At 56.3% G+C, this 57,671-nt stretch carries 47 protein-coding genes (1 of these 47 running past the window's edge); 32 read left to right on the forward strand and 15 right to left on the reverse strand.

Annotated features, from left to right (window positions below; all coding sequences use genetic code 11):
* The first annotated feature begins 488 nt into the window (after positions 1-488).
* The 4 genes from KJ970_12070 (at position 489) to KJ970_12085 (ending at position 4,166) form a co-directional block, all read left to right on the forward strand.
* A complete protein-coding gene (locus KJ970_12070; protein MBU2691653.1) occupies positions 489-1,325 on the forward strand; it encodes an SAM-dependent chlorinase/fluorinase in 837 nt (278 codons plus the stop codon).
* Positions 1,326-1,507: 182 nt separating this feature from the next.
* Complete coding sequence (locus tag KJ970_12075; GenBank protein MBU2691654.1) at positions 1,508-2,872, forward strand: hypothetical protein; 1,365 nt, start codon at positions 1,508-1,510, stop codon at positions 2,870-2,872.
* A 49-nt stretch (positions 2,873-2,921) separates the two neighbouring features.
* Positions 2,922-3,479: a CvpA family protein gene (locus tag KJ970_12080; protein ID MBU2691655.1), complete on the forward strand. Its 558-nt coding sequence runs from the start codon at positions 2,922-2,924 to the stop codon at positions 3,477-3,479.
* Between the two features lie 159 nt (positions 3,480-3,638).
* Complete coding sequence (locus tag KJ970_12085) at positions 3,639-4,166, forward strand: macro domain-containing protein (protein MBU2691656.1); 528 nt, start codon at positions 3,639-3,641, stop codon at positions 4,164-4,166.
* Positions 4,167-4,175: 9 nt separating this feature from the next.
* On the opposite strand, the gene KJ970_12090 is transcribed toward KJ970_12085, so the two are convergent.
* Positions 4,176-4,952, reverse strand: coding sequence for a hypothetical protein (locus KJ970_12090; GenBank protein MBU2691657.1), 777 nt, complete (start codon positions 4,950-4,952; stop codon positions 4,176-4,178).
* A 370-nt stretch (positions 4,953-5,322) separates the two neighbouring features.
* Between KJ970_12090 and KJ970_12095 the strand changes: the two genes are divergently transcribed.
* The 14 genes from KJ970_12095 to KJ970_12160 are packed head-to-tail and all read left to right on the forward strand — an operon-like array spanning position 5,323 to position 23,424.
* Entirely contained in the window at positions 5,323-7,761 is a 2,439-nt protein-coding gene (locus tag KJ970_12095) for a polysaccharide biosynthesis protein (GenBank protein MBU2691658.1), read from the forward strand.
* Positions 7,758-8,732: a polysaccharide export protein gene (locus tag KJ970_12100; protein MBU2691659.1), complete on the forward strand. Its 975-nt coding sequence runs from the start codon at positions 7,758-7,760 to the stop codon at positions 8,730-8,732. The genes KJ970_12095 and KJ970_12100 overlap by 4 nt, the downstream gene beginning before the upstream one ends.
* Before the next feature lie 13 nt (positions 8,733-8,745).
* On the forward strand, positions 8,746-10,992 hold the full coding sequence (locus KJ970_12105) for an AAA family ATPase (protein MBU2691660.1): 2,247 nt from the start codon (positions 8,746-8,748) through the stop codon (positions 10,990-10,992).
* Positions 10,989-11,852, forward strand: coding sequence for an exosortase/archaeosortase family protein (locus tag KJ970_12110; protein ID MBU2691661.1), 864 nt, complete (start codon positions 10,989-10,991; stop codon positions 11,850-11,852). The genes KJ970_12105 and KJ970_12110 overlap by 4 nt, the downstream gene beginning before the upstream one ends.
* Complete coding sequence (locus KJ970_12115; protein MBU2691662.1) at positions 11,846-12,502, forward strand: EpsI family protein; 657 nt, start codon at positions 11,846-11,848, stop codon at positions 12,500-12,502. Before KJ970_12110 ends, KJ970_12115 begins: the two co-directional genes overlap by 7 nt.
* A 7-nt stretch (positions 12,503-12,509) precedes the next feature.
* Positions 12,510-13,340 (forward strand): hypothetical protein, encoded by an 831-nt coding sequence (locus tag KJ970_12120; GenBank protein ID MBU2691663.1) that lies wholly within the window; start codon positions 12,510-12,512, stop codon positions 13,338-13,340.
* Positions 13,337-14,884, forward strand: a complete 1,548-nt coding sequence (locus KJ970_12125; protein MBU2691664.1) for a tetratricopeptide repeat protein — start codon at positions 13,337-13,339, stop codon at positions 14,882-14,884. Before KJ970_12120 ends, KJ970_12125 begins: the two co-directional genes overlap by 4 nt.
* Positions 14,881-16,449 carry an O-antigen ligase family protein gene (locus KJ970_12130; GenBank protein MBU2691665.1) on the forward strand — a complete coding sequence of 523 codons (1,569 nt, stop codon included), beginning with the start codon at positions 14,881-14,883 and terminating at the stop codon, positions 16,447-16,449. The genes KJ970_12125 and KJ970_12130 overlap by 4 nt, the downstream gene beginning before the upstream one ends.
* Complete coding sequence (locus KJ970_12135; GenBank protein MBU2691666.1) at positions 16,412-17,551, forward strand: DegT/DnrJ/EryC1/StrS family aminotransferase; 1,140 nt, start codon at positions 16,412-16,414, stop codon at positions 17,549-17,551. The genes KJ970_12130 and KJ970_12135 overlap by 38 nt, the downstream gene beginning before the upstream one ends.
* Positions 17,552-17,576: 25 nt before the next feature.
* Complete coding sequence (locus tag KJ970_12140; GenBank protein MBU2691667.1) at positions 17,577-17,840, forward strand: acyl carrier protein; 264 nt, start codon at positions 17,577-17,579, stop codon at positions 17,838-17,840.
* Positions 17,837-19,360 (forward strand): acyl--CoA ligase, encoded by a 1,524-nt coding sequence (locus KJ970_12145; protein ID MBU2691668.1) that lies wholly within the window; start codon positions 17,837-17,839, stop codon positions 19,358-19,360. Before KJ970_12140 ends, KJ970_12145 begins: the two co-directional genes overlap by 4 nt.
* A gap of 43 nt (positions 19,361-19,403) precedes the next feature.
* The gene (locus KJ970_12150; GenBank protein ID MBU2691669.1) at positions 19,404-20,099 is read left to right on the forward strand and encodes an acetyltransferase; all 696 of its coding nucleotides are present in this window, start codon (positions 19,404-19,406) and stop codon (positions 20,097-20,099) included.
* Between the two features lie 48 nt (positions 20,100-20,147).
* A complete protein-coding gene (locus tag KJ970_12155; protein ID MBU2691670.1) occupies positions 20,148-20,927 on the forward strand; it encodes a PEGA domain-containing protein in 780 nt (259 codons plus the stop codon).
* A gap of 13 nt (positions 20,928-20,940) precedes the next feature.
* Entirely contained in the window at positions 20,941-23,424 is a 2,484-nt protein-coding gene (locus KJ970_12160; GenBank protein MBU2691671.1) for a hypothetical protein, read from the forward strand.
* A gap of 153 nt (positions 23,425-23,577) precedes the next feature.
* On the opposite strand, the gene KJ970_12165 is transcribed toward KJ970_12160, so the two are convergent.
* The 3 genes from KJ970_12165 to KJ970_12175 all read right to left on the reverse strand — a co-directional run bounded on the left by KJ970_12165 (position 23,578) and on the right by KJ970_12175 (position 27,399).
* Positions 23,578-24,270 carry a sugar transferase gene (locus KJ970_12165; GenBank protein ID MBU2691672.1) on the reverse strand — a complete coding sequence of 231 codons (693 nt, stop codon included), beginning with the start codon at positions 24,268-24,270 and terminating at the stop codon, positions 23,578-23,580.
* A gap of 36 nt (positions 24,271-24,306) precedes the next feature.
* Entirely contained in the window at positions 24,307-25,533 is a 1,227-nt protein-coding gene (locus tag KJ970_12170; protein ID MBU2691673.1) for a DUF2088 domain-containing protein, read from the reverse strand.
* Positions 25,534-25,716: 183 nt separating this feature from the next.
* Entirely contained in the window at positions 25,717-27,399 is a 1,683-nt protein-coding gene (locus KJ970_12175; GenBank protein MBU2691674.1) for a S41 family peptidase, read from the reverse strand.
* A 168-nt stretch (positions 27,400-27,567) separates the two neighbouring features.
* Between KJ970_12175 and KJ970_12180 the strand changes: the two genes are divergently transcribed.
* From KJ970_12180 to KJ970_12245, 14 genes are all read left to right on the forward strand, one after another.
* Positions 27,568-28,569, forward strand: a complete 1,002-nt coding sequence (locus KJ970_12180) for an NAD-dependent epimerase/dehydratase family protein (protein ID MBU2691675.1) — start codon at positions 27,568-27,570, stop codon at positions 28,567-28,569.
* 53 nt (positions 28,570-28,622) lie between these two features.
* Positions 28,623-29,366: a DUF92 domain-containing protein gene (locus KJ970_12185; GenBank protein ID MBU2691676.1), complete on the forward strand. Its 744-nt coding sequence runs from the start codon at positions 28,623-28,625 to the stop codon at positions 29,364-29,366.
* A 56-nt stretch (positions 29,367-29,422) separates the two neighbouring features.
* Positions 29,423-30,757: a nucleotide sugar dehydrogenase gene (locus KJ970_12190; protein ID MBU2691677.1), complete on the forward strand. Its 1,335-nt coding sequence runs from the start codon at positions 29,423-29,425 to the stop codon at positions 30,755-30,757.
* Between the two features lie 98 nt (positions 30,758-30,855).
* The gene (locus KJ970_12195) at positions 30,856-31,797 is read left to right on the forward strand and encodes an SDR family oxidoreductase (GenBank protein ID MBU2691678.1); all 942 of its coding nucleotides are present in this window, start codon (positions 30,856-30,858) and stop codon (positions 31,795-31,797) included.
* Between the two features lie 83 nt (positions 31,798-31,880).
* Complete coding sequence (locus tag KJ970_12200) at positions 31,881-32,918, forward strand: Gfo/Idh/MocA family oxidoreductase (protein ID MBU2691679.1); 1,038 nt, start codon at positions 31,881-31,883, stop codon at positions 32,916-32,918.
* On the forward strand, positions 32,915-33,700 hold the full coding sequence (locus tag KJ970_12205) for an N-acetyltransferase (GenBank protein MBU2691680.1): 786 nt from the start codon (positions 32,915-32,917) through the stop codon (positions 33,698-33,700). The genes KJ970_12200 and KJ970_12205 overlap by 4 nt, the downstream gene beginning before the upstream one ends.
* 19 nt (positions 33,701-33,719) lie before the next feature.
* Entirely contained in the window at positions 33,720-34,835 is a 1,116-nt protein-coding gene (locus KJ970_12210) for a DegT/DnrJ/EryC1/StrS family aminotransferase (GenBank protein MBU2691681.1), read from the forward strand.
* A gap of 93 nt (positions 34,836-34,928) precedes the next feature.
* On the forward strand, positions 34,929-35,978 hold the full coding sequence (locus tag KJ970_12215; protein ID MBU2691682.1) for a GDP-mannose 4,6-dehydratase: 1,050 nt from the start codon (positions 34,929-34,931) through the stop codon (positions 35,976-35,978).
* A gap of 190 nt (positions 35,979-36,168) precedes the next feature.
* The gene (locus KJ970_12220) at positions 36,169-37,938 is read left to right on the forward strand and encodes a PAS domain-containing protein (protein ID MBU2691683.1); all 1,770 of its coding nucleotides are present in this window, start codon (positions 36,169-36,171) and stop codon (positions 37,936-37,938) included.
* A 20-nt stretch (positions 37,939-37,958) separates the two neighbouring features.
* Entirely contained in the window at positions 37,959-39,434 is a 1,476-nt protein-coding gene (locus tag KJ970_12225) for a sigma-54 dependent transcriptional regulator (GenBank protein ID MBU2691684.1), read from the forward strand.
* A gap of 31 nt (positions 39,435-39,465) precedes the next feature.
* Positions 39,466-39,990, forward strand: a complete 525-nt coding sequence (locus KJ970_12230; GenBank protein ID MBU2691685.1) for a hypothetical protein — start codon at positions 39,466-39,468, stop codon at positions 39,988-39,990.
* A gap of 41 nt (positions 39,991-40,031) precedes the next feature.
* Entirely contained in the window at positions 40,032-41,000 is a 969-nt protein-coding gene (gene holA, locus KJ970_12235) for a DNA polymerase III subunit delta (GenBank protein MBU2691686.1), read from the forward strand.
* 28 nt (positions 41,001-41,028) lie between these two features.
* Entirely contained in the window at positions 41,029-41,364 is a 336-nt protein-coding gene (trxA, locus tag KJ970_12240; GenBank protein ID MBU2691687.1) for a thioredoxin, read from the forward strand.
* A 790-nt stretch (positions 41,365-42,154) separates the two neighbouring features.
* On the forward strand, positions 42,155-44,908 hold the full coding sequence (locus KJ970_12245) for an insulinase family protein (GenBank protein MBU2691688.1): 2,754 nt from the start codon (positions 42,155-42,157) through the stop codon (positions 44,906-44,908).
* Positions 44,909-44,916: 8 nt separating this feature from the next.
* Here the strand turns inward: KJ970_12245 and uvsE are convergent, their stop codons facing one another.
* From uvsE to KJ970_12300, 11 genes are all read right to left on the reverse strand, one after another.
* Positions 44,917-45,855, reverse strand: coding sequence for a UV DNA damage repair endonuclease UvsE (uvsE, locus tag KJ970_12250; protein ID MBU2691689.1), 939 nt, complete (start codon positions 45,853-45,855; stop codon positions 44,917-44,919).
* 127 nt (positions 45,856-45,982) lie between these two features.
* On the reverse strand, positions 45,983-46,657 hold the full coding sequence (locus KJ970_12255; GenBank protein ID MBU2691690.1) for a tetratricopeptide repeat protein: 675 nt from the start codon (positions 46,655-46,657) through the stop codon (positions 45,983-45,985).
* Between the two features lie 13 nt (positions 46,658-46,670).
* Entirely contained in the window at positions 46,671-48,242 is a 1,572-nt protein-coding gene (locus KJ970_12260) for a hypothetical protein (protein MBU2691691.1), read from the reverse strand.
* Between the two features lie 19 nt (positions 48,243-48,261).
* Positions 48,262-49,362, reverse strand: coding sequence for a hypothetical protein (locus tag KJ970_12265; protein ID MBU2691692.1), 1,101 nt, complete (start codon positions 49,360-49,362; stop codon positions 48,262-48,264).
* Complete coding sequence (locus KJ970_12270) at positions 49,359-51,413, reverse strand: DEAD/DEAH box helicase (protein ID MBU2691693.1); 2,055 nt, start codon at positions 51,411-51,413, stop codon at positions 49,359-49,361. Before KJ970_12270 ends, KJ970_12265 begins: the two co-directional genes overlap by 4 nt.
* Before the next feature lie 63 nt (positions 51,414-51,476).
* Positions 51,477-52,139 carry a hypothetical protein gene (locus tag KJ970_12275; GenBank protein ID MBU2691694.1) on the reverse strand — a complete coding sequence of 221 codons (663 nt, stop codon included), beginning with the start codon at positions 52,137-52,139 and terminating at the stop codon, positions 51,477-51,479.
* Positions 52,140-52,174: 35 nt separating this feature from the next.
* Positions 52,175-53,137 carry a tyrosine recombinase gene (locus KJ970_12280; protein ID MBU2691695.1) on the reverse strand — a complete coding sequence of 321 codons (963 nt, stop codon included), beginning with the start codon at positions 53,135-53,137 and terminating at the stop codon, positions 52,175-52,177.
* An 80-nt stretch (positions 53,138-53,217) separates the two neighbouring features.
* Positions 53,218-55,059, reverse strand: coding sequence for an excinuclease ABC subunit UvrC (gene uvrC / locus KJ970_12285; protein ID MBU2691696.1), 1,842 nt, complete (start codon positions 55,057-55,059; stop codon positions 53,218-53,220).
* 134 nt (positions 55,060-55,193) lie between these two features.
* A complete protein-coding gene (locus KJ970_12290; GenBank protein MBU2691697.1) occupies positions 55,194-55,889 on the reverse strand; it encodes a hypothetical protein in 696 nt (231 codons plus the stop codon).
* 7 nt (positions 55,890-55,896) lie between these two features.
* Positions 55,897-56,634 carry a L,D-transpeptidase gene (locus tag KJ970_12295; protein ID MBU2691698.1) on the reverse strand — a complete coding sequence of 246 codons (738 nt, stop codon included), beginning with the start codon at positions 56,632-56,634 and terminating at the stop codon, positions 55,897-55,899.
* Positions 56,621-57,671, reverse strand: partial view of a L,D-transpeptidase gene (locus KJ970_12300; GenBank protein MBU2691699.1) — the 3' portion only. The gene runs 56 nt beyond the window's last position; the window shows 1,051 of its 1,107 coding nt (coding positions 57-1,107); its start codon lies beyond the right edge, outside the window; its stop codon occupies positions 56,621-56,623. Before KJ970_12300 ends, KJ970_12295 begins: the two co-directional genes overlap by 14 nt.

Genomic DNA, 57,671 nt, shown 5'->3' on the forward strand with positions numbered 1-57,671 from the left:
TATGGATGCTTTCACAGCCGCACGGATCGACAGCCTGATAAGAGAGGTCTTTACCGGTTCGGAGAAGCAGAATTCAGTAGCCTAGGTGCAGAAGCGAGGAGCCATACTCAGAGATTTGACAGGAAACTTGGGACTTGACCGTACAAGAAGACCCAGTACAAGAAGGTTCAGGCTCGCACGAGGACGACGCGTCCCCGCGCAACGGCCAAGACGCGGACGTACAAGCGTCAGACGGTTCGGAAAGCAGCCTAGAACACACCTATTTTGTTCTGGACTCGGGCTTTTTTGGGGCGCTCTCCCGTAGAGCGCCCCGGGTCTTTTTGGGCCTCTTTTGGGGCTCCTTCATGAAATCATTTCGAATCATCAACGACTTGACCTCACCCTCGACTTGACCTTAACCGCAACCCTTCCTAGCATGAGGCTAGATCGGGCTTGGGTGAGAGTGTCGGCCGGCGCATAAGAAAAAGAGTCGCATGGGGGGAATGTCCGTGAGTTTCAAATCCTGTGGTGTTGTGACCCTTCTGACAGATTTTGGAACACGCGATGAGTATGTGGGATCGATGAAAGGGGTCATTCTGTCCATCTCATCCGAAACAAGGATCATCGATATTACGCATGAGGTGCCGCCGCAGGATATTATGAGCGCCGCCTTCATTTTAGGAAATTGCTATCATCATTTTCCGCCGGGCACCGTCCACTGTGTCGTAGCCGACCCCGGTGTCGGTTCAGAGCGTAAACCCCTATTGGTCGTCACCGAGAAATACGCCTTTGTCGGCCCCGATAACGGTGTCTTTTCCCGGATCTATTCCCTGGAAGAAAAGGTCGAGGTTCGTGAGATCACGAATCAGCAATTTCAGCGGGATGAGATCAGCGATACGTTTCATGGGCGGGATATATTCTCACCGGCGGCCGCCCATCTTTCCCGGGGCGCCGCGGTGGTCGATGTTGGTCCTGTGATCGATTGTTATGTCGAGGTGCGACCGGCGCAACCGGAGACCTGGCACAACATGATCAAGGGTGAAGCGATCCATATTGATAGCTACGGGAATATCATCACTAATATCAGTCAGAAACTTTTCAAGAGCGTCATCGCGGGAAGATCCTTTCTCATTGAAATCAACGGCCGCAAGATCAATCGTCTCACACGAACCTATCAGGATGGGGAAATGGGGAAGTTCCTCGCCCTCTTTGGATCCACGGGGATGTTGGAAATCTCGGTTCGGGGAGGATCCGCTCAGCGGCGGATTGGAGCCGGGAAAGGGGACTTTGTCCTCGTCAACATCGTTGGTGAGGGGATTTCAACCGCTCAGGAACCGATGTTTTAGACTTCTGTAAGCAGTTGTTGGATAAGGGATTCTGGGAAGAAAAAAGGAGCAGGCCCGTGCCATGGGAATGCCCTTTGGCCGATTGAACCGAAACATGTTATTCTTAAAACAGAACGTCATCGGATAGTACCCTGTAAACAAAACACCTTGTGCCTGACCGGCCGCACTGGAGGTATCACCGCATGACCCGGATCCTCATCATATGTCTCGGCCTCGCGTTTATGTCGTCATCGGTGGGGGCCTACGATGTCTATTATGGCAGTTTTCATTCCCATACGGCCTATTCCGACGGTATCGGGACTGTCGCACAGGCCTATACCTGTGCGAGGGACACGGCCCATATTGATGTCCTAGCCATCACCGACCATACCCATATGCTCACCGCGACAGAGTGGAATAACACGATGGCGGCGGCGGAAGCCTTCACGGAGGACGGCGTCTTTGTCGCCTTGTGCGCTCAGGAGTTTGGAAACCTGAACGATTTCGGGCATATCGGGATCCTCTTTACACCGGTCCGCAATCCTAATTCGACGTCCAACCTGCCGGCAACGTATAATTTTATCCAATCCTATAACGGCGTCGGAAATTTTTGTCATCCCAGTTCCAGTTATGGTTCCTGGTTTGACAATTTCTACTATTACTCATCTTACGGCGACGCCATGCACAGCCTCGAAATCCGCAACGGCCTCCGGGTCGACGATTATGAGCCGGAATTCATTTATGCTCTGAACAAGGGCTGGAAACTCGGACCGTTTGCGAATCAGGATAATCATGAGGGCGAATGGGGGATGCAGCAAAATCCTAATGACGGCGGCGCCATCTATCTTACAGGGACCTTGTTGGACAACCTGACTTACGATGATGTTTATAACGCCCTGCGAAACCGGCACTTTTTCGCGATGGAAGAGGATCCTCCCGGCGACCGGATCAAAATGTGGTATTGGGTCAACGATTCGATCATGGGATCGGTCATTGAAAGTGAAGGTCCCGTCGATTTTACGGCCCATGTCGAAGCAGCGAATGGAACGAGTCTCTTCAACCGGATTGACCTCTTCGAAGATGGTGTCATCATCAATTCACAAGTGCTTATCGGAACAACGATCGACTACGCACACTCGGTAACGATCGCGAATGAGGAAAGCCATTATTATTTCATCCGCGCCCGGCAGGTTGATGGCGACTATGCCTGGAGCAGCCCGGTTTGGGTTCAGCATACGCCCTCATCCGGCCTTGCGGATCCCCTTGAGGGGGTGAACGCGCATGGCGTCGAACTTCTGCCGAACACGCCGAATCCCTTTTCCCCGCGGACTCAGATCCGCTATGAAAGTGACGGAGTCATGGCGGGCCCGATCGGCATGACCATCCATGATGTAACGGGTCGGCGGGTCCGTGATTTGGGGCTTGTAGCCGCCACAACAGGGGTTCATCGTGTGAATTGGGATGGACGTGATGACGGTGGCAGGGATCTGCCGTCGGGAATCTATCTGGTGCGTCTCGAAACGGCCCATCATCTTGTCCGCAGCCAGAGGATCCTGCTGACACGGTGATCGATGAGGCTGAAGCCCCCACAGGGAAGAGGGATAAGGGCTCGGAATCATGAATTGGCTTGATGTCGTTCTATCCATCATTTTCATACTCTCCATCATTGTGAGTGTTCGGCAGGGATTGATCAAAGAGGCGACAAGTCTGATCGGTCTGGTCCTCGCTCTCCTCATCGCTTCAAAGCTCTTCCAGTCGGTCGCGGAGTCTCTTGCCGATAAAATTGGGAGCGGACCGCTCCTCGCCATGGCCGCCTTTATCCTCGTCTTCCTCATTGTCTATCTGGGAGTCCTGCTTCTGGGCCATGTGCTCTCCAAGTCGCTGAAGATACTAAAAATGCAATGGCTGGACCGGCTTCTGGGCTCCGTTTTTGGCGCGGCCCGCGGCATCCTTCTCCTCGTCTTCATTTTGATTACCCTTCTTCTCATTCTGCCTTCATCCCATCCCAGCCCGATTCTTCAATCCTCTTTCGCGTACAGTTACGCGGAGCCTGTTATCCGGCTGGTGGGACATCTCCTGCCCTCATCGGTTGGAGATGAGATTGAAGACCGGGATACTTTTCATCGCAGTGGGATGAAGCCCCTACAAAACCCAATCCGGACAATCTCGATCTAGTCCCGCGCCCGGCGACAAAACAAAACTTCAGAGGGCAACAACAACTTGGGGATCGAGAAAAACAACGAGAGGATTTCATCGAACGCTCTTTCATGATTTAATAAGAATTCCACGAAGTTATCCTGGTGCAACAGAGGAGACAGGGGAGGAGATCGAGCATTGGCGTTCCAACTCTTCAAGACTCAGATCGAGTTTATACATGGCGCCTATACCGAGCCACCGGCCGACGGATTGATCATTCCGGCCAATGATCACCTTTGGATGGGGACCGGACCGGCCCGCCTGATTAAAGAGGCCGGGGGGGAGGAGATCGAGAGGGAGGCGGTCAAAGAAGGTCCGGTGGGAATGGGAGATGTGGTGGTGACGGCGGCGGGGAAACTGCCCTTTAAGCATATTTTGCACGCCGCTCTCATGAGTCAGGATCTTCATATCAGCGCCGAGACATTAGGTCTCGCTCTACAAAACGCCATCCAACGGGCGGCGAAACTGAAGCTGAAGCATATCAATTTCGCCGTTCCCCTCGAGACCGGCGATCGCCCTTTGCGGCCGGATATCCTCGCGGAAATGATCCGCGTTCTTTTCCGCGTGCTCGAGGAGATCGAAGGGATCAAGACCCTGCGTCTTGTGGTGGCCAATGAGAGCAGCAAAAAGATTATGCACGATGCTTTCTTGCATGCGCTCTATTAGAGAAATTTGTTAAAGTCCTATAAAGGCGCCCCACTGGGTTCCTGTGACCAGGAATGCAACAGCGATCCGGATGAGAGCCCAGATAGCCCAAATGGTAACGGCGATACCCAAACCCTGGCCGGGCCGGATTTTCGCAACCAAGGCCAGGCCGATCCCCACGACAATCACATACCAGACGTCAAAAATGTCAAAGACATTGAGCGCATTACGCAGCTTTGATCCGATTTCCCCAACGGGGAGCAAGGCCAAACTCGTGTAAACATCGAGTGACTGCTGATGCAATTTCATCGGCAGGGTCAGGATAGACTTCGGGACATAAACAAGACTCGCCAGACCGACGGTGGATACGATTCCCCAAAAACGGGCCGATCCGCCGCAAACGAAATTCGTTCCCAGCCAGTAGAGCAAGGCCGGCAAGGCGAGGCCGAGGCAGAAGAAACCCACGAGGCCGCCCACAAAACCCAATATCTCGGAGACCACACCGCCATCAGACTGTCCCTCGATCCCCTCCAAGGCCTTTTCCCGCATTTCTTGAGACATGTCAGTTTGGCTGATCCGTTCTCTCATCCGCTCGACCGTCAGGGGGCGGAGCATATGCCCCTCAAACGTCTGAAGGGCCGCCAGAAGGATCAGAGGGAGAATCCAGGCGGTGGCTGGGAGACGCCCCGCAAAGGCGGCGCTTGGTGAAACGAAAACATTGATGATTCGCTGGAAAAAACCGGGGGTCTCCCCGGAAGATTCCATTCTTGCTGGCGTTGGGGGCGGGTTCAGTGTGTTATCTTCCATAGTGACTCCTCGTGGAGAAGTTGCCTTGAGCTTCAATAGGACCTGGCCTGCATGCTGAAGGCCATTTGTGACTCTGTCAAGAACGTGCGGAGGGGCAAGATTTGGTTTAGATGTACCTGGTTTTGAGCTTGTAATAGACTGACTGGTAGACAGATATCACAATTCGACCGGTGAATTTCATTCGGGAACAGGCGACAGAAGTGATGATTTCGGTTTTCCAAGCCCCTTGAGACCCCCACGGATATCCGAAATCTTTCGAACTCACTTCATTTTAAGCCGCTTAACTCCTGAAGATGGCTCTTCCAATGGGCCGATACTATATGTAACGTCCCTCACCGGTCTCTGTAGGGACATCGGAGGTTCAGGCATCTTGAATATGAAACGGGTCTTGCTTACCGCCATTGATGCGGCACTGATAAATTTGGCTGTTTTGTGCGCTCTTTGGCTGCGCTTTGACGGCCGGGTTCCGCCGAACTATCTCCATACTTTCCTCATTGTGACCCCGTTTCATACCACCCTCGTTCTCTTGATCCTGCACATCTGGAAAGTGAATCGATCTTTATGGCGCTATGCTGGAATCCCTACGGCGATTTCCCTTCTACAAGCGCTGACCCTGGAACACTTCGTCGCTTTCATCGCCAACGGCGTTTTGACCCCGCATCCCTTTCCCCGGTCGGTCATCATCCTCTCCTGGATCCTCTCCGTCGGGCTTTTCGCGGGCAGCCGCTTTTTTTGGAAGCTCTACCGTGGCGGGATTCTCATTCCTGCGCGCCGGAAGGGACGTAGGATCCTGATTGCCGGGGCGGGGGATATCGGCGCCGTCGTCGCCCGCGAGCTGCAGCGGGTTGAGATGGGCAACGGTTACCCGGTGGGTTTCGCCGATGATGATCCTCATAAAAAGGGCCGGATGATCGAGAATCTTGAAGTGCTGGGGACAACTTTTGACATACCCCGGCTCATCCGCGAAAAGCAGATCGATGAAGTCATTGTTGCGGCTCCCTCGGCGCCGAGCCGCTTGATGCGCCAGATCTTTGAATATGGGTTGAAAGCCGGTATCTGGGTTCGAACCGTTCCCTCCCTTGCTAATTTCATCGAGGGCAAAGGGGCTCTGCGCCAGGTCCGGGAGGTCTCCATTGAAGACCTTTTAGGGCGGGATCCCGTCCAGATTGATCAAGAGGGGATCGAGTCGTTTCTCTCGAATAAGAGAATTCTCGTCACCGGCGCCGGCGGCTCAATCGGATCGGAGTTGTGCCGGCAAATCTTCAGATTCCGGCCCTCGCGCCTCATCGCGCTGGATCATGATGAAAACAGGCTGACCTATCTTGGGATTGAGCTGACCGCGCAGGATCCGACACTGGATCTTCTTCTAGTCGTCGGCGATATCCGCGATGAGAAGGGAATGGATGCCCTCACCGAGCAGCATCGCCCGCACGTTATCTTTCATGCCGCGGCTCACAAACATGTCCCGCTCCTCGAAGACAGGCCTCGCGAAGCGATCCGCAATAACATTCAAGGGACGCTCAATGTCGCCCGGGCGGCTCAAAAATATGAAGCCGAGGCGATGGTCCTCATATCCACCGACAAGGCGGTCGACCCGACCAATGTCATGGGCGCCTCCAAACGCGGGTGTGAGTTGATTATTCAGGCGCTCGGGCAAAACAGTAAAACCGTTCTCACCGCTGTCCGATTCGGAAATGTAATGGGCAGCCAGGGAAGCGTCATTCCGATTTTCAGGCGTCAATTAGCCAAGGGGGGGCCGCTCACCGTCACGCATCCCCTGGCGCGGCGATACTTTATGACGGTTCCCGAAGCGGCGCAACTTGTTCTCCAAGCCGCCTCCTTTGGCCGGTCTGGAGATATCTTCATCCTGGATATGGGCGAGCAGGTTCGCATCCTCGATGTGGCCCGGCAGCTTATTCAATTGTCAGGTCTGGAGCCGGATGTCGATATCCCGATCGTCTTCACCGGGCTGAGACCGGGCGAGAAACTGGAAGAGGAACTCCTCACCGACGGTGAGCGGGTTCGCACGACCCGCCACGCAAAAGTCTTCCGCTGCAACTTGGAATCGACCGACCCGCAGAAGACGCTCGCAAGGGTTCAGGATCTTATCGCCAAAGCTGAAAAGATGTCGACCGTCGAGTTGAAGGGGCTGTTGAATCAGCTGGTGCCGGAGTATCAACCAAACGCTGTGCTGGCTCCCTTGCCGGACAAAGAGCCCGAGAAAAGGGGAGAAAGCGAACCGGGTGCGTCCCCGCAGGATTCCGATCTCAAACCGTCGCTGAGTGGGATCCGAAACGACCAGGCGCCACCATGGAGCGACCGGATTCTCGCGGGATTGGGATTGATGACACTCGGACCTCCATTGATCATCATGTTGAGTATGCGCAGGCTGTTGGGTCCCGAGGATGTTCTCCTGATCCGTGAAGTCAGGGTGGGAGCGGACCGCAGGGGCGAAGAGCGCCGGCGTCCAACGGGGTGGGCTCCTATCGATCGACGCTACCAGGATCGGCGCCATCGGAATCTGGGTGGGCGCCCCTATTCCGCTTTTCGCATCCGTTTCAGGCCGGGGCATGGACCACGATGGATAAGACCCTTGGACCGGTGGATGAGATCGGTGAAGGCCGGTGCGTTGCCCGGCTTGTTAAATGTTCTTCGGGGGCATGCGACTCTGGCGGATTTGTATCCCGGTCGGCCGATGCCTCATGATATTGAAATTCATGATTATAAAGGGAACGGTGATGGTGACCCTGCGGAGCATTCCTCTCATGGGCCGGCAATCCCCGAATCCCAGCGGAGAAGGCTGACATGAGGAAAAGCTATCTGATCCGACTTGGAGTGGGTCTTGCGGCCGTGCTGTTCATTCTCTCAATAGGAGCGGGGAGCGCCGCTGCCGCGGATCCGTATATTATCGGGCCCGAAGATGTCCTGGCCATTTCCGTCTGGGAGCACCCGGAACTCTCTCTCGCGGTAACGGTGAACCAGAGCGGTGAGTTTACTTTTCCGCCGATCGGCGAGGTCACGGCTGTCGGACGCAGTCCGCGGGCGTTGGCCCGGCATCTTGAAGAAATTCTGGAGACATTCCTCCGGCAAAGAGTCCAGGTGACAGTGACGGTTTCCGAATATAACAGCCGGCGTGTCCATGTGACCGGCGCCGTCAACACACCCGGCCGTTATAGCTTTTCAGAGATCCCGCACCTCCTCGAGATCCTCGGTCTGGCCGGTGGGCCTTCACCCATGGCCGACCTCACCCGCGTCCGGATTCTTAGGACGGCGGTGGCCGAGACGACCTCGATCGTCGTGAATATGGATCAAGTCCTTCACTCCGGTAATCTCGGCATTGTTCCCAAACTGATCGCCGGTGATGTTATCTACGTGCCTTCCCGTGTCGATGAGGGGCAGGTTGTCGTCCCTGGAGAAGCGGGCGTCGCCTACGTCCTTGGCGCCGTCGCCCGGCCGGGCCCTGTCCGGGTCGGTGGCGGGCTGGCCCTGACACGGCTGCTCTCCGTTGTTGGTGGGATTCTGCCGGGTGGCGAGGCGGAAAAAGTCCGTGTTTTGACTCTGGGGAATGGGGAAGTCTCACCCTGGGTCATGGAATCCAATGTAAAGGAGATGCTGGAAACAGGCGAAATCGGGCCCTCTGTGCTTCCCGGAGAGTTGGTCTATGTTCCTCCTTATGAACCGGGTGTTCTCCAATCAGCGCGGAATGCCATTGTCGAATTCGGAGGTCTCTCAAGAGATATTGTGAATATCCTCCTCATAATCGATTACCTAAACAACTAAAAGGCAGGATGGCATGAATCGTCCAGCTCGCTTACCCCTTCCACCCGGCGCCGACCGTCTTGATCTTCGGTCCATTGCGAATCTGCTCTGGCGGCGGAAATGGATTCTCATGTTGCCGATCGTCGTCTGCGCCGCCATCGGCTATTTCCTGGGACGACCGGAAATCATTAAACCCATTTACCGGTGCAGCAGTACCTTGATGCTCGAGTATCCGCAGTCGCTGTCGGGAGATCTTGCACACATCGTTCCCACGACATCAATGGGGGAGCAACTGGCCCGTTTGCAGAACCAGATTCAGAGCGAATCCTTTCTCGAGAAGGTGATCATCACCACGGGGATGGATAAGGACCCGTCGGTGAGGGATTGGGCGAATCGAAACCGGAATCGGTACCCCGATCTCACCGAGGATGAACTCGCCGATCTGCGGCTGATGAAACTCCTGCGGGAAATGATCCGGATGACATCGCCGCGGGCGAATGTTTTTCAGATCAGCGTACAGGACCATATTCCTGAAAGGGCGAGGCTTATCGCCACGACCCTGACGCGCGCCGTCATCGAGGCGAAGGAAAGCTCGCGGATGGATCTTCTCCGGGCGACGCATGAATTCAGTCTTGAGCAATTGGCTCTCTATAAGCAAAAACTCTCCGAATCGGAACATCGCCTTGAAAACGCCCATCAAAGTGAGGGCGGCCGGAGTGACAGGGCGAATCTGGTCGACGCTTCAAATCGGGATGTGGCTTGGTCCTTGCGTGAAAATGCGATAACACAGCGCGATAAGGCGGTATCGTTATTCGACGCCAGCTCAGACTCATTGGCGGCGACCGATCCGCGGCTGAAAGCGATCCTCCTCGGCCTTCAGAACGCGACATGGATGAACGAGGCTGTGGCGGAACTCGTGGCGCTTGAGAAGAAATATATAGAGCAGACCTTGCGCCCAACGCTCGACGGCGAAGATCCTCAATCGGTTGCCATCCGGCAAGCGCGAAAATTCGAATCTCTCCGTGACGACGCGGGCAGGATGCTGGCGCAGGTTTATCCGGAACTCGAAAACGGCCACCGCCAGGTGCTGGCGGCCGTACTGCTCCAGGATGTAAAGCAGCGTCTCGCCCGCTTCCGCGTCGAACATCTCGATGCGCTGATCGACGCGCATCAGGGGCGGGTGAGGAGGCAACCGGAGGTAGCCCTCGAAATCCGCCGTTTGGAGGAAGAGGTCGAGACGAATCGGACTCTCTATAATGCCTTTGTGCAACAAATCGCCTCGGCGGAGATCTCGGAAGCCTTTGAGTCGACAAAAGTGGGAGGGAAAATCACGATTCTGGAGCCGCCGCAGAGACCCTTGAAGCCGGTCCGCCCGAACCGCATGGCATTGTTCCTCCTGGCCCTTCTTGTGGGCGCCGGCGCCGGACTCGGTGGGATCTTCCTACTCGAACAACATGATCCCAGCTTGAGGGATATACGGCAGGTCGAGGATGCCACAGGATTGAAGGTTTTGGGAACGATTCCCGCGATGAAGGAATTGCACCGCTTGCTCCGCCATCGGGAGAACGGCGCCTTGTCCGAAACGGCAAGGCAGCAGCTTTCTGAAATATTTCTCAGTGACAATCAGACGTATCATGAATGCCGCAAGGTCTTTCTTGATATATCCCGTGAGCGGGGTGAAAAGACGTGCACGATCCTGGTCACCTCCGCGCGCGCCGGGGAGGGCAAGACAACCGCATCCTCGTTCCTCGCCATCACGATGGCGCGGGAGGCGCCCCATGCAAAGATTGTCCTCGTCGATTTGGATGCCCGGCGGCCGGCCCTTCATCGTTACTTCGGTTACGATCCGGAAGCGAACGGTGTCCGTCAGATTCTGCGGGAGGATATGGATCCCGAATCGGTTCTGCTGCCGACCTGGCTGCCCAACATAAGAGTGCTGCCGATCGGTAAGGAGAAGGATGAGAAACATTCCAGCCTCGCGGCGGAGGATATCCGGTCGCTTCTGAACCGTCTTCGCCCAATGGCTGATTATATCGTTCTGGATACTCCTCCCAATCTCCCCATCCCCGACGCCCTGGTCGCAGGGCAGGAAGTCGACGCCGTGCTGGTCGTGGTAAAAGCAGGGGATACTCCCCGCCGTGTCGTCCAAAGAGGTGTGGAAATCCAACTTCAATTTTCCGATAATGTGCGGGGTATACTTCTCAACAACGCCTCGGATACATTGCCGTTTTATGATGACTACCGTTATTACGGTTACGGTTATGAGAAGAAGAAGTCATGAAGTCGGATGGCGCCGTTTCAACGTCTGACAAATCTCCGGCGGTCTTTACATCCGCCGCAAGAGTATTCAAGGCGCTTTTTGTCATGGCTTCCGTGGCGATTCTCTTCTCAGGGTTGTATAAGACACTTTGGGTCATCTGGCGAAACAATCCGAATTATTCGCATGGTATTCTCATCCCGGTTATCAGCCTGATCCTCGTTTTAGGACGAAGAAAAAGTCTCCTAACCCTTCCCGTAACCCCGTCCGCCTGGGGTTTGCCCATCATCGCCGGCGGCGTCCTTATGCACCTCATGGGTATTCGCGGCGAGATCACACTGATTCAAGGGTATGCTTTTCTCGCCGTCTTGGTGGGTCTGGTGCTCCATTTCGCCGGATGGCGCTGGCTGCGGCGCTTGGCTTTCCCGATGGCTTTCCTCATCTTCATGCTGCCCGGTCCGCCTTTTCTCATGAACCAGATTAGTTTTGAATTGAAATCATTCGCTTCAAAAGTCAGCGGAGGTGTTCTAGGACATTTGGGAATCCCCGTGTGGCGGCAGGGGGCGATCCTCTATCTGCCGGCGGGTCCGCTGGCCATTGAAAATCCCTGCAGCGGCCTGCGATCGCTTTTGGCGCTGCTGGCCCTGGGCGCTCTCATGGCGCGGGCCGGCTCCGTTCCTCCTTGGAAGCGGATGCTTCTGCTTCTGGCGGCCTGGCCTGTCGCCATATTGGCCAACATCATTCGTGTTGTTTCGTTGGGACTCGTCGCTACCTTCCATTCCCTGGAATTTGCGGTGGGAACGGCCCATGATATTTCAGGGTACCTGCTGTTCGCCCTGGCGCTTGGAATCCTGGAAGGGTTGAGGAGGATTCTGCGATGGTGAATCATCCCAGAATGAATCCGGCAAAAGCCGCCCGCGGACTCTGGTGGACGCCGCTCATCTTCTTGATTCCAGGATGTTTGTACATTCTTATGCTGCCGCCGCAGGCGGCGGCCATAAGCAGTCTCTCTGGTTTCCCGGCAACCTTCCTTTCGATGCCGTCGGTCGAGGTGCCGGCCACACAGATGGTCCTCGATGATCTCAGACCCAGCGATATCCTGCTGCGGCGTTATACGCGTCCGGACGGCGAGCCCCTTTGGCTGGTCATTATTTTTTTCCAGAATGCCCGATGGGGGGCTCACGATCCCCGGCTTTGTTACATTTCACAGGGGTACAATCTTACAAATGAGAAGATTGAAGAGATCCCTTTAGCCGCGAATGAAAACCTCAAGGTTAATCTCTTTCAGGCCAGCCGCGGTGATAACCAGCGATCTGTTCTTTCATGGTGGTATATACCCGGGGCGGGAACGACGACCGATCAAAATACTTTTCGAAAACTTCTTATGATCGAGGGAATGCGTCATAACAGCACCTATGGCGCATTCGTCAGGATTTCCACAACCACGGCCATGGATGGAAGTGAAATGGAACTCCTTAGAGCCTTTTCAGCCGGAGTGGCGGCTCAATTGCCGTTACTGATCCAGAAGGGGTGAGTGACTCATGTGGGCTCAAATTTCCTGGAGCTTTTGGGGACTTTGGCAGGCCATCCGTTCCCTGGGACGGAAGCGCTTATGGATCCCCTATGCGCTCCTTTTCGTTGTACAATTCTTCTTTCTGCTGGCACTGACGAATTTTTACCGCTGGCCGTTCTCGTCGGTGCTGTCACCCCTCCTGCGATCAGAACTGGGGGAGGGCGCGATGCATTATCCTTACAATTTTCTGGCCTTGCCTTTTGAGTGGAGCCGGCTGGCCGTTGTCACTGATCTTCTCTTCGCGGGACTTGTGATGGGATGGACCTACCATCTCGTTATTCGATCAGAGGGGATAACGCGCACCCTTACCCGCTCGGTTTTCAAATCCTGGTGGGCTTTTATCCTCACCCGTCTGCCTATTCAACTGGGGCTAGTTTTCGTGCTGATCCTGCTGCCGCAGATGGTGATGGGGGACGGGGGATTGGGTGGAAACAGACTGCGCCTCTTCCGATTAGGACTCCTCTTTGTCTCGATCACACTGGAGGCGATCTATCTTTTTATCCCCCTAATTCTATTGAGAGAAGGCGCTGTACGGGCTTTCCGTGAGGGCATCTCGTTCTCAGTCCGTCATCCGATCATCTCTTTTCTTCTCGTCGCAATACCGGCGATGCTGCATCTTCCCCTCCTATGGATTCTCGGCAGAAGCCAGTTGCTGATTGACCGGATGGCTCCGGAAGCCGTCGGGTGGGTTGTGGCCTTGAATATTTTGCTGGCCTCTTTTACCGGCTATCTGGTTGTCGTGGCCGCCGGGAAGATACACACGGCGATTCAAGGATCTGCGCGGGGGGTGCGAGAATGAATAGATTGCCAAGATTAAACCCCTCTCTTTACAGAGGTGCTGTCGGGGTGCTCCTGGCGCTGTTTCTTTGCACACTGTGCGCCATTGGCACCGGTTGTGAGTCGGGGAATCAATCCAAGCTGTACAAGGCTGAACGCAAGCTTTGGAAGATTGCGAAACAGCAGGCCTCGCTGGCTTCATTGCCTCCCGATGTGCAGGCGTCGATCCAAAACCATCTGATTATTGAGTATCAGGAGCTGATTGAGTCCCTCACACCGGCCGACAGCGCCACGATCCCGCCGCCCGATGATCTTGTTCAATATCGCCTCTACCGGATCCGTGCCACGGCGCAGCTGGAATGCGCCCGCTGGCATGTCATGGCCGGGGAAAATCAGAAGGCCCTGGCGATCATCGAGAATGCCTGCCGCTCATATACATGGAATCCCGGTGTTACTGCCGAAGCCTTTAGAAACCGCATCCTTCTCTTAGAAAGAATGGGGGATCCTGATCTCTACGCTGACGCGGTGGAAGAGATGAGCCGTGTCTTGGATCTCACACGTCTCGGCGAAAATATCCCCCTGCCACTTATACAATGCCAGCGGCGAAGCGCGCGCTTCTTCTATGCGCACGGGGATGTCGACCGGGCCGGAATCCAACGCCAGGGGGCGAAGGATGAGTTAGACCGCCTGCTCAAAGCCGGCATTGCCGGATCCCCGCGGGTCCTGATCCTTTCAGAGCTGGCCCTGATTGCGCTGGATACAAATGATGCGGAATCAGCCCGGCAGCGCTATCAGGAGGCGCTCGAGGTCAGCCGCGGAACGCCGTGGGAACCCTCCCTCGAGTTTGCGCTGGCCAATCTGAACCTCGGATTCCCTGATCGTCTCGAGATGGCTGTCACCGGTTTTGAGCGGCTGGCGCTGCGCCATCCCGATTCGCCCCTTGCCGCGCGGGGACTCCTCATGGCCGGCGCGACCCTCCGGACCCAAAAGGAGTATGACCGGGCCGATCTCCTTCTGGATCGGTCTGATTCTCTCGCCGCCCGGGATCCTGAACTGCATGCCTCCATCATTTTTGAACGGGCTGTTCTTGCCGAGGCGCGTGGGGATTGGGACCGCGCGTTAACGTTTTACCGCCAAGTCACCGCCGATGCGCCGCGTTCGCGCTCAGCCCTCAATGTCCCGCTGCAAATCGCCTCTCGCTATCTCTCCTTACACGACCGGGAGGCCGCCGAAAGCGTCTTGCAGAGAGCGATTCGCAACTATGAAGAGATGATGGAAGGAGACAATCCGCAGCTGGCCTTAATGGCGATGGAGATGCGCTCCAAGGCCTGGATCATGCTGGAGGAATGGGGAGCGGCGGTCGAAGCCTTGCAGGATTTGGCGAAACGAGCTCCCGAATCGGATTTTGCGCCCTTGGCTTTGGCTGAAGCCGCCCGCCTCACGAAGGAAAAGCTGGGTCAACTTGAAAAGTCCCACGAAATTTGGCAGAAGCTTATTGATCTTTATCCGGGAACGCCCCTGGCCGCTCTGGCCGCCAGGGAACTGGAAATAAAGCAAGAGCCATGAGGGGGGAGGACGTCAGGCCGGAACCCACGCGCCCCCACGCACCGGCCCGGGATCCCAGATCCCCACTGCCGGTGGAGAGTGGATTTGATCTGCTCAAATCTCCGATTGTGGTTGCGATACTGGTAACCATTGCCGCCGCCGGCCTCTTCGGCATCTTCTTCCTGCTCTATCAGTGGTATGGGCAAGCTCCACACCGGCTTTTTAAAATCTTCTTCGGGATGATCCTTCTCACCGTCCTCATGACGCGGCCCCGTTGGGCGCTGGTAATGGTAGTCTTCTCGATGCCCTTTGTGGAGTGGCTGCCAAAATCGGGCGCGCCGATGCTGAACAGCCTGAATCTCATCATGATAGCGCTGCTTCTGGCCGCCCTCTTCTCAGCGATCTCGACGCGAACCTCCGTGCTCCTCCCCAGCGCGCTTAAAAAACCCATTTTATTCTTTCTCGCCTGGGCCTTCCTCGCCTGGTTTCATGCCCTTATTGTTCCCTTTTCGGAGTCCATCACACCCCTCATCCGTCTCCGGCTTCTTCATAATGGCCTCTTCGGCGTCTATCTTTTCTTTCTTGTCCATCGCCTCCTGGCCGCCATGCCGGCTGAAGATGCGCAACGTTGGATCAAGAACCTGGCGATCCTCATGGCCGTCTCCGCCGCGCTGGGAACTCTCGGACTTCTCTGGCAATCCTCCGGCCTGCGGCAAGGTGTCCGTGTCGCTGGCGGTTTGGGGGATATCAACAAGGCGGCGACCTACTATGCGATGGCCTTGATCTGGACCTTTTCGATGAGAAGGGTCATGGGACGCGCGCTTTGGTCCCGCCTCGCCTATGTCGGCCTTATCTTCTTCAATACACTGGGGCTGGTTCTGCCCAATTCCCGCGGCGGATTCGTCGCCTTCCTCGTCGCTGGTGTCGGATTTTCCCTCTCCCGCGGAGCCAAGGGATTGGCCGTGGGGCTCGTCCTTCTCGCCACCGTGCCCTTTTGGGTCCCCGATTATGTCCAAGAGCGTTTTCAGGAGACGATCGGCGTCTTTGATGCAGAATCCGATCGCTTTGGCGCCATCAATGAATCGGCGGGGGGACGGCTCGAATTCTGGGAGGCCGCTATCGATGTCATTATCCATCATCCGATTCTCGGCGTCGGCTACGGCGCCATGCCGGAAGCGACCGCGGCCGCCGTGGGGCGTTACAGAAATACCCATAATTTCTATCTGGAACTGACCGGGGAGATGGGGATTCCGGCCCTTTTAATCCTCATGCTGATCTTTTACCGGGTGATCCGGAAGGCGCGGCGCCTCTCGAGAAGCCGTGAGGTCCCCGATTGGGTCCAAGCGGTGGGAGAGGGGACGGTTTGGCTCAGCGTCGCCCTCCTCGTGGCGAATATCTTCGGGACCCGCTTTCTCAGCTATGCCCTGGCCGGATACTTCTTCCTCGCCGCCGCCCTGCTGGAACGGGCGACCCAGGAAGATCTCTGGCCCTTGAGAAGCCGGTCCGATTGTTCGATGACAGAAGAGGGGGATATCCCTCAAAACCCGAATGAAACAGAAAGGCGTCCCGATGGACATTCCGATTAACCGGCCGCATCTCCCACCCTACGAGGAGTATATCGTCGATCTGCGCGAGCTCTTCAAAACAGGGCAGGTGACGAATGGTCCCTATGTCCGAGAATTGGAGACCGCTCTGGCGCACCGCCTCGGCGTGCGGGAGGTCGTTGCTGTTACGTCAGCCACGGCAGGGCTCATGCTTTGTTTAAGGGCGCTGGCTCCCCGGGATTCCGAGGTGCTGCTGCCCTCTTTCACATTCGCTGCGACGCTTCAAGCGGTTCTTTGGGCCGGGCTCAAACCCCGTCTGGTCGATTGTGAGCCGGACACCTTCACCATTTCGGCGCGGACGGTTGAGCGGGCTTTGACACCGGGGTCCAAAGTCCTCATTCCGGTCTACGTCTTCGGCGCTCCGCTCGCGCGTCAAGAACTGGATCCGCTTATACAAAAGGCGGGGCTGATCGTCATTTCTGATGCGGCGCATGCCTTGGGATCGATGTGGGGCGATGAAGCGGTCGGGGGATGGGGAGCGGCCGAAATATTCAGCTTGGCCCCGACAAAACTGCTCGTTGCGGCCGAGGGGGGAGTGGTCGCGACCAACGATTCCGGCCTCGCCAGAAAGCTCCGCGCGGCGCGCAATCACGGCCATGAAGGCGACTACCAATGCAATGGCGACAGCCTCAATGGGCGCATGAGTGAGTTCCATGCCTTGCTCGCCCTAAAGGGATTGCCTTACCTCGATGATCAGATTAAACAGCGAAAGATCTTGCGGAATCACTATGCGAAAGGCCTGGAGGGATATCCGGGACTCACACTCCAAATATTACCGCCAAAGACATCCTCGACCTGGAATTATATCGGTGTCCGGTTTGATAAGGATCGCTTTGGCGCGGGATCGGAGGAGGCGAAGTCCTGGCTGGCGGATCAGGGCATTGAAAGCCGCCGCTATTTCCATCCGCCCCTGCATCGCCAAACGGCGTTCCAATACTTGTGGCAAGAGAATCCGCCGGATCTGCCGGGGACCGATCGACTCGTTTCTGAGATCCTGTGCCTGCCCCTCTTTTCGGAAATGAAAATCTCCGAGGTGGATCGTGTGGTGCAGGCCCTCGACGATTTGCACAAAAAGGTCCGTTAAGATCACGCGCTGGAGGATCAATGTTATGACGAATGAACAGGTTCAGAAGGTTGAAGATATCGTTAAGCAAATTCTCAACCGAGAGGTGCTTCTCGATAAAACAGCGTCACTTAAAGATCAGGGAATGGATTCTCTCGCCCTCTTTTCGCTCATCGGATCTCTGGAGGAGTCGTTCAGTATTTTCATTCAGGAGGATGAAATCCTACCGGAGCATTTTGATTCGATGAGGGGACTCACTCAATTCATCGAAATGAAAATGAGCGCCGGCCTGCAGGAGAATTCCAAATGAAAGAAATCCAAGACACAATCACCCGCGTTCTAGATGACGGTATGCGACGGACCGAGACCGGTGTCGCCTTTCGGATGAAAGACAAGGTGTTTCGATTCGATGAACTGGAAGCGGCCTCGAGGAGACTGGCGGAGAACCTCCTGCGTCGGGGCTTGAGAAAGGGCGAGAAGGTTGCACTGGCCTTCAATAATTGTTTTCTCTATCCCATCGCCTTTATTGGTATCCAACGGGCCGGCGGTGTGGCCGTGCCGATCAATCCGACCCTGACCGGCCGTGAAATTCATTACATTTTGGATCATGCCGATGTCCGTTGGTTCCTGCTGGCGCCCGAGGCCGAGGTTCCGGAGGGGGCTGAATCGGTCCCGAAGATGGAGGGCATTCTGCGCCTCTTTTATTCCGGCGCGGTGGAGGACCGGGAGGTGGCGCTGTTTCCCGGCGGCGCGGCGGGGGACGAGGCTGTGGCGCTCCCTCCAGAGGACCAAGATCAGGACGGGATCCTTATTTATACCAGCGGAACGACGGGGGTGCCCAAGGCCGTTCTACTGTCACAAAGGAATATCATCGCCAATGCCCGGTTTGTCGTCGACTATCTCGAGTTGCGTCCATCCGACCGGCATGCTGTTTTTCTGCCGCTCTTCTATTCCTATGCGATGAGCCAGATGCTTTCGACCCTCATGGCGGGTGGCGAGGTGATACTCCTCGACGGACTCATCTTTCCAGCGGTAGCGCTGAAGGAGATGGCGCATCACGGCAGCACCATCTTGGCCGGTGTGCCGACGACCTACAATCTCCTCGTCCGTCTGAATTCCTTTAACAATAATGAATTGCCAAACCTCCGTCTCTTCCTCAATGCCGGCGGACCGGTCCATCCCGATCGATTGGATGAACTCTGCCGGCGATTCCCCAACGCCCTGATCATCAACAATTACGGCTGCACCGAAGCCGGGCCGCGTGTAACCTATCTGCCGCATGAAGAACTTCATACGCGGCGGGGAAGTATGGGAATCGCCATTCCCGGTATGAAGGTGACACTGCGGGACGATCAGGGTCGAGAGGTGGGTGTGGGGGAGATGGGCGAAGTCACCATTTCGGGCCCCTGTGTCATGAAGTGCTATTATAAAAACGAGATCCAAACACGCCGTGTCATGACCCCCTATGGTCTGCGCAGCGGTGATTGGGCCACCAAAGACAAGGACGGCTTCTTATACTTTAAGGGCCGCAAATTGGATATCATCAACACCGGCGGCGAGAAGGTCAGCGCCCGCGAAGTGGAAGATATCCTCATGCAACATCCCATGGTCAAAGAGGTCGCCGTCGTTGGAACACCGGACCCGATCCTGGGCGAGGTGGTGAAGGCCTTTATCGTTCCAGAGACGGAAAATGCCGTCACCGCTGAGGAGTTGCGGCATCTGGCCTTCCAGTCGTTGGCCCGTCACAAGGTCCCGCGAATATTCCAATTCTGCAAACAGTTGTCACGGACATCGAGCGGGAAGATTCGCAAAGTCGATCTTATCGGTTAGCTTGGGACAGGAGAATCGAGGCAGGTGGATTATGGATAGCCATGTGACATCTCATCAGGACCAGGAAACGGGCGCCGTTATCATCGGATCCGGCGATCACGGCCGGGGTCTGCTGGAAACGCTGATCCGGGCCCATCCCGAGCGCCCGATCCTCGGTTTTATTGATGACAATCCGAAGATGCATGGCCGCATGATAGGAGGGTATCCTGTCTTGGGGTCCATCGACTGGCTTCGAATCCATCCAGAGAAGGTCCGCTGGCTCTACCTGGGGCTGGGCCATCCGAGGGACCGCCGGGAGACAGCGCGGAAACTTGCCGACCTGCGCTTCGCCTATCCGCCGCTTGTGCATCCATCGGTAGTGCTTCATGGAGATGTTCAACTTGGGGATGGGGCCTATATCGGGGCCGGTGTCGTGATCGCGCACGCGGCGACGATCGGCGCCCGCGCTCTGGTGAATCTGAATGCAACGATTGGGCATGACGTCATCTTAGGAGATGATGTCTCTGTGGGGCCCGGCGCGAATCTGGCCGGCTGGGTCCATGTCGAAGAGGGGTCCTTTATCGGAATGAACGCCACTCTTCCTCCCAGAACGAAGGTCGGCGCCTGGAGTGAGGTCGCCGCGGCCAGCCTTGTTCTTCGTCCCGTTCGTTCAGGATACCGGGTGCTGGGCAACCCGGCGCGTGAGTTGGGGCCGGTGGATTTTGGACGTGAGAGCCCGGATCAAAGGAAAACCGGGTAGGTCGAGCTTTTTTATATAGGGAAAGATCTCATAGGGAAGGATTTAACAATGAGAAGGCTTCTCATATGCTGTCTCATCCTGGGATCGGCCTTGATATGGGCCATCCGGGCGGAGGCTCAAAGTGACGGGTCAAGCGCCGATCCCCCGGTCACCATCGATACTTCCGGTGGGACATGGATTCTGTCCGAACCCATGGGGGCCCTGGTGACATTGGGGGGAACCACTCGCGTCAGCGGCCGGACACCGCTTCGGCTGGACGAGCGGATCCGAGGCATTTATACCCTCCGGGCCCATCTCCCGGGATATGAAACCTGGAGCGGAGATCTTCTCCTCGACAGCGCCCGCGGGGATCGATACACCCTGGAGCTGAGCCCCAAGAAACGGAGAAAAGCGATCCTGCGGTCTCTCCTGATTCCGGGGTGGGGGCAAGCCTACGCCGGAAAGAAGGGCAAGGCCACAACCTTCTTCCTTTCGGAAACCGCCGCCCTCATCGGGCTTTGGATCGTTCATGAGGAGTATAGAAATCGGGTTGATGATTGGGAGATTGCAAAAGAAGCCTATCTGAATGAGACATATGAAGAAAATATTCCAGCCCGCCGGCATGAATTGGATCGACGGTTGAATGATGTTGACGACATTTACAATTGGCAGCAGGGCTTCAATTTTGCGGCTATGGGAATCGCCGCGCTGAATCTTTTTGATATGATGTTTATAACACCGGTAGGTCCGATATCCGGCAAACTTAGTATGAGTCCAATGCAGGGTTCCGCACTTCCGGGGGATAAGGCATCTCCCCGGATGACGGCGACGCTGACCCGCGGATTTTAGGGAGGGTTAAGGCATGTTGAATCGGATTCATTTGAGCTTGATCCTGATTCTGTTCGTTCCGGCCCTTATCCTCCTTTCTTTTGGTTGGATGGGCTGTTCCAAGGATCATGATGACTCCATCACAAACCCAAGGGACCCCGAGCAGAGCGGTGAAACTCCCATTTTGATGGGGTTTGAGACGATTGTCGGCAATAGGTCGGTCACGCTTGATTGGCAATTGGCCGATTCCACAAAGATAGGCTTGATAAGAGCCTATACTGTTTGGTTCCGATACTATGACAATCCGACCTTTCATCAGGTCGATTCGGTCGCCGCGCCCCCCACGGAGATCTCAGGGTTTACCAATGGGGAACCGATCCGGCTCGCCGTTCGAGTGGTCCTCAAATCGGGTCTTCAGGGTGAACTCTCCCGCGAGATCACCGTCACACCGGGCCTCTTTTCCATCCTCATCGAGAATGGGAGGGAGAGCGCATCGAGCGCGCGGGTGAGGCTGGATTTGCAGGCCCCGGCCGGCACGCAGGGTGTCTATCTTGGGAACGACGCCGATCTATCGGCTGCGGCCTTATCGCCCTTCAATGAAACCACCTTTTGGGACCTTGAACCGAATGAGGGGTCACACACGGTCTATGCTCAATTCGTCAATGCTGAGGGCAGCCGTTCGAGCATAGTCCACGATGACATTATTCTCGACACCCAGGCGTCGATCCGGACTCTCGTGATTTCACCCGACACCTCCATTTTCCATCCGGGGGAGACGGTGACTTTTACAATGGATGCGGGGGAATCCGGGGGCGAGGCATCAATTGTCATCGGGCAAGACGGGCGGCGTAAAACGCTCCATGATGCCGCCGACGGCATCTATTCCCTGGATTATCTCATCGAAGAGGATCTGCGGGTCGTCGACGCCACATTGACCGGTTATTTCGCTGATGCGGCGGGAAACAATGCCGATCCGCTGGTGATCTCACGCCGGATGACGGTGGATCCAGGTCCGACCGCGGTGACCCTCTCGGTCCCGACAAGCCCATCGCCGACGAGTATACATTTGTCCTGGACGCAGGCCCTCGACGGTGAGGCCTTCTTTGAATACCGTGTCATCCGCGCTGAGGCGGCCGATGTGCCGAATCAGGAAGGCCGGGAGGTCCGAACGGCGATCAGCCAGCGTTCACAGACCGAGTTTGTCGACACCAGTGTCGAGCCCGGTAAAGAGTACTACTATATTGTTCAGGTTGTCGATTCCTACGGCATGAAAGCCAACTCGAATGAAGTTATGGGACGATCGGCGACGAATGCACCGCCATCACCGGTAACCCTCAATCATCCTACCAATATCTCGGAAGATGGCGTCGGATTGAGCTGGAGCCGCTCTCTGGCTCCCGATTTCTCTTTCTACCGCATTGTGCGCGGACAGACCGACGACCCCATGACTGATCCCGAGCGCATTGTTCTCAATGAGATCCACGACGCCTCATCGACAATTTATGAAGATACCCGCGAATTGAAGCAGGGAACGACCTTCTGGTATGTGGTCGTGGTCGTTGATGACCTTGGAACCGCGGCGGCCAGCAATATCGTTTCCGCCGACATCCCGAATCTGGCGCCGCAGCCGGTTAGTTTGAACGGCCCCTCCGTCGCCGGAGAGACGTCTCTTGCTTTAAACTGGTCACGCTCAAACGACCTCGATTTCGCCGCCTATCATCTTCATCGCGCCCTCTCCTCTGGTGTTGGGGAAGCCGACCTGGAAGTCGGAGAGATTACGCGCTTGGAAGTGACCCAGCTTCTCGATACGGGTTTGACGGAGAACACCGAATATTACTACCGCCTCTTCGTTGAGGATGAAAGCGGCTTATCAACCGGAAGCAATGAGATCGCCGCGCGCACGGCTAATGCCGATCCGCCGGCCGTGACCCTGCAGTCGGTTGTGCAAGACGACGATGCTTTTACTCCGACGCTTGTATTGAATTGGAGTCAATCAGCAGCGCATGATTTCGAGAGCTATCGGATTTACCGCGATACATCACCGGGCGTTACCCCGGCCAGCAACCTGGTGCGCCAACTGATTGAATCCTCCGTTACGAGAATTGAGGATAGCGGATTGAATGATAACACGCGTTATGTCTATCGCGTTTATGTCTATGATGACCAGGATGCCCATGCCGGCAGCAATGAGATTAGCGTCACAACCGATAACGAGGCGCCGGATCCCGTGATGCTCACAGTGACGGCTTCAGGTTTTGGTTCGATTTCACTCAGCTGGACTCAGAGCGACGCCCATGACTTCCAGTCCTACCGCCTCTACCGCTCCCTCAACTCCGATAACTTCACGGCGCTGGTCGGCACTTGGCCGAATCGGAATCAGACAGGTCACTCGATCGCGATAACCGAATCGGATACGAGCACCTACTTCTTCCGTCTCACGGTCAGCGATCAGGGAATCAATGGAAACCCCGATCACTCAGCCGTGAGCAATGTCGTCAGTGCCAGAGGATGGGAGTAAGTAGGGGAAAGTATAGAAGCCGGTTCACAATTTCTGGGTACGGAAGCCGCCGCATGTGACAATGATGCGGCGGCTTCCTATTTTTAATTGGACAGAACCTCGAACCAGCAGACGGGCCGCCTGGCAAAGCCGCGGCCGCGCAGCAGCTTTATTTCACCATTCCAAGGTCGATCGCCGATCGCCGCCTTCGCCATCATCATTCTCGGCGGTGTCTTCTGCTTTAGATTCCGTTCCACTTCTCTCTTTCCAAAAATCGGCCTTCGCGATCTGCCCCTCGCCACCGAGAACGACAAAAGGGGTGCGGCATAAGATCTTAAAATCCAGGCCGAGCGAAATCCGATCGACATACTCAATATCAAGCTCAATTCTTCGATCCCAAGGGATCGAGTTGCGGCCGTTCACTTGCGCCCAACCTGTGATCCCAGGTTTCACGAAAAGACGGCGGCTTTGCAACTCATTATATTTGTCGGTCTGATACTTAAGTCCCGGGCGGGGGCCGATGATCGACATGCCGCCCCCCAGAACATTTATAATTTGAGGTAGTTCATCAAGGCTGAATTTGCGGAGGATCCGTCCCACTCTCGTGATCCGATCATCACCGGCCAAAACCAAGATGCCGGCGCCCTGATGTTCCGCATCGACAATCATCGAGCGGAATTTTAAGAGGGAAAAGGGCCGGCCCTTTTGCCCGATTCTCTCCTGCCGGTAAAAGACGGGGCCCCTGGAATCGAGCTTTATCGCGAGGGCGATAATCAGAAAGAGGGGTCCAGCCGCCAGCAGCAGGGATAGGGATATAAATGTATCGAGAATCCTTTTACCGGCACGGGCATAGAAAGAATTGGGCACTCGCAAATCCTCCCATCGTCCATACTTTCCGAAAACCTAGTCCTCCAGCAACTGAAGCGGCGCGCAGGGGAACACTTCTATCTGCGCCTTGTGTCCGAGCCGCTTCTGCAATCGCTTTACGACATGGTTCCACTTGGACTCAAAAGTGTAACCATCCCAGAACGAGACGGCGACATCACATTTATTGAGATTCTGGGTGAAGAATATCACCGGACGCCCTGCGAGATACGCCTTCTCGACCGGCTTCCTGTAGAGCCGCATCCCTGGACCGTGAAGGGAATGATAGCCGCGACCCATTGAGCAGGCGGCTGTGACAACGACAATCCCTTCCGGCTTCAAGGGCAGGGGCGGTGAGAAGCGGAGGGCATTGAAGGCATTCCCCACCTGCAGCAGTTCTGTGTCCTTTGGATAGGCATTCAAAACGGCGACATCAGCCGGCCGATTCGGCCGTGGCGTCGCGTAGACACGGCGGGCGCACTCCACGGCCGCCCTATGAGCGGCGACAGGATGCCCGGCGAAGAGACCGACGGGGCGCCGGCGGTCATCCGTTACAACATTAACAATAAATTCGAGTCCAACCCGCAAGGCGATCTCTTCCATCTCCTGACGCGCTGTATTCGTTTCAATATTATTGTACCCTCCCTGCAGGCCTGTAACGGCGGGGCGGTGATTCGCCTCTAATGTGTCAATCGATGAAACGCCCGGGAGCACGATTTTCGCGCCGCCCCCGAAGGCCGCGTAGGGATGCGGGACCACCGAACCCACCGCGACCCTGAGATCGGCCTCCGCGAACTTTCTATTAATCCGGATGGGGATGCCGCTGGCGGAAACACCCAGATCAACCAAGTCCTCATAGGGATGATGGTTCGAAACATCGTAATGATCACAGACCCATCGACCGCATTTCTTGATCATGGCGAAACGGTCGAGGGGCGCATGGCCACCCAGGGCGAAGATGATTCGGGTGCGTTCGGGCGGGATCCCACCTGCATGAATCCGCCTTAAAACGGAGGGGAGGATCTCCGCCAGGCGCGCCGGCCGGCTGAAATCCTCGACGGCGACCGCCGCCCATCGGCGGCTGCACGCCAGCTGTTCCAGTGTCGGTGATTCCATCACGGCATCAAGGGCGGCGTCGATACGCTTCGGACTCAGGACCCGCCCCCCGCGTATCCTTCGGACAACGGCGCGGTACCCCGCGGGAAGAGGAAATCGCTTCATTCTGTCGCCGTACCAGGCGCCCCAGGGAAGTTCAAATCCGTTCATTTTTAAAAGCCTCATACACTATTTAAAAGAATCTTCGTTATAAAATATCGGCCGGTGACCGGCGCTTGCTGAGGGATGACGAAGGCGCGGCGGCGCGCGATGTGCCTGCCCATGCAATAGAAACAGGGGTGGGGGATTATCAATCCACCCACCCCTGGAGGTTCGAATGAGAATGAATTCAGATTATTGAGGAGCGCCGGGTTCCAGCACCTCCTCGGCCTTTGTTTCCTTTTCCGGTCCCATGGAAACGGTGATCTCCACCAAACCGGGTTCTTGGGCGGGGATATTCCCCTCCGCCATCATTTTCGCTTGCGGCAGGAGGCCGAGGGCTTGTGGAAGCACGGGATCGGCCTCCATCAGGATGTGGGCCCTTTCATTCTTTCCCCAGAGATTACGAGCCATTTCACGCCGTATCCCGCGCGCTACATCGTCGTACTCCGCCTTGAGCGAATCGATGCTTACCGTGAACTTCCTCTTTTCAATAAAGGAGTTAAAATCGTTTAACATAGCATCATCGACAACGAATTCTTTGCGGAAGGTCTCAAACGTGCCCGGCCAACTGTAATGACGGCTGCCGATATAGTGATTCGCATAATCAAAATAGGAACGATCCCGCTCCAATTCCCTTTGCAGATCGGACTGGCTCCAATCGACATGGATCACTACATCGGGCGTGACACCGCCGCCGCCGTAGACATGCCGGCCGCCCGCCGTGTAGAAAATCGGACGGTCTTTAAGTTTGGTGCTGTCCATGGCGACCTCGTCACCGCGATGAGCCATGAGATACTCTTCCTTGTCGGAATAGTCCCGCTGAATGAGACGACCGCTGGGAGTGAAGTATCGGGCGACCGTTACCAGCAGGGCGCCGCCGTTTTTAAGCGGGAATTGCCGCTGGACAAGCCCTTTGCCGAAGGTCGTTTCACCGACGACATAACCACGGTCCCAATCCTGAATCGCGCCGCTGACGATCTCGGAGGCGCTGGCGCTGCCCCGATCAACCAGAACGACGAGGGGGAAACGCTCGTGCGTCGCGCGTCCCGTGGAGAAATATTCTTCACTCGATCCATCGATCCGGCCTACCGTATAGACAAGCTTTCGCCCGCCCTCGATGAACTTGTCGGACACTTCAATCGCTTCATTCAGGAACCCGCCCGAGTTGCCTCGCAGATCAAGAATCAACTCCTTCATTCCCTGCTTTTCCAACATCTGCATCGCCTCTTCAAGCTCATCACTCGTTGTGGCGCTGAATCGGGCCAAGCGGACATAACCGACCCCCGGTTCAAGCATAAATGTATAAGGCACGCTCTTAATCGGAATATTATCGCGGATGATTGTAAATTCGAGCGGCTCCGGTTCGCCTTCACGGCGCACCGTCACATGGACCGGGCTTCCCTTCCGTCCTCTCAGCTTCTCAAAGACCTCATCGGTCTTGATGCCGAAGGCCGACTCCCCTTCGATCTTTGTAATGACATCACCCGGACGGATCCCCAGTTCGTAGGAGGGACCTCCTTCAAGCGGGCTGATCACGGTGAGCCAATCCTCCACAATGTCAAACTCGATGCCGACGCCGGAATAGGTGCCCCGGTTGCGCTCCTGCATCTGTTCGAATCGCTCCGGATCAACATAGGTTGTATGCGGATCCAGCTGATCCAGCATCCCCTCAATCGCCCCATCCAGGAGGCTGTCCACCCCGACCTCTTCCACATAATTCGAGGTCACGATATTCAGGACCTGGTTGAAGACACTCAACTTCGTATAGATGCTGTCAGAGTAGGCCCTAACGCCCTGCTGAATACCAGCCGCCAAGCCCAATGCCAGGACAAGGGCCCCCGCAAGCAGGCTAAACTGGGTTTTTTGAATTCTCATGAGACCTCCTCAGAGATCCAGGTGTGGGTTAAAAAGTCTCTTTCTCTATACTTCGACGCTAGCAAATGGTTTCCCATGCTGCAAAGATTTTGCCAGGAACCGGCTTTTCGTGGAGGATGCATCAAATCGCCGCGCATCTGTTGAAAAAACGCCGAGGAGGCCGTTTATATGAAGATATTTCTCACCGGGGCAACAGGGTACTTGGGGGAGAGGCTTGTCTCAGCCCTCCTTGAGGATGGGCATGAGATCCGCGCCCTCATCCGAAACCCAGAGGCCATGAACCCAGATATAAGCGACCGCCTCGAGATTGTTCAAGGGGATCTCGCCGTGCCGGCCGATCCCGCCTTTTTTGAGGGGATTGATGCTCTCATCCATACCGCGGCCATGGTCAAGAACTGGAGCCCCAACCGGTGGCTCTTCAGCCGCATCAACGCAGAGGGGTATCGTCATCTCCTGCAAGCAGCTAAAGAGGCCGGCGTCCCGAAAATCCTGCATACATCATCCTTTATGGCCCTGGGACCCTCTACAAGGAACAAGGGTCCGATGCATGAACAGAGCCCGCGGTGGGGGGGGCCCTTCATGAACGATTATGAACGGACGAAGTGCGAGGCTGAGATGATCAGCCGCCGCTTCGTGGAGGAAGGCGGTCCTCTTGTCACCCTCTATCCGGCTGTCATCTACGGTCCGGGCCGCAGAACCGATGGTAACCTGATCGGGAAACTCGCCTTTCTGATCAAGGAGGGGAAATTCCCCGGCCTGCTCGGCAGCGGGACCCAGAGATGGACCCTTTCGTATGTGGAAGATATTGTCTCCGGACACCTTAAAGCCCTTGAGAAAGGGGTGCCCGGGAGCCGATTTATCCTTGGAGGGCCCGAAGTAACGCTGAAGGATCTCGTGCTGCGTCTTTCCCGCCTGCTTGGCAGATCGGAAAGGGCAAAGACCCTTCCCATCGCTCTTGGAAAGTGCGTCGGCGCCCTGCAGATCCTACGGGCGCGGCTGGGTGGGGCTGAGCCTGAGCTCACCCCGGGCGTGGCGGAGGTCTACCGGCATGATTGGACCTATTCCTCCCAGAATGCGGTGGAGAGATTGGATTACCGGATCACGCCGCTGGATGAGGGTTTGACGCACACGGCGGATTGGGTTCGAGGTCTAACAAGTTGGCAGGAATGATTCATGGATCTGGAGTCTGAAAGCTTGGGTGCCGTGACTCTTCGGGGGGTGGATTGAGAGAAGTCATCGAAGCGTTCGGCGTCAATGCCGTCCTGGGCACTTTTGCCTTCGTGCTGCGGGCCGTCAGACTGTCGGGATATGTGGGTGGGGTGCTTCTGGGAAGCATGGTTTATCTCGGCGCGGGCCGGCAGGGCTTCGGCGTTCTCCTGGGATTCTTCATTCTTGGGACGGCGCTGACACGCTTTGGTTATGCCACAAAAGAAGCCCGCGGCGTCGCGGAGGAACAGGGAGGCCGGCGTGGTATCAGCCACACCCTCGCCAACGGGACAACCGGTCTTCTCCTGGCCCTGCTCATGGGGATCGCAAGGATGGCCGGATGGGGTGGGGAGGAGACTCAGATCTTGTTGAAACTCGCCTTCACCGCCGCCTTCGCCACCGCCGCCGCCGACACCTCGAGCTCTGAGATTGGATCGCTCTGGGGACGTCATCCGATCAGCCTGCGCACCTTTCGAGCGGTGCCGGTAGGAACGGAGGGGGCGGTTTCGATCGAAGGCACCAGTGCCGGCATTGCGGCTTCCGCCGTTCTAGCGGTCCTGGCATGGGTTTCCGGCTGGTACGGGCCGGTGGGAATCCTGATTGTGACGATAGCCGCCACGCTGGGGAATCTGGGTGAATCGATCGCTGCAAGTTGGGGGATGAAAAGCAGGGGGCATCACCAACTCCTTAATTTCTTAAATACAGTAACTGGAGCTGTGCTCTCAGTATTACTGGCTCTGCTGATCGGGCGGCCGTATTAGGGTTGGATGCTAGAGAAGAATTGCCTGGGAAAAGGATGACGAACGGGAGAAGACGAATGAATAATTCAATACAGAACCTTACATGTCCAGCAGCTGAGAAGTTGGTACAGAAGATCGCGACGAAGAAAGCTCATCTTGGCGTTGTCGGATTGGGTTATGTCGGCCTGCCGCTGGCCGTCGAGATGGCTCGGAAGGGTTACCAGGTGACCGGCATCGACGTATCCCCGGAGAAGATCCAACGTCTTCAGCAGGGCGATTCTTACGTGGGCGACATCCCATCAGCGACCCTCGCCGAAGTCGTAAAATCGGGGCTCTTAAGAACCACCACCGATTTCAGCGTTCTCGCCGATCTCGACACGGTGAATATCTGCGTTCCCACGCCGCTGCGGAAAACCGGCGACCCCGATGTTTCCTATATTGTCTCCGCCGTCAAAGAGATCGCGCCCCGGCTGCATCGCGGCCAGCTGGTTATCCTGGAAAGCACAACCTATCCCGGCACGACTGAAGAACTGATCCTTCCCCGTTTGGAGGAGACCGGCCTCAAGGTCGGGCAGGATTTTTTCCTCGCCTTTTCACCGGAGCGCGTCGATCCCGGAAACGCGCAGTGGACGACCCGGAATATCCCGAAGGTTGTCGGGGGCGTCACTCCGGTCTGCACGCAAGTCGCCGAGTGCTTATACAAAAATGTCTTGAATATAGTCGTGACGGTCGATTCCACCCGCGTCGCCGAAATGGTGAAGCTGCTGGAGAACACCTTCCGGTCAGTGAATATCGGTCTGGTCAATGAGATGGCTCTGATGTGCGACCGGATGGGAATCAATGTTTGGGAAGTGATCGATGCGGCGGCCACGAAACCCTTCGGTTTCATGCCCTTCTATCCCGGCCCCGGTTTGGGCGGACACTGCATCCCGATCGATCCTTTCTATCTCTCCTGGAAGGCGAAGCTGGCCGGATTTGAGGCGCGGTTCATCGAGTTGGCCGGGCATGTCAACTCCCACATGCCGATCCATGTTGTCGCCCGGGTCACACAAGCTCTGAACAGTATTGAGAAATCGGTCAACGGCTCCCGTCTGCTCCTCCTCGGAATCGCCTATAAGGCCGATATCGACGACATCCGTGAATCCCCCTCGCTTGATATCCTCGCCTTGCTGAGGGAACAGGGCGCGCATGTCGTCTATCATGATCCCTATGTACCGGAGCTTTTCATCGAGGGGGAACGTGAGGAATCGTGCTCCTTGACGCCGGAGCTGCTCGAAGCGATGGATTGTGTCATCATCACAACAGCGCACAAGAAGGTCGACCACAATCTCGTCGCCGATAAGGCGCGTCTCGTTGTCGACACACGCAATGCGTTGAAGAACCGCAAAGGCCGGCATATTTACCGGTTGTAGAAAACGGTTGGCAGACGCTTTTGGAAATATTATTTCAACAAGGTTTGGGAATCTGTTTTGGAAACTGGATTTGAGCGACAGCTTGAGGAGGTTCTGGGATGCTAGTTCACCTCATCACGGGTGGAGCGGGTTTTATCGGGTCGCATATCGCCGATCGTCTGGCCGGGGAGGGGAAGCCGGTTCGCATTCTGGATAACTTCTCCACCGGGCGGCGCGAAACGATCAGCTATCTCAGGGATCGCCATGGGGCCGGAATCGAGGTCATTGAAGGCGACATCCGCGATGGGGAAATCTGCAAAGCCGCGATGCGGGGCTGCGATGTTGTCTTTCACGAAGCGGCCCTGCCCTCGGTGGAACGTTCCGTGCAGGATCCGCTCGCGAGCCACGCCGTCAACGCCACCGGCACCTTGAACCTGCTCGTCGCCGCCCGGGATTCCGGCGTCCGCCGTTTTCTCTTCGCCGGGTCCTCTTCGGTCTACGGAGACGCCCCGTGCCTTCCCAAGGTCGAAGACCAGACCCCGCTGCCGCGGTCGCCTTACGCTTTGTCAAAGCTGGCGTCGGAAGAGTATGTCCGTATCTTCAGTGAGCTTTACGGCCTCTCCACGCTGACCCTGCGATACTTTAACGTTTTCGGTCCCCGGCAGGATCCAAACAGCGCCTACGCGGCGGTGATCCCGCGCTTCATCACAGCACTCGACAATAATGAACCACCGGTGATCTATGGGGATGGGGAACAAAGCCGCGATTTTACCTATATCGACAATGTTGTCGACGCCAACCTCATGGCCGCTGAGCGGCTCGATGTGACCGGCGTCATGAATATTGCCTGCGGCGAGCAGTCGAGCCTGCTCGAACTCCTCGCTATGCTGGCGGAGATCCAGAACAAATCAATCGCTCCGAACTTTGAACCGGAACGCGCCGGTGATGTGAAACATTCAAGAGCGGATGTCACCCGCGCGCGCGAACGTCTCAATTATACGCCAAGACTCTCGCTGAAAGAGGGACTGGCGCTCACGGTGGCAAGTTATATAAAGGCCTGAGCCGGCATAGTCGATCTGAATTCGAGGACGTTAGTTTATGTTTGGGCGCGTTCATGCAGGTTTCATCGAGTGGAGGAATCATAATGAAGAAGCCCGGGATAGCCGTCATTGGGGCGGGAGCATGGGGCAAGAATATCGTCCGGAATTTCAACATCCTGCCGACCTGCGATCTGCGCGCCCTTTGCGACACCGATCCATCGGTTCTCGCCGCCCATGCCGCGACGATCCCCAACGCGGTCATGACACAAAATGTCGATGAGGTTCTCTCCCGGGACGACGTCCATGGCGTGGCGATCGCCGCACAGGCCGTTGTTCATGCCGATTTGGCTGGAAAGGCCCTCAGCGCCGGAAAAGATGTTTTTGTTGAAAAGCCGCTGACCCTCAGCACCGCGGATGCCCTGGACCTATGCCGCCTCGCCGACGAAAAGGGGCGCGTCCTCATGGTCGGCCACCTGCTCCTCTATCATCCGGCCATTCTACAAATGCTCGACATTATCAAGAGCGGCGAGTTGGGAGAGATTCGTTATCTGACCGCGCAGCGGGTCAATCTCGGCACCGTCCGCAAGGATGAAAACGCCCTTTGGAGCCTGGCGCCGCACGACCTTTCGATCATCGGAGAGATTTTCAACGAACTACCCGTCACCGTCTCGGCCCGCGGGGCCGCCTATCTCCGGCCGGGTGTGGAGGATGTCGTCTTTCTCAGCCTCCGCTTCCCCAACGACCACTTGGCCCATGTGCATCTCTCCTGGCTCGATCCGCATAAAGAGCGTCGGATGACGCTGGTGGGAAGCCAGAAGATGCTCGCCTTTGACGATATGCAAGTACAAGAAAAGATACGAATTTATGACAAAGGGGTCGGCACCAGCGCTTTTGTCTCATATGACGAATCGCTCACCGTGCGAAACGGCGATATCTGGATTCCCCGGATAAAAATGGGCGAGCCTCTCCGCACCGAATGCCAGGAGTTCATCGATTGCATCAACGATCGCAGGACTCCGAAGACCGACGGATGGTCAGGTTTGCGCGTTGTACAATTACTCGAGGCGGCGCAGACCTCGCTCGACCGGGACGGCGAACCGATCACCGTGAACTCATTGCAGGAACAGGAGACCGCATCATGAACTGGATTGATCCCACGGCGCAGATCGGCGCGGGAACCGAGATACACCCATCCGCCGTTGTTGAAGCCGGCGTTCAGATCGGCCGCGATTGCCGCATCGGCCCGCATGCCGTGATCCGGGAGGGAAGCCGAATCGGGAATGAGGTTCGGATGGATGAAGGGGCGGTGGTCGGCAAAGAGCCGATGCGCTCGGTGAACAGCATCCTGCCGCCCGAGTCCAAGCTGCCCGCTGCCCTGATCGGCGACGGCGTGCTGATCGGTATGGGCGCCGCCGTCTACCGGGGCGCTGTCGTCGGCGCGCGGGTCCTGATCGCCGATCAGGCCTCGGTTCGTGAAAAGACGACGATCGGCGAGCGAACCATTGTCGGCCGGGGTGTCGTCGTTGAGAATCAATGCGCCGTCGGGCGTTATTGCAAACTCGAAACCGAGGCTTATATCACCGCCTTCTCGACGATCGAGGACCGCGTCTTTATCGCGCCCGGTGTTTGTACAAGTAATGACAATTACATCGGACGCACAGAGGAGCGTTTCAAACATTTTAAGGGGGTGACGGTCAAACGGGGGGGCCGGATCGGTGTTGGATCCGTTATCCTGCCGGGAGTTACCATTCATGAGGATGGGGTCGTCGCCGCCGGTTCCGTCGTCACACGCGACGTCCCGGCACGCATGATCGTCCTTGGCTCACCGGCGAAGGTTCTGAGGCCGGTTCCCAAGGAGCAGCTTCTCGAGAATCAGGATTGGCCGGATGTTCGGGAAACCGCATCGACTGGAAGCAACGACTAACGAATAGGGAGACGCGTTCATGACTGATTCCTTTCCGTTTCTAAATCTTCTGAAGCAGTATGAGCCTCTGCGCCGGGAAATCCTCGACGCGATCGACAGGGTTCTGGCCAGCGGCCAATGGATCCTGGGATCGGAGGTCAAAGCTCTGGAGGAAGAACTGACCCCGCTCTGCGGCGCTGAAGCCATTGGATGCGCCAGCGGAACCGATGCGATCTATCTCGCGCTGCATGCGCTGGACATCGGACCCGGCGATGACGTCGTCATCCCGACTTTCACATTCTTTGCCACGGCGGGGGCGGTGGTCCGCACCGGCGCGCGGCCCGTTTTCGCCGATGTCTCGCCCGACACCTACAACATGACCGCCGAGACCTTAGAAGCCGCTCTGACACCGCAGACGAAGGCGGTCATCGCCGTGCATCTCTTCGGCCAGTGCGCCCCGATGGATGAACTCGAAGCGGTCCTCGACGGCAGGGATATCCCGATCATTGAGGACGCCGCCCAATCGATGGGGGCGAGGTGGAACGACGCCCCGGCGGGTTCGATGGGCCGGCTCGGCGCTTTCTCGTTCTACCCGACCAAAAACCTCGGCGGCTGCGGCGACGGCGGGTTGGTCACGACGCAGAACGCCGATCTGGCGAAAAGGGTCCGCCAGCTCCGTGTGCATGGCGCCTATCCGAAATATTTCCATCACCAGATCGGTACGAACAGCCGGCTCGATGGTATCCAAGCGGCGATCCTGCGCGTAAAACTCCGCTACCTCGACAAATGGGTGGCCCGCCGGCAGGAGATCGCAAGGACCTACAATGAGACTTTCAGCGGCATGAATTCCATCCAAGCTCCGGTTATCGATTCGAGGGCCCACTGCGTCTGGAATCAATACACCATCAGGGTTATCGAGGGATCGCGTGACGAGCTGCGCGCGTCGATGTCGGATCGTGGCATCCCCACCGGCATCTATTACCCGCTCTCGCTGCATCTTCAGCCCTGTTTTGAGTACCTTGGGCAGGGGCAGGGAACGCTTCCCGTCTCCGAGCGGCTGACCGAACAGGTTCTCTCGTTGCCCGTCGACCCCGAGATGACACCTGAAATGCAGGGCAGAGTGATCGAGGCGATACAATCCAAGCAACCCGCTTGATCCGTTCTCGCCACAGAGCGAAATTTCGCGCATACTATGGAGGCAGCCTGACCGGCTGCTTCCATGTTTTTTTGTGACGGATGGGGAGGAACCATGGCTCTGAAGCATCTTCTGATCACCGGCGGCGCCGGCTTTATCGGTTCACATGCGGCCCTTCACTTTGCCGAACGAGGCCTTCGCGTCACGATTCTGGACAATCTCTCCCGCTTCAATCTACTGGGCAAGGAGGGAACTGCTCATCAGGCCAATTGGAATCGTCTGGATCAAGAGGGTATCCGCCGTATAAAGGGAGATGTCCGCGATTTCGAATTAGTCCGGGAGCTGGCCGCCGAGGCAGACGCGATTCTGCACACCGCGGCGCAGACCGCCGTAACGACATCCGTCGTGAAGCCCGATATTGACTTCTCGACCAACGCCCTCGGCACCTTTCAGGTGCTGGAGGCCGCACGCCAATCACCCAAGAAACCGGCGATCGTGTATTGCTCGACCAACAAGGTCTATGGCGATCGCGTCAATCAGGTCCCCGTTATCGAGGGGGAGACACACTACAGCTTCGGCCCTGAGTACAGCGGCGGCATCCCGGAGGATTTCGGGATCGACCTCTGCGAACATACCCCTTACGGCTGCTCCAAGCTGACCGGTGATCTCTATGTCCAAGATTATGGCCGTCTCTTCGGCCTCAAGGTGGGTGTTTTTCGGATGTCCTGCATTTACGGCACCTGGCAATTCGGCGTTGAGGATCAGGGCTGGGTTGCTTGGTTCACCATCGCGGCCCTCACCGGCCAGCCGATCACGATCTTTGGGGATGGGAAACAGGTTCGGGACGTTCTTTGGGTTGAAGACCTTATAGCAGCTTATGAAGCATTTCTTGAAACAGGCCCACAGATAGGCGTTTACAACATGGGAGGCGGACCTGAGAAAACGCTCTCGCTTCTCAGCTTGCTCCAGATTCTGCGGGAAGAGGTCGGATCCATCCCCGAACCGACCTATGACGCCTGGCGGCCCAGCGATCAGAAGGTCTATATCTCGAATATCAGCAAGGCCGTCTCGGAGCTGGGGTGGAGCCCCAAGGTGACGCCCGAGGAAGGCGTCCGGCGGCTCGCCGCTTGGGTCCGGGAAAACGCTGATTTAATCCGGCCCTAGCGCGCGCTCCGCTTCAGCTGACGCCAAAGAACCCCGTTTTCAGGGGCATTTCACACATCTTATTTCAAGATCCCTCCGATTCTCTCCGATGAAAGTAGGGTGATTCTACCCATCGATTTGGATTTCCGGCGCTAGAGAGGGATCTACCGTCTCTGTCGTCATTTTGTATTGGAATCTCGAAGGAGTCTCTATGGGGTTTCCGCAGCGTGAATTCAATGAGGGTATCGCCCCTGAAAAGTCCTGGCGCGCAGCATATGAATCTATACAGGCGCTCCATCCAAGCCTTCCGGCGCTCGATGAAGACCCCCTCCGGCCGATGGAGTGGGAGGAGTTGGTCGGCAATCTGCTCAAGGCGTTGGAAAGGGCCCACAGATCACTTATACAAAGAGAAACGCAGCTTGCTGGTTTGCGCGACCATACCGACAGCCTCCTTATGACATCAGATGACCGGACACTGGCGCGCCTCTCCGTGCAATACCTTCAAAAGGGTTACGGATTTCCGGAGGTTCTTCTCGCTCTTGAAGAGCTCGATACACGCGATGTCCGCGCCTATTGGTCGATGGAGGATGGCCCCTTTCCGAAGCAGGGTGAGATTCTCTGGTCGATCGAAGAGATTCATGGATCCCTTCTAAGCGAGATCCTTCAGGGCAAGCGTCTGCCCGAGAAAACCACCTGCGAAGCGGTTTCCCGGACAGCCTTGCCACACCCAAGCCGGATCACGCCGGCCTATTATGATATCCTGATCCCGTTGCCCTCCCGGCGTCGCTTGGGCGCCTCGCAGGTGGGACTCCTCGCCGTTCGTCTCAATGGCGATGAAGAGGAACACAGCGGACTTCATCTCGAATTGGAGGGGATCGCCTATTCCCTCGCCGCCTCCTTGGAGAACCATCGCCTGCAGAGGGACATCATGAAAGCCCAGCGGCTGCGCGAAGATCTGCTGCGCTCCCTCGGCCACGCCCTCATCGCCGTGGATCGTGACGGGCGTGTCATCGCCTTTAACAAAGCGGCCGTTCATTGGTTCGGCGTCGACGCCGGTGATGTGATCGGCAGCTCGATGGACAACCTCCCCGAATCGCTGAGGCCGATGACCCGCAGGCTCGATAGTGTCATCACCCGAGAGAAAGATCAGCTTTCATGGGAAGGAGATATCAAACCCGCCGGTGGGCCGCCTCGGCCGGTCTCCATATCGGCGAATCTCCTCAGAGATGAATCGGGGAGACCCTATGGCGCCGTCGCTGTCGCCGCCGATCTCTCTGATGTCAAAACGATGGAAAAGCAGATCCGGCAACTCGACCGTCTCGCCGCGGTCGGTCGTTTCACCACCGCCATCGCGCATGAAATTAAGAATCCCCTGACGGGTATCGCCACCGGTGTCGAGTATCTGCGCCGCTCGTTCGCCGAGGATGCATCGGAGCAAAAGGATATCCAGTTCATTTCGAACGAGATTCAACGCCTGAATCGCATCATACAAGACCTTTTCAATTTGTCGCACCCTCGCGAATTGATCATTGAGAAGGTCAATCCGACGCAGCTTGTGGAGGAATCGATTAAATCGATTCGCGCAGATTTTGAAGAGAAACATGTCAAAATTGAAACCCACTTTGATAAGAAGTGCCGCTCGGTGAACGCCGACGCCGACCGCATGCGCCAGGTCCTCATCAACCTCCTCAAAAACGCCGCCGAGGCCTCATCTGAAGGTCAAATCGTGAGCGTTAAAACCCGGCTCGCTGGAACCCAGCAGGTTGAGATTGAAGTCCGAGATCAGGGCAGCGGTTTGACACCGGAGCAGAGTGAGCGGCTCTTTGAACCCTTTTTCACAACGAAACCGGGTGGAACAGGATTGGGACTTTATATCTGCCATGGGATTGTTCAACACCATGGCGGTAGGATGGTCGTCGAGAGTCAACCCGGAGAGGGGAGTACTTTTCATGTCTATCTCCCCGCGGCCGGGCCCCGGTAGCACTTGCAGGAGGATGGATTGTGACATCACACATACTCGTTGTTGATGATGAGGGGACGATCCGGCACTTTCTCGGTAAATCCCTCGCGGACGCCGGATACGAGGTAACCGGAGCCGAAACCGGAAAAGAAGCACTCGATTGCTTCCAGAAGACCGGAGCCGATCTTGTTCTGCTCGATCTCAAACTCCCGGATCGTTCGGGTCTGGATATTTTAAAAGAGATTAAGAAGAACGCGCCCCAGGTTCCTGTTCTCATGATGACGGCCTTCGGCGAGGTCACGACGGCGGTCGAGGCGATGAAGGCCGGGGCTTATGACTACCTCATTAAGCCGCTGCACCTCGAGCAGGTGCGGGTCGTTGTCGAGAGAGCGCTTTCAGAGGTCGCCCGCTGGCGGGAATTAGAGCACTTGCGGCGCCAGCAACGGGAACGCTTTCAAAAAGATTTCGTGAGGGGCACCTCCCCGCAAATCCAGCAGATCTATGACATGGTCGACAAAGTCGCTGAGAACGACAGAACCAGCGTGCTGATCAACGGGGAAAGCGGCACCGGCAAGCAGGTGATCGCTCAACTCATCCATCAATTGAGTCCCCGGGCCGCCAATCCATTCCTCGAGATCAACTGCGGCGCCATTCCACGCGAGCTGCTTGAATCGGAACTCTTCGGCCACGAGCGGGGCGCCTTTACCGATGCCCGCGATTCGAAGCAGGGTCTGCTGGAACTGGCCGATAAAGGCTCCCTTTTCCTCGACGAGATCGGCGAGATGAACCTCAATGCGCAGGTGAAGCTCCTAAAAGTTCTGGACCAGATGACGTTCCGCCGAGTGGGAGGAACCCGCGACATCCGTGTAAACGTCCGAATCCTCTCGGCCACAAACCGGAATCTTGAAGAAGCGGTCAAAGAAGGGTATTTCAGAGATGACTTATACTATCGTCTTATGGTTGTCCCGATCCAACTGCCGCCCCTGCGGGAGAGGGGAGATGATGTCTTACAGATGGCCCGGCACTTTCTGACCGAGTTCTCCCAAGCCTTCAAGAAAAATTTCGTCGATCTCGCTCCGGCTACCGAACAGAAGATCCTCTCTTATCCCTGGCCGGGAAATATCCGCGAGCTGAGAAATGTCATGGAGAGAACAGTGCTCCTCGAAAACGGTGAGACGCTGGAGCCGCATCAGCTGAAGATTCAACAGACCGGCATCATCACCGATCGTGAATCACTGATTGAGTCCCTCCGGCTGATCCTCGAAGAGGGTCAGATCGCTGAAGAGGGAATCCCCTTTGAAGAACTTGTAGCCGATGTGGAGAAAGGGCTCATCTTCAAGGCCTCATACGCCACCGGTTGGAATCAAAGCCGGACCGCCGAGCTACTGAGGGTCACGCGGGATAAGCTCCGTTATCGAATGAAGCTTCATGGCATTAAGGCCTCCGAGGTCTTAAACCTGCCGGATCATCTTCACAGAGATGACGAAAAGGTGGATTCGCCGCGCTTGGCGTCTTGATCTTCTGTGCTGTCGCGGTAGACTGGCGTTGATGAAACGCGCCATCACGACATCCCTTGGAGGCCTCCGGGTTGGTCTCTTCGCCGTATTTATATGCGGTTGTGGTTATTCATTTTCCGGAAGTAGTTTACCAAGTTACATTAAGACAATCGCCATTCCGGTTTTAGAAAATCAGAGCCTCGACTACCAGGTCGCCGATGAGGTGACGCAGGCCCTCGTCGATCGGTTCATCAGCGATAACCGCCTCAAGGTCGCACCCATCTCCCAAGCCGATGCTGTTTTGCAGGGAGTCCTGAACGCCTACGAAAACAAGGTCTATGGGTACTCACGCGATGAAGCCCCGGAACAATATATCGTCATCATGAAAATTTCGCTGGCCTTGACGGATCGCGTTAAAAATCGCGAAATCTGGGCGGAAGAGAACCTGGTCGCCTCGGGCGTTTATTCACCGGGGGGGCTCATCCCCGGCGGCCCGACATCGGAAGAAGAGGCGCGGCAGAAAGCTTTGGAAGACCTTGCCAACGATGTTCTCTCACGAACCCTGGAGCAATGGTGATGGTGGGTAGCAGGTCGATTCGTCGAGGTGCATCGCGCCCCATGAAGTGGGCCGATCTGGAAGCGCGTCTGGAGAAGGGTGAAACAGCGCCGGTCTTTGCCCTGTGTGGACCGGAGATTCTCTTGGCCGATGAAGCATTACAATCAATCGGCTCCCATGTCATGGGCGCCGATTGGTCAAGAATGAATACCGAATCATTCCGAGCGCCGGAATCAACCCCAGGCCAAGTTCTACAATCCGCTATGCAGAGCGGTCTGTTTTCCGAGAAACGCCTCGTTATTTACAATCAGTGGGAGAGCGCCTCGAGGGCGCCGGATCGCGAAAAGAAAACCTGGTTGAAGTACCTTGCCGCACCCTCATCCTCAACCTGTCTTGTCCTCCGGTCGCAATTAACCACGAAGGAATTGATCCGCAAGGGAAAGTTCTTCGCCGATTCACTTCAGCAGATGGTCGTCGTTGATTTCTGGCATCTATACCCGAAGGATGCGATGCTGTGGATCCGGCGCAGGGGAGAGGCTCTGGGACTAAAACTCATGCCTGATGTGGCGAAGTTTCTGGTCGATCATATCGGCGCCGATCTCCTCTCGCTTCGGGGAGAACTCGAGAAGCTCTCGCTGCTGCTCGATTCCTCTCCGGAGAAACCCAAGGAGATCGATATGAAGGTCCTTGGGGAAATGAAGGGCAGGGGGGTTCAAGCTTCGGCCTGGGAATGTGTCCGATCCCTTGTGGAGGGAAAGACGCTTCAAGCCCTGCAGTATTTCCCTTCGGCGACGGAGGAAGACCGTCCCACCGGTCTTGTCTGGAAGATCCAATATCAGGCGGTGAGGCAAGTCTTTGAAGGGGATGTCGGATGGGGAACCCGTTTGTTACAGGATTGTTACCACTGGGAGCGGGATCTAAAATGGGGCCGTTGGCCTGGATCGCTTGACTCTGTCGCTCTCGAGATCCTCTTTCTGCGAGCGCACCGCAGACGCATGGGGAGAGCTTCGGTAAAACGAGGATTACAGTAGAGAACCAAACCAGAGGAGATATCAAAGCATGGGGAAAATCGCGGATATTAACGAAGCCGATTTCGACGCAGAGGTCATCAAGTCCAAGGCGCCCGTTATTGTCGACCTGTGGGCGGAATGGTGTGGACCGTGCCGTATCCTCGGGCCGTTGCTACAGGAGATCTCGGATGAGTTTGGCGGCCGGGTTAAATTTGTTAAAGTCAATGTCGACCACAACCAGGCTCTGGCCGGACGTTTTAATGTCATGTCGATTCCGACATTACTCTACTTCAATGGCGGGCAGCCGGTGGGGCAGACGGTAGGGGCCCTGCCGAAGAACGACATCCTGGCTAAGATCGAGGATTTTTTTAAGATTACCCTTTAAGTGTTCTGAGGTCGGAAGAGGGATAAAAGGGTATAAAAAAGCGGCGGGCCCGGCATGAAGCCTAGGCCCGCCACGCCAATCATATATCGGACAAGGCCAACTGAACTGTCCGACCTTTCAAGGTGACCTCACCACATGTGCCGCCGGGAGACCCGCAATTTGGCTCGCCGATTTTGTTGGGCCAGCGACCCTCCAATCTCTCGAACACTGCAGAAAGGCCAACCGAATCAGGATTGGGTTGCGGTGCAAGCTTCTCAATCCTTCAGACGTATTGAATTGCAAGTCCTGGGCCAAGATCGGGCTTATTGATGAGCCCATAATTCGTTAAAATTCCAGTCATTTAACCGTTTATCTATCAACAGTATAACTGTTTCTACTCCAACGGCTCGAAGAAGATGGCTCATTAACGAGGGATGAGCCCATGCCGGTTTTATGCATCTTGCATCGACGTGCTTCTGATTTTGCAATATTCAGATCGATGCAAAGGCCCTCAGACTTGTGGATGAGGTGCTTAGATTCAAGCGGGGAAGAGGGTTCAGGAATCAGAATCAGAAGAGATGCGGTTCAGATTGAGGTCGAAAGCCAATAACTCAACATAATGGATCTTCTACGACACACCCTAATGGAGACCCTTTTCAGGCGTGACTCTAAAATCAATCTCTTTCATAATGGCCAGTTGGCTTCATCGAATGACCGGATCGATTGACCGGTCGGTGATCTGAGCCTTCAATGAAACGGACTCAAATTGGGGGTCCATTTGCCCCTTTAGCCCAGTCTCCGGAAGGAAAATATGATGCCTTTTCGGCCTTCCTCGATCTCCGGTTTTTTCATCCGCGTGACCTTCAGCGCGGCTCTGCTTGCCGGCAGTCTTCCCGCCATCGGCGCCGGAACCTCTGAAGTCGCTTCGGCCATAAGGAAGGATATCCTGCCCAACGGGATGAAAGTTCTTTATGTGCCATCCCATAACGCGCCGATTATCGCCTCGGTTGTCGTGATCCAGGCCGGCTCAATTTATGAAACGCCGGCGCTCTCGGGCGCCAGCCATTTTCTCGAACATCTCTTATTCAATGGTACGGAAACGATGTCCCAAGATGAGCTCTACGATGCAACCGATCGCATCGGCGCCTACAGCAACGCCACGACCGGCCAGATTCAGACGACCTTTATGATGGTGACGCCGCGCAAAAATCTGTCGGAAGCCTTACGAATACAAAAGGAAATGTTATATCACTCGATTTTGCCCGCGGAAAAGCTCGAAAAGGAACGCGGCATCATCCTTGAGGAGTTGGCAAAAGATAAAGCGACGGAGAGCTATGATGTCGAGCGTTTTCTTAAAGATTCCCTCTATCCAACAACATCATATGGTCTTCCGGTTCTTGGCACCAGTCTGACCATCGAACAACTTACCCGCGATCAGATCTGGGATTACTACAAACAACATTATATTCCTCAGACGACAACCGTTATGATCATCGGCGATTTCGACCCGGAGACGGCCCCCGATAGTGTCACCGCCATTCTCGGATCCGAACCGCCGGTTCCCTTCGTTCCGTCGCCTTCTCCCCTGCCGGAAAGCGTGGTAGGGCGGAAGGTGATCCATTTCAACCGGGAGATGAGCCGAGGGCATCTGACGATCGCCTTCTCCGGTCCATCGGTGAATGATCCCGACCGGCTGGCGGTTGAGGCCGGTATCGGTTTACTGGCTGGTGGCAGCGCCACACCGGTCGGGCAGGCTCTTGAAGCCTTGTATCCGGCCGGTATCTTATCGTTCGGAACCTATCTACGCGAGATGCCCGGCGCCGGACGCATTGAGGTTTCGGTCGAATATGATAAATCACTGAGCGGCGACACCATACTCGAATCGCTGCTTGAACTTCTCCCCCGCGCCGATATCCAGACCCTCGTCCCGGCCGCCTTCGCCGGTTGGCAAACAGATCAAAGGACACAAGAGTTCTTTCAGCGGGAGCGTCCCCATTTTTATGGGATGCTGCGTGCTCCGACCTGTGCCGTAAAAGGCGCATGGGCGGTTGCGGAGAGTCCTGAGCAAATTCGATCTTTGACATGGGCGCATGTACAAAGTGCGACATCCGGCCTCTTTAGCGGCGACTTCTGGGCGGCTATTGTGGAACCGGGAGTCGCTGACACGGCTCAATCCGGCGCCTTTGAATCAAATGTGCATCAATACGCTCTCGATAACGGCCTGCGGATCGCCGTTCTTCAAAGAAGGGAAAGCCCCGTCCTCGCTCTGCATCTCTTGACATTGGGACGCGCCGAATTGGAACCGCCCGGACGTGACGGGCTGACCGAACTTGTGCACGGAATGCTCGAAGAAGGGGTCAACGGCGGTGATGCGCAGGAGTTCCAGCAGCGTCTTAGCGAGATCGGCGGTGAGTTGAAGGTGGTTGATATCCCCTACATCCCCTTTGACGACTCCGATACGCGGCCGGATTACGCCTATCTCCGATTGCAATCGCTGGATGAGTTCGGCCCCAAAGCCTTCCGTCTCTTTGGTGATATCCTGAGGCATCCCACCTTCAGCGAGGAAGCCTTTAACAGCAGCCAAGCGGCCCTCATGGCGCGGGCGGCACGGGACAGCCGCAGCGCCGCTCAGCGCGCGACACAGACATTGGACAATCTTCTCTATGGCTCCTCCCCCGCCGGGCGGCAGCCTTTTGGTTCGACGGCCACTTTGCAATCGGCGACCTATGAGGAAGCCAAGGCGCATTGGGAACGCCTCTCTGATCCCGCCCGATCCTTCCTCTCCATCGCCACGGCGGAAGATCCTGAAACGATTCTCCACTGGATCGTGACCGAGTTGTATCCTGGAAGCCATGTTAAAGACGGTGACCCGGGCGCCATCATGAACGGCGGCCCGGCCACCCTTGAAATATTTTGGGATGCGGCCGGAGATGTTGTTGAGAACCGCTTTAACGAACTTCTCCAAAGCCCCAATCCGCTGATGACTCTTCCTTGGGGCCGGCCGACAGAACCGAATCCCGACCATCTCCGCATGGTCGTCGACTCGCTCGGCGCCGAGCGGGGTTATGTGCTCATCGCCGCCCTCCTCACCGGTATTCCTGATGAGGAGCGGTATCTCTATACCGCATGGAACACCTGGGTCTCCGATCGTCTCGCCTTTGTTTTGCGGGAGGAGATGGGGATGGCCTATGGCATCGGCTCCTCACTGGCCTGGCTTGGCAAGGGCAGGGCGCTCTGGATCGCCTCGGCTGGAACACGGCAACAGAACCTTGAGGCAATGACGAAGGGACTCCTGGCCGGTCCGCAGCTCGGCCTCACCGATCCACCGACGATGGATGATCTTGAGAAGGCGGTTGCCGGGCGCTACGGGTATCAATTGATGCGCCGCGGCACGAGTCTCAAGCGGACGATGTTCGTCGCCACTTCCATTCTCTACGGCAAAGAACCGACATGGGATGAGGAGGAGTTGGAACGTTTCGGCCAAGCCGATCCTGAGCGGGTGAAACAACTAGCTGAAGAGATCGCCGGCCGCAAACTGCCGACGCTTGTTGTCATTGTTGAGTAACCCGCGGTTCAATCGCGGAAATTCTGTTGTTGTCCCTTCCACCGGCGCAGTAATCCACGGCGGAGTCTGGCGATCGCCACCTCCTTGGCTTTCGCCTCAACCTCCACGGTCATTTTGATCCCCTGCCACAAGAGCGGATAATCCCGCAATTGTATAAAGTCATGATGCCGGAAAGGCTGCGCCCCCTTCCAGCCATCCCGCGGACTTGAAATGTGCATGAGCGGCTCACGCCTCCAAGTGCGGAGTGCTTCGTAGGTCGCCTCTTCAATGGATAAACCGTCCGGATTGCAGCGATGGTGGTGCACGTCATAGACAAGCGGTATTTTTACCGCCTTGCACACGGGGAATAGATCAACCGGTGTAAAGATCCGATCGTCATTCTCAAGAGTCAATCGCCGCCGTATCGCGGCCGGCAGCCGCCTCAGATTCATCGTCAATCGCCGCAGCGCCGCCGTTTTATCCCCATAGGCTCCGCCACCATGAATATTGATCACATCGGCGCCGATCCATCCGGCCACCTCGGTTTGATATTCCAGTTCAGCGATCGAATTTGCGACGACCGATTCATCCGGGGATCCCGGCACGATAAATTGATCGGGATGAAAGGTCGCTCGCAGTCCATGCCGCTTTCTGATACGGCCGCAGTTCCTGAATTGGGAGACAATGATATCCCCGTTCGGTAAATCCGTCATTGTATAACCGAACTGTGGATGGGTTTTCAGCGGAAGGATCCGGCTGCTGACGCGAAAGGAACCGATCTGATGGGTGGCGCAATATTCCAACGCCGCCGCCAAAGACTCTGCGTTGTGACGGCAGATATCTGAGATTATTCGGAGGCGTTCCGTATGTTTCAGCCGGCCGGCCAGCGCCGCCGTGATCGTTTTAAAATGAATAGATTGATCTTGAAAGAGGCAGCAGAGCCCAAGCCGGTTTTTAAGCACGGTGATCCCTTTGATTCATCCTTCACAAACGGCTCCCGGCCCGAGCCGTACCTATGACGAAGGAGCGGCCTTAAGCCGCTCCCCCTTCACAATCTTTGGAATACTCTTTGCAGCCCCCCCTCGCGCCCGCGGCCTACATCTTGGCCTCGATCTCAGCGATCGTCATCTGAATCTCTGCGACCCGGTTGCGCGAGATCTTTTCCGCCATCGTCTCGGCTCTTTTGTACAAAGTGAGAGCGCGGGTCAGGTCACCGGTCTCTCGCGCCGTTCGTCCGGCGTTCATGAGATTGGTCAGCGCATTATCCGAGACCTCTTCCCCGACGATCTCCTCATAAATACGGGAGGCTTCCATCTTTTGACCGAGGGCCTCATAGGTGCTGGCAAGGCCCTTGCGGATCCCCGCCTTCAGGGTCGGATCTTCAACCCGGCTCAACGCCTCTTCAAAAGCGACACGCGCCCCTTCGGGATTCTGAAGGGCCAATTCGACATCGCCCAGCAGGGTATAGGCTTCACCCGCCGCCTGCGTCTGGCCGTACTGGGAGATTATGCTTTCCAAACCAGTCCGCGCTCTGCCCCACTGGCCTGTGGCGACTTCCGCCCGGGATTGGACTAACTCGGCGCCCGCATTGATTTCCGCCACCCGGCGGCCGTGCACAATGAGCAGAACAACGACCGCGATAACGACAATGGCGCCCACGCCGAGAGCCAGCCATCGTCCGTAATCGCGGCCGAAAGATAGTCCCTTTTGAATAACATCCATCACGGGATCTTCCCGCAATTCCTGTTTTGTCATCCTCGGTGGTGTCACCGTTTCTCCCCCCCTAGTTTGCGGCCTTCAACTCCTGCAGCAACAGCGTCGCATCAATGGTCGCGGCGCCCCACTCTTGTGCCCATGCATCGTACCTTTTCGTGAAACCTTCATTTGCAACAACATCCAAGAACTTGCCGGTTCGCTTGTTCGAATACCATTCCGCACCGGCATCCTCGATGATCTTCTTGCGCATATATGGCTCTATCGCCGCAGCCATCAGCCTTCCGCCTGACAGAAAGCGATCATTTGAAAGAAGATAAAAGGCCTCTTCGTTTCCGGTTTGAATAATCTTGGTCGCTTCCTCCATCTGTTGCGTATATTCCTTCATAGATGTCTTCGTATCTTGATGGATTTTCAGCTGGAAGAGATACATCCCGGCGGCTTCCCTCAACTCATAGAGGCGCATGAAACGCATCGCCTCTTGATAATCAGCCATTTGACTCTCTTTGAGATGGAGATTCTTGTTAATCCAAGCCGGCTCATTCATCAAGCTTATCATGAAATCACCGAAAACCATCGACATGATCGGAAGACCGAGATAACGATCCTCAAACGGCAACTTGTTATTGATGTCATAGTAGTAGAGCGCCTCGCCCATCTTGCGCATATAGGCTCGGTAATCATCGACACCCCCGTCGGGGATCATCGTGATTCGTGTATTGCGGTCGTTCTCAATTGAGAAAGTATGAGCTTGGGGATCCTTCCCCTCGCGGTCTTTGAAATCGGTTCTGAGATACTTCTTGTCATTCAACTTGAATCCGATATGACCCATGGCGTCACTTACCATGCTTTCGAGATTATTAACCGGGAAGACATCATCAAGATGAGGCTGAGCGAGGAGATAAGGTGCATCAAAAGCCCTGACCCGCTTCAGCTCCATCCCCAGAACCTTCTGGCTCATCGTTTCCATCAGCGCCGTGTACTCGGCGTCGGTTCCCTCAAGAATCGCTTTGGCCAGGGCTGTCATCCCGTCACGATCCCAGCCATGCGCCTCCGCGATAAAGTCATAATAGTTATCAATGCCGAGGGGCTTGCTGTATTCATCCAGATCAATCTCGACATTGAGTAGATAAACATTAGCGTTTGTTATCAGTTCCTTGCCGGCAAGATAGAGAATACGACGCTCACTCTGATCCGGCGTCTGGCGGAGAGTCTCCCAAAAACGGCGGAAGATCAGGTCTTTATCACCGACCGTGATGCTGGCGTTTTTGACGTAGTCGAGATAATTGTCAAGTGTCGGCGCGACACTGGCCCAGATGGTTTGTTCCTTGAGGAAGTTCAATGTTTTCTGCTGGCGGGCCCTTTCAGCTGGATCCGTCACCTTTGCAACCAGTCCGGCGACCTGTTGAACCTTGACCGTTCCTAAAAGATAGGCGTAATCACGATGGACCCGATCCATCTGGGATTTCCCGCCCATTCCGAGAGCTTCGTACCAAGCGCCCTCTACCTTCGAGGCCAGCTCCTCACATTTCTCGCGGATTCGGTCGATCTCCTCGGCCGAAACCGAGCCCACCATGGCGAGCAGCAAGCCCAATGCCAGAAACGTCATTCCGATACGCCGCATCTTTCCGACGCCATTCATAATCTACCTCTCCTTGCCGTCATGAAGCGACTCGCCGTCCCCTTTTCTCAGCGGCCCCGGCTTCCAGATCGCCGCAGGTTGCGCAGAGAAAGCCACCCTCAAAAGGAACAACGAATCCACCCGTCTCTTTACGGCATTCAACGCACAGGGTACTCCGCCAATCGGTACCGCTATGATCGGCTACAAGCCAGGATTGAACACCACGAACTTTCCTCTTATCTTTGCTTTTGCTTCGAACAGCCACCCGCATCGCCTGCAAACCCCAGCGAGGGCGGTACAAGACGCCGACGGCACTCAATCGTACAATGGTGCGCGGTTTCAAGTACTCCGTCGCCTCTTGGATTCTCCGTTTCCAGTCGAGTTGGAGCAGCCGTATCTTTTCCTCTCGCTCCGCTATCGTCAGTTGATTTCGGCGATTTCCCTTTCGCACCTCTTCAATCAACTGCCGGTAGTAATTCTCAATGTTGCCAATCTCGTCCTTGAGTTCCAATTCATGCCGGTACTTTGTTTTTAGTACCCTCTTTCTCAATCTTTGATCCAAAATAGATAAGCCCCACTTTAGCAGCGGCTTCATATCGGGCACCGGTAGAACCAATCTTTCGTTTGCGGGCTCAGCGCTCCCCTTTTCCCAGTTTTTTATCTCAGCTATTCCGTCGCCGATATGTTCGCCCGTCCAGGGATCCAGAAGGAAAGTCTCGAGATCATCAGGCGCTTCCATCGTGGAATTCTGGATAATGTAGGCCATATAAATGAGCGGGCTGAAGATCGCCTGCGGATCGGACCAACTCCATCCCTCTTCCAAATCGGGGGCTCGATTTTTGGAGGGACTGCGCCCCTTCTTTCGCGGCAGTGTTTCATAGCGGATAGAGTACCGCGCCCGGATCCGGCAAAGCTGGAATAGGTTCTCCAAGAAGGGATGGCCGATCGTCATTAATTCCGATTCCGGTTCCTTTTGATGAGCCTTTTGTGTAAAAGAGAGCAGTATCTTATTAGAGTGCCATTGGAGCGGCAAATCCTTCGGTAGTTTCACCTCGAGGAGCTGATCGCCTCGGCTCTTAATCTTGGCGCCCTGCTCCTCAAGAAATATCTCGACAAATGTTTTCAATTGAGAGGCTTTCACTGCGTGCTCCTTTCAATCAATTCGCCTCTCTGCATGTCGAATATCTCTTCATCGCAGTTGCGGACATGTTCATAGCGCTTCTGCGCCATGATTAATTCATCGCCAAGGCGGTCGAAGGCTATTTCACGCTCTTTCTGTTCGCGTGTATGGGCCCAGATCTCAAAGACCCGGTTTTCAAAGGCCTGTTCGTGATCCCAGTGGCCCAGCACCATCTCCATCTCACCAATCACCAGTTCAAACATATTAACCTTGCGGTGCAAAATCCAAAGGACATGCGATTCAACGGTATCCTGCGCCGCTAGGTTATACACTGTGACATCCTTTTTTTGACCCAGGCGGTGAACCCGCCCGATCCGCTGCTCGAGCCGCATGGGGTTCCATGGCAAATCATAGTTAACGACAATATTTGCAAACTGAAGGTTCCGCCCTTCGCCTCCCGACTCTGTGCTCAGAAGGATCGGGGCCTTTCCTTTGAACGATTCAACGGCGGCATCTTTATTTTTCGGTGAGAGCCCCCCATGGAAGATGGCCGGATTCACGCCGCGCTCCTTCAATTCCTTCTCGATGAAATGCAGGGTCCGCCGGAATTGTGTAAATAGGAGGATCTTTTCTTTCTTTTTAATCAGCTGATCCTCAATGATCTCCCATAACTTCTCAAACTTATTATGAATCTTTACCGACTCGGCCAGCTCCGCCAGCTCGCTGATCCGCCGCTGGTGCTGCGGCAACCGTTTTGCCCGCTGGACAAGCCGCAATGTTCCCGCGGCGGCGGCTGTTGATGAGCCGATCTCTTTCTGCAATACGATAAGGAAGAAGTGCCAGCGACGGAAATCATCATCCTCGGAATCGGTCGCGAGATCGTAGATGAAGTCGGAGACGCCTTCATAGAGCAGCTTCTCTTCCCGTGACAATTCCAGCGGCACCGATAGGATCTCCCGCTTGGGAAAAGTCAAATTCGTCTGGCTGCGCGTGGTGCGAATCATGACATCCGACAAAAGACGCGACAGCTCCCGCGTATTCTTTGGAAGCCGTTTATCGCCGCGGACCATGAACTTTTTGCGGAAAGCGCGATATGTACCCAGTGTTCCCGGACGCAGCAGTGTCACGAGATTATATAACTCGCGCAGATCGTTCTGCACCGGTGTCGCCGTAACAAGCAGCACATACTTCAGCGACAGCGACTCGATGAACTTCCAAGCCTGCGTCAAATGGTTTCGAAGCCGGTGGGCTTCATCGACGACGAGCAGATCAAAATTCTGTTCACGAATCGCATTACGATTCCGCGCGCCTTTCGCCGTGTCGAGCGAGGCCAGCAAAAAGGGATGGTCGCCCCAGTTGTCACCCCGCGAGAAGATGCGGAACGGTAGATCAAATTTGTGTTCCAGCTCCTGCCGCCACTGCGTCAGCAAAGAAACAGGAACGAGAACCAAGGCGCGGCGCACCAGTCCGCGCAGGACAAGCTCTTTGAGAACCAGCCCGGTCTCGACGGTTTTGCCCAGCCCGACCTCATCGGCCAAGAGGGCCCGCCCCTTCATATGCCGCAGAACCCGCAGACAGGCCTTGATCTGATAATCGTAATGATCGACATCCTTCGAGGCGCCGAGGGCGAGCAGGGTATCAAACCCCTTTGACAAGGCCAGCCGCTCACCCTGGTGATGCAGCACGAAACAGCGCTGGCTTGTCACTTCCTGCTTTTTAAGATCGAGCACCCACTCGAGGCTTTCTTCATCAAGATCGACAAATTCGCGCGAGGCAAACTCAAAGAATGGTTCTTTAACTTTTGCGACGGCCGTATTTTTCGTCGTTTTCTTCTTTTCAGATTTTGACTCTTTTTCGGCGGGGACAACGGCATCAGCCGTCTCCGCCTTGCCATCCGTTCCCGGGACACGGAGCTGCGGATGGATCGAGGTGACCTTGCGGACCGTGTCGCCAAAAGCAACCTCTAAAATATCGAAAAAGGGTCTTGAGCGCACTTCAACAACGAGACCCTCACCGAAAAGCTCGTGAAAGACCTTGTCACCGACTTTGTAACGTACAACTTCTTTGGTCATAACATCCTTGCCCACATCAATCCTCAAACAGTGAGTCTATTTCGAACAAACTAATTCGTATATCTACTTTGTATAATAATGCAAACCGATGGCCACCTCGCCCGACCCCGTCAGCGTCGGCTCGGAACGGTACCCGTAGGCCCTTATGCTGAAATCGATCGCCGCGCGGCGTCCGACAAAGTACTCAATCCCACCCCCCACGCTGATCACGAGATCCTCGCCGGGGAATATGTCCTGTTCGAGTTCCCGTCCGCTCACCGGCTCTTTGGTGATCTCCCGGATGACCGGGCGGAAAAGCCCCGCGCCGAAAACGATATATCTCGACGTCCGCGTCGGGCGATGGAAATAGAGGTAATAATCCAGCATGTAAAGTGTCATCTGCAGCTGTTTGGGATACGCGCTGCCAAGCCCGCTCTTGCGGCGATAGCGCTGATCCTCGAGCGACAGTCCGAAAGCGCGATTGCGGGCTGTGCTGTACTTCAGCCGGATCGCGATCCCCTCGCCGGACTCAAAAAGCTTCGGCCAGGCGCCGAAGACGACATCCTCAGGCAGCTCTTCCGTCTGGCCATTGATCATTCCGTACTGCAGCTGAAAACCAAGGCTGATGGTGTTGCGGGGCTGTTCATAGGCCAGCGCTGCGGGAAGCCAAAGATGAAACACGGCAGCCGCAACGACCGCCACGAGACTCGGCAACACCGGTCTGGAGATGGTATCATATCTCTTCATCTGAATCCGTCTTCTCCAACCCCGCGATCTCTCGATCACGTACCTACTTTAACATTCGCCTTGACCGGCGCCTTCGCTATCATCCCTTCCCGCGCTCCAACCTGCGCCCGGGGATGAGCCTGTCGATAGGCCTGCCTTAAGCGATCTCTCTCGACTGCCGTGTAAATCTCGGTTGTAGAGATCTTGGCGTGTCCCAAGTACTCCTGCACCACACGCAATCCAGCGCCGCCATCGAGCAAATGCGTGGCAGAGGAATGGCGCAGAACATGCGGATGGATCCCGTTGGGATCCAATCCGGCCTTCAAGGCCAGCTCCCGCAGGATCCTCCAGAAACCGGATCGTCCCAGCGGCCGGCCTTTGGCGTTTAAGAAAATGGCACCGGGATCCCGCTGGTTCTTCAGCAGACCCGGGCGACCCTCCTCGAGATAGGCGGTCAGGGCCTCCTCCGCCGGACGCCCGACAGGGACGACCCTTTCTCGGGAACCTTTCCCTAAAACCCGCAACCAAAGGCCATCTTCCGCACGAATGATGGAGGATTTATCCAATCCGACAAGCTCGGTTACGCGTAATGCCGCCCCATACCCTATCTCAATCAGGGCGACATTGCGAGTGTCCAATCGCCCGCCGGAGGCCGCGGCTGCCAATATCTGCTCGATCTCATCCCGGCTCAGAATGCGCGGCAAGGGCCGCAAAACCTTCTGGCCACGCAACTCCAGGGTCGGGTCATCTTCCCGATACCCCTCGCGACAGAGATATTTATGGAAGGCCCGCAATGAGGATGATGCCCGCGCCACCGTCGACGAAGCCCGTCCCTCCCCTCTCAAGCAATTCAAATACCTTACCACGTCCGATTCCTGAGAACAGCATGGATTCTTCTTTTCTTTCTCTTCCAGGTACCGGAAGTAGCTCTCGAGATCAGCCCGATAGGCCTCGACCGTGCGTGGTGAGGATCGGCGCACCAGCCGCAACTCTTCCAGATACGGTTCCAAAAGGTTCATCCGGTCACTTCCTGTGCCGACAACTTCAAAACCCTGTGCTCTCCGCTTTGATGCCGTCCCTGCCAAGACACTTAAAGTAATTACTCAGCCGAATTCTCTAGTCCTTTCAGTTCTTCATGGATACGCCGCGCCAGCTGTGGGCCGATCCCAGGGACATCCGTCAACTCTTCCGGCGTAGCATTTTTCAGCCTCTCCGGACTGCCAAAAGCCGCCAGGAGCGCTACTTTGCGTGAATGGCCGATTCCGGAAATCGAGTCTAATGACGAAGCCCTCAGGACGGAACCCCGCAGCCGTCGATGATAGCTGATTGCAAAACGATGCGCCTCGTCGCGGACCCGCTGAAGCAGTTTAAGGGCCGCAGAAGACCTGGGCAAACGGCGGATTTCCAAACCCCGCGGACCGACAATCTCCTCATGCCGCTTCGCCAGACCAATCACCGGAATCTCTTCAAAGCCTTTGGAACGCAGGGTCTTACGAGCGATCGAAACCTGCCCCCGCCCCCCATCAACCAGGATGAGGTCGGGCAGCGCCTCGTTCTTCTCAGATGCCCGATCCAACCGCCGTCCCAAAACCTCCGCCATCATGGCAAAGTCATCCGGCCCTTCTACATCCCGAATTCTATATCGCCGGTAGCCAGCTTTCAAGGGGGCCCCATCGACGAAGGTGACCCGCGACCCGACCGCATGGACCCCCTGTATATTGGAAATATCGTACCCCTCCACACGATAGGGGGGATTTTTCAGGCCGAGCGCCTTCTGCAGCTCATAGACGGCCGGATCGACCCGGCGCGTGCGCTTCTGCGCCATAAGCTCCTTTTCTTCCAGCGTGAGGGCGGCATTCTCTTCAGCGATCTTTGAAAGACCGAGCCAGCGGCTTCCCCTGGCAAGACGGATGGTGACCCGCCGCCCGGCCAGCGACGACAACCAATCCTCCAGCGCTTTCCGGTCCGGCGGATTTTCTGTGGTGATGATCCGCGGCGGTATTTTGATCCGATCAGTATAGAACTGCGTGATGAAGGCCTCGAGGACCTCTTGCGGCGTCCGCCCTGCTCCCCCTTTCATCTCGCGCTGTTCGCGGCCGAGAACCCGGCCCTCCCGCTCAGAAAGCACAACAACCGCGGCGCGCTCACCGCGGTGCGCCAGTCCGACGACATCAGCATCCCAGATCTCTCCGCGAAGCATATTCTGCTGCCGGCTCATTTCTTCGATGCCGCGGATGAGATCGCGGCAGCGCGCCGCCTCTTCGTACTGCCAGGCCGCGGTCGCCTGAGACATTTTCGCTTCGAGTTCGCGGATGACATCCTGTCCCTTCCCCCCAAAGACGAGGAGCAGGCGGTTGGTCATCGCCTGGTAATCTTCTGCGGTAATCCGGCGCGTGCAAGGCGCGGGGCACTTTCCCATATGGTACTCAAGGCATTCGCGCTCATCGCGCGCAAGGCGCCTGTCGGTGCAGTTCCGCAGCGGAAAGATGGATCGCAGGAGCTTGAGAAAGGCCCGCAGCGATTTGACTTTTGTATAAGGACCGAAGTAGGCCGACCCATCGCGAACAAGCGAGCGGGTCACGACGATCGCCGGAAAGGGGTGCCCGGTCGTGATCTTAATATGAGGATAGCGCTTGTCGTCCTTGAGCTGAATGTTGTAAGGCGGCTGTTCCTTCTTGACGCAGTTTGCCTCGAGGATCAGCGCTTCGGATTCGGAGGAAACGACGACATAGTCGAAGTTGCAGATCTGAGCCTTCATCTGCTCGATGCGCGGGTCGTTGTCAGCCGGCCTGAAATAGCTGCGCACCCGGTTGGCCAGATTCTTGGCCTTGCCCACGTAGAGAAGCTTATTCCGAGCATCCCGAAGATAGTAAACCCCCGGCTGGCGCGGCAGCAGCGCCAGCCTCTTCTTAAGGTTTTTTTCGGTCTCGGCATCCCTCATAACCGGTTAAGAATCCATGAAATGGGGGAGATTGTCCAGTTGTGTGGGTTTTAGGGGCGCAATGGGGCGGATGGGGGCAGTTTCGGCCGCTTCGCCTGCTTGAGCCGCAATGCCTCTTTCGGCCGCTTGCCTCTTTACAACCGCAGCGCCAGCCCGGAGCCCCTGGGGAGCGTCCGGTAGAGAATCACCGCGTCCTGGGCGTCCATCTCGAGAATGACCCACCGCTCCCCCGGGTGAAACCAGGCTTCGACGCGTCTGCCGACCTTCTTCCAATAGCAGCTCCACTTGGAATTCAGGGAGCCGTCAGATCGGCTGAGGACATGGATACGGAGCTTCCGCTCATACAGGAGACAAAAGGAGACGCTGCGGTGGGGCGGCTCCACGCTGCCCCGGCGCGCCGCCTCGGCCAGGATCTCAATATTCGAAACGTCTAATGCCGGCGGATCCTCCGTCAAATTCCCCATTTTGTTTAACAGCTGAAAGGGCGCGGCGAGAGACTCCCGCAGGGCCGCCTGTCTCCGGTCCCTCTCAGCACCCCGGTTCAAGTAGCCCTTCCGAATGAGGCCGGCGCGCACCGGAATGCCCTCAATCTCGAGGACTGCGGTTCCCGCGGGAATGTCCAGCGCGAGATTGATCCCCTGCCGCAGGGCGAGCTTGTGACGCGCCTCCAGGAAACGAATCTCTGAAAGAAGCTCCGCACCCTTGCTGACGAGGGAATCCCCTTCCGACGCGGAAGCATCGGAAGCCGGAGCGCGCGACAGAGCGCCGAGGAGCATCAGTAGAGTCACGGACCCGGCCAGCGTTCTGCGGAAACAATGCGTGAGTCTCATGGGGCACCTAGTAAATTAAAACGGATGTCCCGACACGGGAGGACTTATAGACGATCTCCAGATCGGCGTCACCCAGCCGGATACAGCCGTGCGTTACGGGGAGGCCGAGGAGCCTTTTGTACAACGTGCCGTGAATGAAATATCCGTCGCCGAAGGCCATGGCGAAACGTCCCAAGGAGCCGCCTTCGATCCGCTCGGATGATTGGCGGGAAGGGATCGGCTTATTCTCCTCAATGAAAGCCCAGTCGGGTTTGACCCACACGGGATTTGCCTGCTTTGCTAGGATCTGGAACCGCCCCCGCGGCGTTTTGAAATGCCATTTCTGATCACCGGGGCCCTCCAGGCGCTGGAAGGATCCCGTGGAACACACCGCATCGAGGAGCACCTCGTTGCCGTTTTTCAGGAAGAAGCGATTCTCCAATGTGTTAATCACGATGTAAGGATCCTTCGGAATCTTGCCTTCGAGGCGCTGCGCCAGGGAGTCTCTTTTCCTGGAAAGACTCTTGATTTCCCCGGCAAGCGACCCGCCGGCCGGCGAAGCGAAGATTTCCTCCGGCGTTAGCGGCCTCCATGGCGCGGTCGTCGTCGCGAAAACCGCCAGAAAAGCCGACACCAACACGACGGCCGCCAAGACGAAGAGCGAGCCATGGAGAACGCTCCTGTTGAGCACTCTATCGAGCACGCTCCAATTGAGCACCCCATCGAGCGCCCTCTCAAGCACGCGCTTTGCACTAATTTTTGACATCGCTGGCGTGGGTTCCCACGATAGCAACCTGTGTTCCCACCGGCACCCGATCGAAAAGATCATCCATGTCGGAGTCCTCCAGGGCGATGCATCCTTCCGTCCAGTCGACACCGCGGCCGCCGTGGCCGTGGATCTCGATCAGTCCACCGATATTGGTCCGCGGGGATATCCGCCCATCCAGAACGGCCTGTTGAAATCTCTCGCGGTCACCCTCATTCGGATAATCGAGCCGCAGGGCTTTGTGAAACCGCGTCTTTTCGGGACCGAGTTTCAAGACGATGCGGTAGATCCCCTCCGGGGTCATCTGATCCCCTTGGTGCATCTTATCCCCCATCCATTGCCGGCCCAGGTCGACCTTGTACTTTTGGATCCTCTTCCCCCGCACGTAGAGATCGCAGGCATGGTCGAGCTTCCGGACGATGAGGACGGGTTGACCTGTCTGTCGTGACCAATCAAGCGTCTCCCGCGCCCAAAATTCCCAGTCATCGGAAGACTTCAGATATCGGTCGAGCCGGCCCTGGATCTGCTCTTCAATCCAGGAAACGCTGTCTGAGACAATTTGTGATTTAAGGATCGATTCTTCATACATTTCCCGGTCAAGGAGCCAATCACTCTCCTCAAGCAGGATATCGAGTCGTCCCAGCAATCGGCGCGTATCCGGCCGGGCCGGATGTTGCGCGAGAAGTTCTCGCGCTTGGGACAAGGCCCCCGCCGCGCTCATGATTCTCTCCATCGCGAGCAGGGTCAGCGAGTCCTGCGCCGCCCGCGTGACGGATTCTGCTTCCGCCGCCTTGAGCGCAGCGCCTTCAATCGTTCGGAGAGCCGGTGTAAAGTCACGCAAGAAGTAGAGACGCCGCCCCTGTCGTTTCATTCTTTCGCCGGCGACTTGGAGGGAATCCTCAGACGCCTCGAGGAGTCCGGCGGCATACTGCTCAGCGCCCGACTCCCTGGCCCTCTGACAGGCGTCCTGCACCGCCCAAAGCGCTTTCAGAGGGGGCATCGGCCGCTTGATGTAGAGAATCACGGCGGCCAACGCC

This window comes from Candidatus Eisenbacteria bacterium, assembly GCA_018831195.1.
Classification (GTDB): domain Bacteria; phylum Eisenbacteria; class RBG-16-71-46; order CAIMUX01; family JAHJDP01; genus JAHJDP01.

Bases quoted from the DNA above. Each gene is read 5' to 3' on its own strand.
- trxA (MBU2691687.1), top strand. From the start codon at position 41,029: ATGGGGAAAATCGCGGATATTAACGAAGCCGATTTCGACGCAGAGGTC.
- KJ970_12080 (MBU2691655.1), top strand. From the start codon at position 2,922: ATGAATTGGCTTGATGTCGTTCTATCCATCATTTTCATACTCTCCATC.
- KJ970_12175 (MBU2691674.1), bottom strand. From the start codon at position 27,399: ATGAGAATTCAAAAAACCCAGTTTAGCCTGCTTGCGGGGGCCCTTGTC.
- KJ970_12215 (MBU2691682.1), top strand. From the start codon at position 34,929: ATGGCTCTGAAGCATCTTCTGATCACCGGCGGCGCCGGCTTTATCGGT.
- KJ970_12190 (MBU2691677.1), top strand. From the start codon at position 29,423: ATGAATAATTCAATACAGAACCTTACATGTCCAGCAGCTGAGAAGTTG.
- KJ970_12200 (MBU2691679.1), top strand. From the start codon at position 31,881: ATGAAGAAGCCCGGGATAGCCGTCATTGGGGCGGGAGCATGGGGCAAG.
- KJ970_12110 (MBU2691661.1), top strand. From the start codon at position 10,989: ATGAAGTCGGATGGCGCCGTTTCAACGTCTGACAAATCTCCGGCGGTC.
- holA (MBU2691686.1), top strand. From the start codon at position 40,032: ATGAAGTGGGCCGATCTGGAAGCGCGTCTGGAGAAGGGTGAAACAGCG.
- KJ970_12205 (MBU2691680.1), top strand. From the start codon at position 32,915: ATGAACTGGATTGATCCCACGGCGCAGATCGGCGCGGGAACCGAGATA.
- KJ970_12130 (MBU2691665.1), top strand. From the start codon at position 14,881: ATGAGGGGGGAGGACGTCAGGCCGGAACCCACGCGCCCCCACGCACCG.
- KJ970_12270 (MBU2691693.1), bottom strand. From the start codon at position 51,413: ATGACCAAAGAAGTTGTACGTTACAAAGTCGGTGACAAGGTCTTTCAC.
- KJ970_12210 (MBU2691681.1), top strand. From the start codon at position 33,720: ATGACTGATTCCTTTCCGTTTCTAAATCTTCTGAAGCAGTATGAGCCT.
- KJ970_12195 (MBU2691678.1), top strand. From the start codon at position 30,856: ATGCTAGTTCACCTCATCACGGGTGGAGCGGGTTTTATCGGGTCGCAT.
- KJ970_12260 (MBU2691691.1), bottom strand. From the start codon at position 48,242: ATGAATGGCGTCGGAAAGATGCGGCGTATCGGAATGACGTTTCTGGCA.
- KJ970_12105 (MBU2691660.1), top strand. From the start codon at position 8,746: ATGAATCGTCCAGCTCGCTTACCCCTTCCACCCGGCGCCGACCGTCTT.
- uvrC (MBU2691696.1), bottom strand. From the start codon at position 55,059: ATGAGGGATGCCGAGACCGAAAAAAACCTTAAGAAGAGGCTGGCGCTG.
- KJ970_12220 (MBU2691683.1), top strand. From the start codon at position 36,169: ATGGGGTTTCCGCAGCGTGAATTCAATGAGGGTATCGCCCCTGAAAAG.
- KJ970_12100 (MBU2691659.1), top strand. From the start codon at position 7,758: ATGAGGAAAAGCTATCTGATCCGACTTGGAGTGGGTCTTGCGGCCGTG.
- KJ970_12075 (MBU2691654.1), top strand. From the start codon at position 1,508: ATGACCCGGATCCTCATCATATGTCTCGGCCTCGCGTTTATGTCGTCA.
- KJ970_12170 (MBU2691673.1), bottom strand. From the start codon at position 25,533: ATGAACGGATTTGAACTTCCCTGGGGCGCCTGGTACGGCGACAGAATG.
- KJ970_12120 (MBU2691663.1), top strand. From the start codon at position 12,510: ATGTGGGCTCAAATTTCCTGGAGCTTTTGGGGACTTTGGCAGGCCATC.
- KJ970_12090 (MBU2691657.1), bottom strand. From the start codon at position 4,952: ATGGAAGATAACACACTGAACCCGCCCCCAACGCCAGCAAGAATGGAA.
- KJ970_12115 (MBU2691662.1), top strand. From the start codon at position 11,846: ATGGTGAATCATCCCAGAATGAATCCGGCAAAAGCCGCCCGCGGACTC.
- KJ970_12180 (MBU2691675.1), top strand. From the start codon at position 27,568: ATGAAGATATTTCTCACCGGGGCAACAGGGTACTTGGGGGAGAGGCTT.
- KJ970_12145 (MBU2691668.1), top strand. From the start codon at position 17,837: ATGAAAGAAATCCAAGACACAATCACCCGCGTTCTAGATGACGGTATG.
- KJ970_12295 (MBU2691698.1), bottom strand. From the start codon at position 56,634: ATGTCAAAAATTAGTGCAAAGCGCGTGCTTGAGAGGGCGCTCGATGGG.
- KJ970_12290 (MBU2691697.1), bottom strand. From the start codon at position 55,889: ATGAGACTCACGCATTGTTTCCGCAGAACGCTGGCCGGGTCCGTGACT.
- KJ970_12155 (MBU2691670.1), top strand. From the start codon at position 20,148: ATGAGAAGGCTTCTCATATGCTGTCTCATCCTGGGATCGGCCTTGATA.
- KJ970_12230 (MBU2691685.1), top strand. From the start codon at position 39,466: ATGAAACGCGCCATCACGACATCCCTTGGAGGCCTCCGGGTTGGTCTC.
- KJ970_12245 (MBU2691688.1), top strand. From the start codon at position 42,155: ATGATGCCTTTTCGGCCTTCCTCGATCTCCGGTTTTTTCATCCGCGTG.
- KJ970_12135 (MBU2691666.1), top strand. From the start codon at position 16,412: ATGAAACAGAAAGGCGTCCCGATGGACATTCCGATTAACCGGCCGCAT.
- KJ970_12160 (MBU2691671.1), top strand. From the start codon at position 20,941: ATGTTGAATCGGATTCATTTGAGCTTGATCCTGATTCTGTTCGTTCCG.
- KJ970_12140 (MBU2691667.1), top strand. From the start codon at position 17,577: ATGACGAATGAACAGGTTCAGAAGGTTGAAGATATCGTTAAGCAAATT.
- KJ970_12125 (MBU2691664.1), top strand. From the start codon at position 13,337: ATGAATAGATTGCCAAGATTAAACCCCTCTCTTTACAGAGGTGCTGTC.
- KJ970_12275 (MBU2691694.1), bottom strand. From the start codon at position 52,139: ATGAAGAGATATGATACCATCTCCAGACCGGTGTTGCCGAGTCTCGTG.
- KJ970_12280 (MBU2691695.1), bottom strand. From the start codon at position 53,137: ATGAACCTTTTGGAACCGTATCTGGAAGAGTTGCGGCTGGTGCGCCGA.